We start from the raw sequence: 57671 nt of genomic DNA, 5'->3' as shown, positions 1-57671 counted from the left end.
AGCAGGTTGAATTAGTACCTGTTGAGGTATTTGTACCGATGGATCAGCAACAGTCATGGATTCCTGAACCTGAAGAGTTAGCGGAGCCTGTTGTTGAACGGGCAGTGGCAGCACCACTATTGACTGCAATGGAGTCAATGGTAGAGCTTGATGATGTGAGTCAGACTGATTTTCGTGATGAGATGAGGGAAGTCTACCTTGCTTCGATATTACGCATTATTGAGTCAGCCAGATATTACCCGCATAGTGCGCGGAAACGGGGTTATGAGGATGTAGTCAAGGTGTCTTTCCGGTTAATGGAGGATGGCAGCATAAAGGATCTGCTGGTTGATGGTCGGTACTCAGTATTGCGTTCTGCTGCAGGGGATGCGGTTACACAGTCATCTCCATTTCCCAGGCCTCCCGAGAGTATTGAGGTACCGGTATTGGTTAATTATTCCATGATTTTTGAATTGAGTTGAATTGAGGCTGGTTTGTTATAAAGGGGAATGTTTGAATGAAAAAAGGTATCTATCTATTATTATTGTGGCTGATTGAGTTACAGGCAGCCGGTATGGGTGAAGCAACTATCATGGTTGAGAGTACAAGACTCGCTGATGTGAGTGGCGAGGAGGTGAAATCGGCAGATCTGGCTGAGGCCCTGAGTCGGAACCTTCCTGGTATATCACTGGTGCGTAGAAGCGGGATCGCTAATGATATTATTTTGCGTGGGCAGAAAAAGGACAATATCAATGTCCTGATTGATGGTGCCAGGATCTATGGGGCTGGTCCTAATCGAATGGATCCACCGATCTCTTATGTACTGAATAATACAATTGATGGTATCGAGATTATTGAAGGTCCTTATGATGTGGAAAACTCAGGTACTTTGAGTGGTGCGGTAAGGATTAGTACCAGAAACCCTTCACAGGCCTTTAAGGGTGAGGTGAGTTTGAATGCAGGGAGTTGGGATTACCGGAAATTATCAGCGACGGTGAGTGGTGGTAATGACAAGGCCAGGGTCTTGCTGGGAATGTCCAGGGAGACCAGTGAGCAGTACGAGGACGGCGATGGTAATAATTTTTCTGATCAGATTAGTCATCTCAATCCTACCGCAATGGCGGGTATGAATCCACGCTATCAGGCACAGTATGCTGGTATGGATGCCTATAAGAAGCAGGTTGTTATGGGTAAGTTATATCTGGATATGACTGAAGATCAGGATCTGAAGTTGAGTTATACCGCCAATCGTAGTGATAATGTGCTTTATCCCTCCAGCAAGATGGATGCACTTTATGATAACTCAGATATGCTGGATCTGGATTATTCAATCAGGAACCTGGGGGTTTATTCCCGTTCACTTGATATACAGATCTATCGGTCAACGGTCGAACATCCGATGTCCACTTTTTATAGAATGGCATCAGGTATTAACTCTGTTGATGAATTGGCTAATTCTCTGGAAAGTGATATGAGAGGATTAAAGATCAGTAACAAGTTTGTTCTTGATAAGGATACCCGGATTGTTGTCGGGCTGGATACCAGCCTGCGAAACTGGGATGGAACCTATATCGGAAAGGGTACCAAGGCGGGTATAACGGGTAGAAAGAGTATTGATGATGTCAATACCGGAAACAGAGCCGTATTTGCCGAGATTGAGAAGAGATACTTCAGCCTGAGTACGAAGCTTGGTGTGCGTTATGATAATACCTCGATTGTCCCTCAAACCGGTGTGCATTCATCAAGGGATTATGATGGATTGAGTGCCTTTGTCTTTACTTCATATCAGCCTGATAGTAGTACGCGGTATTTTTCTGGTATTGGCAGGGCCTCCCGCGTACCGGATGCCAGAGAGCTCTATTTTCGTTCAATGATGAATGTAACCGTTGGTACACCTACATTGAATAAAACAACCAATACCGAGCTTGATTTTGGTATAGAGAAGAACTACCAGGATTTAACTCTTAAGGTCAGGCTGTTTCATAGCTGGTTGAATGACTTCATCTATTACAACGCCGGTAATGCCAGTAATAATTTTGAAAATGTTGATGCCACCATTTATGGTCTTGATGTTCGTGGTTCCTGGTTTATTAATGACGAGGTTTATCTGGATTTTGGTCTTGCCTGGCAGCGTGGACAGAAGAACCAGACACTGACGGGGCAGACAGATACAGATCTTGCCGAGATCCCTCCGTTAAAGGTTAATCTTACCTTGAATTATGATTATGCATTGAGAAGTAGTGCAATAATTGAGTTGGTGGCTATGGATGAATGGAGGTATTTCGATGTCGATAATGGAGAGCAGGCGATTGATTCCTATGCTGTATTAAATCTGAAATTGCAGCATACATTGAGTAGGCATCTTGCCCTGACTCTGGGGATCGATAATGTGATGAACAAGACCTATAGTACAACCAATACCTATAAGGATTTGACCCTGTTAGCGGATGCTACGGGTGATGTGATGTTGATTAATGAGCCGGGGCGTTATGTATATATAAACGCCGCTTATCGTTTTTAATAAGATCGATTGACTGAAAATTCTGCAAGGCTGTGCAATGCATCCTTGTAGGGTGGATTCGGGTAGTGTAGTCAGGGCGTGTATCGCTGCTTAATACGCAGAATATATTCATTTGTCCCTTCCCGACGTTGAAAACCCTGAGCAGGATCATTAAACTCAAGTTGTGTACGCAAAGTTGTAGAAACCAAACTCACCAGGAGCTTGCCACTCGGTGAATCAGCTACATGTTGATTAAGGGTGCGTGTATTTTGAATGGCAAGCACGCGTAATTGTGCATCGCGGGGTATCTGACTATTAACAGAATCCAGCAAACGAGATTTATCAATAAAGCTATCAGTGACTATTGTACTTAGGCCATTGCTATTCCAGGCTGCAACCAGCTTGCTTACAGCATCCTGCACCATCTTGCTTGATACAACCTGAATATCAGTTTTTAACGCAACTGAAGACTGCGAAACCAGGTTGCTACGTTCACTGGATGGTGAACGAATCAGGCTAAATGCGCGAAATTCACTCGCCTTCAGGTTAAGTCCCGGACTAGCCCCGGCCACTATTGCCAATAGGCATACCATGCAATATCTTACAAAAATGATCTTCATGGTGCTTTATTTCCGCTGCAATTGTACTGCACGCTGATAATCGGGTCAGGCGCTTGAGTAAATATCTGCCATGATAATTGTAGTCCGTGTTGACCCGCTACAGGGAAATCGAAAGTCCATGTTTCTCCCATGCCAACATTAAAGGTATGACCATTGCTGGATATTATGGTACTGGCAAAACCCAGCATCAGATCATTTTCTGTCGTCGCAAGATTTTCTGTCGCTGGTCCTGCTGCAAAATCGCCTGGAGGTAAAGTGGTTATTACAAAATTGCTACTGTTCCCCGTGATCACCAACATTGGATTGCTTGGCATTGGCGTGCCCATCAATGTATTGACAGTAGTGGCATCCGCTGCAGAACCAAATGCCAAATCACATGTCATTTGCCAACGTCCATCTATTATCGCTGGCAATCCTGCCGATGCTAATACGGTAACCGTACGGGTACCTGTTTGCACATTTCCTGCGCCGTCTGTAGCTTTAAAGGTCACTGTCGTCGTGCCTACTGAGAAATTGGCTGGAGGTGACACTGCAGGTGCAGCTATCATGCCATCTACGTCATCAAGGGCTTGCGCAGCATTTAAAAACGTGCTTATAGTGGCGTTACTAGCAGGAACACTTGTAGCACCAGAAGATGCCGTCACGGTAATTGATGTTGGCAAGGTCAGGCCAGGTGCTGATTGATCCACCACAGTCACGCTACTGGTAGAGGTACCAATATTGCCTACTGCATCGACGGCAGAAAAAATCACATTCGTTGTGTTGCCTGTGGGCATATTCGGTAACACCGGAAAAACCAGTGGTGCATTGTTTGTCACCGAGCCTACCACAGCAACATTATCTGTCGCCGTTGCCGCAGCAAGAAAAGCCTGAATGGTTGCATTGGCCACAGATATTCCATTCATATCCGTTGCCGCTACCGTAATAGAGGCAGGCGCAGAAATGACTGGCGGTATCGTGTCGCCAGAAACCCCGCCGCCACCCGTAGCGGGCGTATCGACAATGGTACTAGTCGTTCCCGCTGAAACAGGGTCTGTCGGACTCAAGGGGTTATTCCCTCTACCCGCTATAACCTGCACCAGTTCAATTCCACAATCAGGGCAATTTGAATCGCTTTCAATCGGCAGGTCTTCTAAAGCGGTTTTGTTAGTACCAGTACATAAATTCCCCATGCATAGGGTTAAACTTAGAAGCGTCTTGTTTGATTGTTTATTGAGCGAATCCACTTCATTCTTCAAATTGATCGCTTTTTCCCTTAATTGACCGGCAGAACCGCCGAATATTTTACCCGCTGTCCCCAGCATTATTCGCCACTCTCGAACACTACCAAATTGGCGAATAATCTTTTCCTTTAGTGGTTTTGCTTTTGCCTGTATAGCAGCAAAGTCTGCATAAGTTTTGCTACAAGCAGGACACGGGTTGATACGCTGCATATTAAACAAACCATTCAAGCCATTCACGTCTTTTGAACCGCTTTCAGTTGGTAGGCTGTCATCACCTGTTACTATAGTATCCTCCAGAACAGGTTCTTTGATATTCTCACAATTGGTTATAATATCGCTGCTGTACTCAGTAGATGTGTTTTTAAGCTTTATGCAATAAGCCACAGGGATTTCTATCGTTCCTTTAAGATGAATATAGTGTTCCCCTAGCAATCCTCGTTTAAGCCGCCCCAAAATGCTCTGCTTTTCCGCCTTTACGGTATTGATCAGTGGATTTTTATCAAGCCGGGATTTTATATCAGATTTAACCTGATCAATATACATTGATTTGTTATTAACATTTTCTTTATTACCCGTACCCTTTGGCGTTAAAATATCAGTGGCACTTGAAGATAATTCACTTTTTAACCTTTGTTTGATAGTCGATTTAACTACCGTTTTAGATCCTTTCTTAATTGTTTTCAAACCAATATGACCAACAGCTTTTCCACCTTCGGCAACAGCACGGCTTCCCTTAACTAAAGCTCCCCCTGCTGTAAACGCAAAATCCAGGACTTCAAATCCACCCGCAGCCCATTCTTTATCAATAGCATTCATAGCTCCATTTATGCTGATCCAGGTTAATTGTATGGGAATAGATGTAGCTGCTGAAGCAAGATCAGCTATGTTAATAATTGCTTCAGTTGGATTAAAGAAACTAATTGTTTTATCAATTTCATACTTTTCAATAATGAGAGTAAACTCATAATGTTTTTTTCGTATTCCTGTGGAAACAACTGAATCACAATCATTGATTTTGGTGATACTTGTTTTTATTTTTTTCCCAGGTGAATCAAATTCAGCAGTTAGTGACCGGCTGCCAATCTTTTTTGCATCTAGAATAATAGAATATGGATTCATTGCCTTCGCAATCATTCCATTCATTAAGACCTTACTTGCTTTTCCTGCTCCCAGGTTATTTCGATTGGCTTCGTTTAACAGTGCAAGGTTGTTTTTAAAGGTCTTGGGCTTGATCAGAGATGTACAGCGTTCATCTTCTTGCAGAGGCTCTTCAGTTTTAACTTGTTTACTGCTGTTGCCGCAAATCCCTTCATCCTTGCATTTTTTGAGAGCCATTTCCAATGAGTCTTCAATGACAGCAGGTTTTACTTGCTTCCAATTCTCCTTGGTTTTTTTCCATGCCTTAATCTTTCTATCGTAAGATGGTTTCTCTTTAGCCCATTTCTTATAGATGTTTCGTAATTCAATCCCCTTGAGAGGATCGCTGTTTTTATTTTTTAAACGATTTTTTTCATGATTGTATGCATTATAGAGTAGGTTTATTTTTATCGTCTGTTCCTCAGCATGCAAACGGTTTTTTTCAATTTCATTCTCATGCTGATAACATACTTTGGCATAATTCTGTCCCGCATGACCTTTTATGCACTCATCGCATGGGGTTGTGCCACCTTGCCAAGGTAATCGACACCGACCGCTTCCGGTAGTGATACGGTCTAGTCCTTTCAGTTTTTGAGGTGCTAATAGTGAATCTGGAGAAACCGAGCCTGGAGAAGATAGGCCTGGAGAAGATGAACCTGGAGAAGCACCAGGTATAGGCGGTAGTCCCTCTTCACCGTCACACAGGCAGTTTATGTTGCAGGCCAGACCAGCCGGACAACCGCCACCGGGCGGATCACACTGTTCACCGGGAAGGTTGATAATGCCATCCCCACAAAATTCCAGTGGTGGAAACGGAAGTGAGTCCTTCTCCCCCCCCTTTTTCTTTTGGGCGCCAATCAAGTAATCTTCGGTTTCCCCAATTGAAAAAATGCCTTTGCCTGTATAGGCGGTTACGGGTCTTCCGGTTAAGGTGATTCGGTACCACTTACCCGGCGGCGGACCAGCGATGCCGATGCTTTGTGATTTTCCCTTAGGAATGTCATAGCTATTGTTCTGAACAACCCATTCACCGGGATCGTCCCAGTCGCCATCACTGTTGTGATCAATCAGCACATTGATATAAAGTGATCCATTCCATGTGGCATTGTAAATCTTCTGGGTCGATAGAAAATCGTCGTCATCACTTGATTTGGGTGCTGTTTCATCTGAAACAGAGTTGCCAAGCCATGCCGCACGGGTATTCAAATGACGAGCACCATTATTGACTTCCAGAGTAGGGTAATGATATTCACAGCTAGGCTGATAATACTTGCGACACTTATTTAGGTCAGAGTCTGGCGCATCAGCGAAATCAGCAGCTTGAACTATACTAGTGCCGATAAAAGCGATCGAGATGGTCAGTAACAATAGTATCGCAATCAATACCTGCTGCGCGCATTTATTTACAGATAATCGCCCGTTCATTGTAATTCCTCCAGACTCCATAGAGACTCTTTAATAGTCGGGAATTCACGTGCAAACTGTATTTCCATCCGTACTTGTCCATCCAGCCTACGTGGTATGCCAAAGCGCAGTACACCATCTGCTATTTCCCATTGCATGCTACGATAAAAACGCTCGGAAGATAATTCCAGTGCTATGTTCGCAGTAAAATCTCCCTGCTCGAAAAATGAGTCAGGAGTACCATAGCGCAACAATAATTGCTGGCGTACTCGTTCAAAGGTTTGTTCAACACTTTGACTGTCACCCACGTCATCAAAATCAATAATAATCGCTGAACGCGCGAGCTCACTATTTAACAGTTGTATGACCAATCGTTGGCTTTGATCCAGATCACGGAAAATGCGGTTAAACCAGACCAATAGCCCCGGTTGTTTTGTCGGTTTACCCAAATCACTATTTATTGCGATCTTACGTGCCTCTCCTTCCATCATCCCTGGTGTCAGTCTTGTGAGATCAAGCGCTAGTCGTGATGATGGTGCGACAGCCCGCATTCCTGATGATGACGCAGCTAACGACCCCGCGATGACCTGCTTTACTGGTTTATCAAAGTTTAACGTCCAGTAAGCACCAATACGCCAGGCATCCGTGTTACGGCTAAGGGGACTATCGGGGTTGCGTTGATACCAGTTACCTTCGAGCCCAAAAGTATAGCTTTTTTGTGTATAGCGATAATTCATCCCACTAGTCCGAGTTAACTGCCCCAAGCCTGCGGCTGCTCCTCCCTGACTCAGCACCGCGTGAGAAAATGAGAGTGTATGTGGGCCACGACTGGCATTGAGGCTCAAGGTGGGATTGCGCTCCCAGCTAGTGCGTTTGCCTGAGTTATCCAACCTCCTTATTACAAATGCTGGAGATATAGTGCCGGAGAAACCCCGCCATTGAGCCTTGAAATTGAGACCGGTTAGATATTGTCGCGTAATGGAGAGGTTTTGTGGAATAGCTTTGTTATTGATATTCGAATAAAAAAATCCGCCGCGAATAGAAATATCCCGACTCAGGCTTTGACTGACATTTATATTGACCACTCGGGTATCGGTAATCGTGGCACGGTTACGACTCTCTGCTGTTTGTTTGAAGGCATCAATATTGCCTGACAGGGGGGATACGTTTCCAATTGAAAATGGCCCGCTAAGATTAAGGCCATAGACATCGGTTGTCAGCGGGTTGACGGTACCCTTGTTGCTATAAAAATTTTGCCGTCGGCCGCGTAATGTTAGGCCATTGTTAAAACGCCAGGACAAATGACCCTCTCTGGAGAGACGGTCTGGCTGAATCGAGGCGGTATCAGGACGATAATCCTGATCGTAGGATTCGTAACGAAGACGGTAATTCAGTGCAGGCAATGTAGTAGGGCGGCCTGATATTTGTGCGAACAGCGCACTGCCTTGCTTGTCTTTGCCGCTACCCACACCAGCAATGTCAGCATGATCACCATTAAAATAACCCGCTTCTCCTTCAAGCGTCAGTGCTTGACCAAACCACTGCGGCTGATTTTCGTAGGCAAGGCTATATATCGTCTGCTGTGTTGAAGCGGTTAATGTTGTTGCATTTGTGCTCTTGTAATTGTTGAGAAAATTGGCCGCAAGCTTGCCCCAGGCAGAACCTTGTGCTAACCAGGAAATACCACTGCTCCAGCCATCCGTAGATTTGATATCACGCCAATCTGCTGAGGCACTACCGGTAAAGACTATGATAGAGTGTTGGGTATCGGTAGCCAAATCAGGTTGCAGTTCAATCTGTGCGCCCTTCAGAGTACGCTGGATGGTACGAAAACTCTGAAAGGCAAATAAGTCACCGACTTCGGCACGGTACGGCAGATTAACTGCTCCATTTTCCTGTTTCAAGCTGAAGCGTTCTATACTGCCACCCTGAAAACGGCTGCGATATAATGAATCATTAAATAAGCCACTGACATTGCCTTGTAGCCGGTTATAGGGTGATAGTTGCCGCTTGAAATTGAGATTAAACTCATCGTAAATCTGTGTATTACTGAAACGATAGGGTGATGCCGCAATGTCACCAGAGTTATTGTAATAATCATAGCGTAAAGTATTACTACCGGATATTTGCCAGAGATCTATCCCTGCTCCGTTGTCCCCCGCTGCTGCTAAAGTTTCTGCAGACAATAAAATACAAAATAATAACAAGTGGTTATAGCGTTTCATTCAGTATCTCGTAGAGCTATTGATACGGGAAAGTCAGCTGAGTTTATGTCATGCACATAGCAGCCTACTTTTCTAAAATCTAGCTTCTAGCAGGATATTACGCCGCTTTGATGTCGGATTCAATCTCCTCCGGGCAATCGTTTTTAATAGGAGCGATGAACCGAAAACTCTGCAAGGGTGTGCAGGGCATCCTTATAGGGTGATTCGGGTAGTGTGGTCAAGGCGTGTATCGCCTTCTCTGCCTGTTCATGGGCACTCTGAGTGGTATATTTGATGGCGTTGGTCGCCTTGATGATTTGTTGTACCGAGTCAATATGTTCGTGGCCACCTTGTTCAATGGCATGACGAATAATCTGTTGTTGTTCCTTGTTGCCGGTACGCATAGCGTAGATCAGGGGTAGGGTGGGCTTGCCTTCAGCCAGGTCATCGCCTAGATTTTTACCTGTTTCCTCAGGGTCAGCACTGTAATCCAGTGCGTCATCAATGAGCTGAAAGGCGAGCCCCAGATGGCGACCATAGTTAGCTAGTGCCTGTTCCATTGGTGTGTCCTGTTTGCCCAGGATGGCTCCGATACGAGAAGCGGCTTCAAACAAGATTGCAGTCTTGCGTTGTACCACGTCCATGTAACGTGCTTCCGTGGTATCTGCATCATTGCAATTGAGTAATTGCATCACCTCACCCTCGGCAATGGTGTTAGTGGTATGTGCCATGATCTCCATAATGCGCATACTGCCAGTCTTTACCATCATTTCAAAGGCACGGGAATAGAGAAAATCGCCAACTAATACACTGGCCTCATTACCCCAGATGGCATTGGCGGTTTCATTACCCCGCCGCATATCCGAGGCATCGACAACATCATCGTGTAGCAGAGTGGCAGTGTGGATAAATTCAATAATCGCAGCAAGATCAATATGGTTGTTACCTGTGTAATTACAGGTGCGGGCAGCGAGTAGAACAAGCAAGGGACGCAGGCGTTTGCCCCCACTGTTTACAATATAGTGTCCGATTTGGTTGATTAACAGGACATTGGAGTGCAAGCTATCAAGGATTAACTTATCCACAGCCTGTATGTCTGACCCGATTAATTCACGAATTTGATCAAGGGACAGGGTTTGGTTCGATGTCTTGAGGGCTTGGCTCATGGTATTCCATGTACTATTCTAGAAGGGGTAGTTTACCTCAAGTGGCACTATGAAGACCACAGTGCTTGTGGTAAAAGTTGGACTTGACCTTAGGCAGGGAAGTCTATAAAATACGCGGTCTTTCAGGCTTCCTGAACAAAATTGTTGGAGATTCAGTAATGTATGCTGTAATTAAAACGGGTGGCAAGCAGTATCGTGTAGCCCAGGGTGATGTTTTACGTGTTGAAAAGCTTAACGTTGCCGAAGGTGATGCGGTTGAGTTTGATCAGGTTTTGATGGTTGCTGATGGCGATGACATCAAGTTAGGTACGCCATTAGTTGATGGTGGTAAGGTTGAAGCCAAGGTGCGTGCCAATGGTCGTGCTAAAAAGGTTGAAATCATCAAGTTTCGTCGTCGTAAACACCATATGAAGCGTCAGGGACATCGTCAGTCTTATACAGAATTAGAGATCACCGGGATTACCTGTTGATTTGAGTGATTGGGAGTAATGAGCAATGGCACATAAAAAAGCAGGTGGTAGTACCCGTAACGGTCGTGATTCGGAATCAAAACGGCTTGGGATTAAACGCTATGGTGGGCAGGAAGTATCCGCTGGTAGTATTCTAGTGCGTCAGCGTGGCACTCGTTTCCGTCCGGGCGTTAATGTTGGTTGTGGCAAGGATCACACCTTGTTTGCCAAGGCCGATGGTGTTGTAAAGTTTGCTGTGCGTGGTGCCAATAATCACAAGTTTGTGGATATTATTGCTGCGGGTTAAGTGTTGTAATATTCGTTAGAAAGCCCCGTTATTGTACGGGGCTTTTTTGTTTGTAATGTGGGTGGGTTTACCAACCTTTGGCTCTTTTAGTTAGGTGTATATCTTTAAGTAATTATAAAGTATGTTGTTATTATGAAATTTGTTGATGAAGCGAAGATTAAGATTATTGCGGGTAATGGCGGCAACGGTGCTGTTAGTTTTCGACGTGAGAAGTATATCCCGTTTGGTGGCCCGGATGGAGGCGATGGGGGTGATGGTGGCAGTGTCTATCTTGAAGGTGATGATGGTATCAATACGTTGGCTGATTTTCGTTTCCAGCGTACCTTTACTGCCAGACCCGGTGAAGGTGGTAGTGGGCGTAATTGTACGGGTAAGAAAGCGGATGACCTTATTGTCAAAGTGCCTTTAGGTACGGTGGTATACGATCATGATACCAATGAGTTGATGGGGGATATCACGGAACTGGGTCAACAGCTCCTGGTTGCCCGCGGTGGTTGGCATGGTCTGGGTAATATCCGTTTCAAGAGTTCGATTAATCGTGCGCCACGGCAGTCAAAACCAGGCACAGAAGGTGAGCGTAGAATTCTGGATCTGGAGCTAAAGGTACTAGCGGATGTGGGTCTGTTAGGGCTACCCAATGCGGGTAAATCAACCTTGATCCGTGCCGTCTCTTCGGCAAAGCCCAAGGTGGCCGACTACCCGTTTACTACCTTGTACCCCAACCTGGGTGTGGTGCGTATTGCACATCACCAGAGTTTTGTCGTAGCCGATATCCCCGGTTTGATTGAGGGTGCAGCAGAGGGTGCCGGTCTGGGCATTCAATTCCTTAAACATCTTGCCCGTACACGTATATTGTTACACCTGGTGGATGTGGCACCTGTTTCACCCGATGCTGATCCAGTGCAGGATGCGCTCAAGATTGTTGCTGAGTTAAGTGCGTTTAGTGAAGATCTTGCCGGACGTGAGCGTTGGTTGGTGTTGAATAAGACCGACCTTCTGGCGCACGAAGATAGAGATGAATTTTGTCAGTTGATTGTTGATGAACTGGGCTGGGATGGCCCGGTTTATAATATCTCGGCAGCGACGGGTGAAGGGACTGATGTTCTGGTACAGGATATTATGCAGCGCCTTGAGATATTGAATGAGGAAGAGGCTGATGCGAAACCCGTTGCTGCGATACCTCCTGAACAATTATTCCAGCCAGAGGAGAGCTCTGATTAATAAAAAAAACTGTTGGGTAGTCAAGATTGGTAGTGCCTTGTTGACCGCTGATGGTGAAGGTTTGGCGCTGGATTCTATTCAACATTGGGTGCAGCAGATGGCTGATCTGCATCAACAGGGTATACAGTTGGTTTTGGTTTCATCCGGTGCCGTGGCTGAAGGTATGTGTCGCCTGGGCTGGCAGCAGCGTCCACATACCCTGCATCAACTACAGGCTGCTGCCGCAGTGGGACAGATGGGGCTGATACAGGCCTACGAATCGGCCTTTCAGCAATATGGTCTGCATACGGCACAAATCCTGTTAACGCATGAGGATCTGTCGGATCGTGGCCGTTACCTGAATGCCCGTAGCACCTTGCGTACACTGCTGGAGATGAATGTAATCCCTGTAGTGAATGAGAATGATACGGTAGCGACCGATGAAATTTGCTTTGGCGATAATGATAGTCTGGCAGCGTTGGTCGCGAATCTGGTCGAGGCGGATCAGTTGGTGATCCTGACCGATCAGGAGGGCTTGTTTGACAAGAATCCTAGTGAGCATGCCGATGCCTGTTTGATTCATGAGGCTAGTGCTGAAGATGCCTCTTTGCAACAGATGGCGGGTGGTAGTGGTGCGTTGGGTCGTGGTGGTATGTTGACCAAGGTACAAGCGGCGGCGCGGGCAGCACGTTCAGGGACAAGCACGGTAATTGCCTCGGGTCGTACCAATAATGTGTTGGCTCTGATTGCCCAAGGTAAGAACCCAGGCACCTTGTTGCGGCCTTCCAGTGAGCCTGTGGCGGCGCATAAGCAGTGGTTGGCGGCGCAATTGCAGGTTAGAGGTAAATTATTTCTTGATGCCGGGGCAGTTAAGGTTTTGCAGGCTGCGGGTAAAAGTTTGTTACCGATTGGTGTGTCGCATATTGAAGGCGAATTTCTACGCGGTGAACTGGTTGCTTGTGTCGCCCCTGATGGTGGCGAGATTGCGCGCGGACTGGTGAACTATGATACCAGTCAGACGCAACAGATTATAGGCCATGCCAGCAGTGAGATTGAGGATTTACTCGGTTTTGTCGATGAGGCAGAGCTGATTCATCGCGACAACCTTGTATTACTTCACATCTCCTGATCGACACTCCTTGAAGATGCGTGCTTGGCATGTTGAACAGATATCTGGATCCAGATGTTTGTAGATACTGCTGATGGCTTGTGTTTTGGTGTCAAAGAAGTGATTGCTGCCCATCTTTCTAATAAAAGAGGATCGTGCTGCAAATTCATAAACAGATGATTTTAGGCCGACAAAATATAGCCCACCACCTTGTTCTTTTAGTCGATCATTTTCTACTATTAACGCCTCGCCACCGGCAAGGTCAATGAAGTTAATGCCGCTCGCCACAATCAGTATGTGTTTGATATGGTTTTCCTCAGAGACTTTGGCAATATGTTTTTGTATGTGATTGATGGAACCAAAATAGACTGACATATCAATGCGGATTATCTTTAATTGCGGACATTGTTTCACTGGTTTTTGATTGATATTGACCAACTTTCTTTTCTTGTCATTAGATAGAGAATCAAAGCTCAGGGTGGCAATATCCGGTGTCGATGTCTTGGCCAGAAATAAGACAAGGGATAATATCACGCCCAGATAAATAGCAAATTCAAGTTCAAGAAACAGGGTGGCAAAGAAGGTGGTTAGCAGAATGGAAGACTCTGTTTTGCTGAAATGCAGGGTCTGACGAATATGATGGATATCAATAAGATTATAGGCAACCAGTAAAATAATCCCACCCATGGATGCAATAGGAAGATAGGCGGTTAATGGTGCAATAAGCAAGACAATAATCATTAATGAGATGGCTGCAAATATGGCAGAAAGTGGCGTTTTGGCGCCGGCCTCATAATTGATGCCGGAACGGGTAAATGATCCTGATCCAGCATAACTGGAAAAGAAGCTACCAACAATGTTGGACAGACCCTGACCAATAAATTCCTGATTGGAATCGATGCGCTGATGTGATCTTGTTGCGACTGATCGACTGATGGATACCGCTTCAATCAGGCCTAACAAGGCAATGGCAAATGCCTCAGGTGCTAGTGACTTGATCGTGGCAAGGGAAAATTCAGGGCTGGATAATGGGGGGAGTTGTGCCGGTATCTCACCGACCAGTTTGATATCGGTGGCAAAATCTTTCATTAGTATGGCGCTAATGCTACCCACAACCATACCTATGAGCAAGTTGGGTAATTTGGGTGCTATCTTTTTGCTGATAATGGCAGTAAATAAGGTCACCAGAGCAATAATGAGCAGATAAATATTGGTGTTATCAGCCTCTCGGAACAGGTAAGCCCAGGTATGCAGAAAGGATTCACCTTTAGGGACAATAATACCGGTGATGTGTTTCATTTGGCTGGTTGCAATTAGAATGGCTGCACCAGCGGTAAAACCAATGACAACGGTATGGGAGACAAAATTAACCAGTGCCCCCATGCGTGCCAGACCAAAGGCGAATTGATAGACGCCGGCGAGGAATGTGAGTGTTAACGCCTGGTTTAAAAATTCTGCGGTGCCGGGCTCGGCATGGTGACTAATGGCACTGAAGATAACAATGGATATGGCTGTGGTTGGGCCGGAAACCAGGTGCAGGGAAGATCCAAACAGGGCGGCGATAATGGGTGTCACCATTGCGGTATACAGACCGTACTCAGGTGGCAGACCGGCAATGGTAGCAAAGGCTACGCCTTGAGGCAGGACAATGACGGCACCGGTGAGTCCGGCAATAAGGTCAGCCTTGATCGATTCTCTGGTGATAATTTTAAACCAGACAAGAAAGGGGAATAGCGATGTCAATTTCATTGAATAGCCTGAGTGAAGATAAGTAAAGATAAGGTAGAGGTCACGCTTGCCCGTCTTTTGAACGGAGGCACATTATACAATACTTGAGCAAAAAAATCATTACGAATTCCCTGGTCATAAAAAATTCATCAAGCCTTCACATTGCTGTCATTAACGCTACAGATAATAGCGCTCGTCTTAATAACTAAACGAGTAAGCCATCCTGAATGGCGTTGGAGATTGTATGTCCAGAAAAATGAATCTATTGGTAGCAGCCGGGATCGCTGCGAGTGTTGTTAGTGTGTCATCTATTGCAGGTATTACTGTATATAAGGATGGTGAAAAATATCTGAAGGTTGGTGGCCGTATTCAGCTACAGTATCATGATAATGAATTTAAAAATGGAAGTGCGGATGAATCATCATTGTTCTTCCGTCGCTTCCGTCCTTACATCGAAGGTAGCCTGCACAAGGACTGGAAGGGCAAGTTCCAGTGGGATATGGGCAAGGCAGATCTTTCAGTGAAAGACGCTTATATGCAATATAAGGGCTTCAGTAATATGAAGGTAACCGTGGGTAATGCTAATTTCCCATTCTCACGCGAGTTTCTGACCTCATCCAAGAAGCAGCAACTGGTCGAACGTAGCTTTGTCGGTGATCACAATTATGGTACACCTGATCGCCAGACCGGTATTCATTTAACCGGTCATAATGATGGCAAGGATATTACCTGGGGCTTTTCTGCCGCATTGGCCGCACTTGATCCTGATCAGAAGAAACTTGATTTTGATACGGTGATCAATAATTCTGCCTCTGACTGGAACGAAGGCTGGATGGTTGGTGGTCGTGTTGATTTCCATCCCTTTGGTAAATTGAAGTTCTCCCAGGGTGATTTCAAGGGTGAACAGAAGGCAACAATTGGTATCGCTGCATTTACCTGGAGTAATGATGGTCAGAATAATACTGCCGGGGCAGGTAAGCCGGATGTTGACAAGGTCAATGCCTTTGAGGTCAGTGGTGCCTATCGCAATAGCGGTTTTTCAATCGATGCTGAATATAACCGTTTTTCTGCAGATACGGTTACTGCAGGCTATACCGGTGGTATCTTCAAGAGTGGTTCGACCAAGCTGGTAAATTACTCGGTTGAGGGCGGTTATATGGTTGTCCCTGCAAAGCTGGAGCTGGTTGCTGCTTATCAGGTTCAGGATGCGGATAATTACGCCAGTGAATGGACACGAACCTCTGTTGGCCTGAACTGGTTTATACATAAGCATGATATCAAGGTGCAGACCACCTATCGTATGGGTGAGAATGAAAACGGTGTCGCCAATAAAGATGGTGATGAAGTCTTCGTGCAGGCACAGTACGTGTTCTAAAGAATATATAAATCTAACATTTATATCTCTTTACATGGAAGTAACACGGACCCTTTGGGTCCGTTTTTTATTGGGGGCAGGGCTTTAATTCAGTATACTGTTCCCAGCTTGTCATGAAATTGTAATGTTGATCCGTTTTAATAGATGGTCCAATAAAATTCAGAGATGTTTATTCAATGTCAAATAAGGTGATACTCGTTGTCGATGATGAGCCCGCTGTCAGGGATATGATAGGCTTTACCCTGGAACAGGCGGGGTTCCAGTGGGTCCCCGCTGCTGATGTTGTTGCGGCACGTCAGTGTATACAAGACAATTCAGTGGTATTGGTGTTGCTGGACTGGATGATGCCGGGGGTGAGTGGCTATGATTTTGCCAGAGAATTACGTGCTGATATTACTACGCGCAATCTCCCGGTGATTTTGTTGACTGCGCGTGATACCCCGGAGGATATGGTGCGTGGGCTGGATGTGGGCGCGGATGATTATATGGTGAAACCGTTCTCGCCACGCGAAATGATATCCAGGGTCAAGGCGCTTTTGCGGCGTGTGGGAGATGTTTATGACGATGACGTTATTAATATTGCCGGTCTATCACTGGATACAGCCTCTCATCGGGTGATGGTTGATAATAAAGATGTTGTGCTGGGGCCAACCGAATACAAGTTGTTACACCACTTTATGCAATACCCTGATCGAGTATTTAGCCGCAATCAGTTGCTGGATTATGTCTGGGGGCAGAATGTTTATATTGATGACCGTACGGTTGATGTGCATATTCGAAGGCTGCGTAAGGCACTTATTCCGTACGATATGGATAAGTTGATACAGACGGTACGCGGTTCCGGTTATCGTTTTTCCAGGAAAGCCTGATCTTGTCTAATCCGTGGGTAGCAGAAATTCGGCGTATGCTACTTTTTTTTGTTCTGGCGATTTTGTTGGGATGGTTGGTGAGTGGTGTTGGTTTATTCCTGTTTTTATATCTTGCCGCTTATCTAATCTGGCATCTGCTTAATATCTATCGTCTGGAACGCTGGTATCATCAGCGTAAAGAGATCTACCCACCGCAGGGTAGCGGGATATGGGAGTCAGTCTTTCATCAGATCTATTTGTTGCAGCAACGCAATCGTCGACGTAAGAAAAAACTAGCCTCTATTCTAAGTCGTTTTAATAAATCCACCTCAGCCTTGCCCGATGCGACGGTGGTATTGAATGCCAGTGGTCATATTGAATGGTTTAATAAGTCTGCCAGACGTTATCTGGGGTTAAAGGCGAATAAAGATGTGGGGCAGCGTATTGAAAACCTGATTCGTAACCCACGTTTTGTTGATTTTATGCAAGCCGGGGATTTTACTGATCCTATGGAGATGTTGTCTCCCGTTAATAATGAGCAGTTTCTCTCTATTCGTGTTGTGCACTATGGTAGTAATCAACGCCTTTTAGTGGTGCGTGATATTACGCGTATTCATCACCTGGAACGTGTGCGTCAAGATTTTGTTGCCAATGTTTCCCATGAGCTACGGACACCATTAACCGTCATTAGTGGATATCTGGAAAATATAATTGATGCCGAGGATGACTCTTCCCTGAAGTGGAATAGTATCCTGTTGCAAATGCATTCACAGGCACAACGTATGAATACCATTGTGGAGGATTTATTATTATTATCGCGCCTTGAATCTTCTGAAGTGGTGAAAACAGATGCGGTGATTAATGTCTCCGTAATGATTTATGCGCTGTGTGAGGAGAATGCCTTGCTGCATGATAACAGTACGCATAACCTTCATCTGGAGCTGGATGATAGCCTGTTACTCAAGGGTGATGAAAAGGTATTTTACAGTATCTTTGCCAACCTTATCTTTAACGCGCTTCACTACACCCCTGAAGGCGGACGTATTGATATTCGTTGGTCTCGCAAGGGTAAGGGGGCTTTTTTTGAAGTAACCGATAGCGGGGTTGGTATTGGAGTACAGCATTTGTCCAGGCTTACTGAACGCTTTTATCGTGTCGATTCAGATCGTTCGCGTGATTCTGGTGGTACTGGTCTGGGCTTGTCTATTGTAAAACATGGTCTGGATTGTTATGGCGGTCGACTTGATATTGAGAGTCGTCTAGGTCAGGGGAGTACCTTCAGAGCATGGTTACCAGCAAAGATACTGGCTGGTTGAGGGTTGTCATAAAACCTTCATATAGTTTTCATTATAATGTCATTCTGCTTGGGTATAGTGGGTATCAGAATTATTTTATTATTAAACCCATAACGGGAGAGGAATCATGAAGAAGATTAAATTACCATCATTAGCGGCCTTGTGTGCCGGTCTTTTATTGTCATCACAGGTCATGGCTACACAGCAGGTTGACCCTGCGCTGACTGATTATCACCGCTCCAGTGGTGTCGCTGGTAATCTGTCCAGTGTGGGTTCTGATACCCTGGCTAATCTGATGACATTATGGGCTGAGCAATTTAAGCGTGAGTATCCAAATGTAAATATTCAGATTCAGGCAGCGGGTTCTTCTACTGCCCCTCCTGCACTGACTGAGGGTACCTCGAATATAGGGCCAATGAGTCGCAAGATGAAGAGCAAGGAGATACAGTCGTTTGAGAGTCGTTATGGCTATAAGCCGACTGCAATTCCAGTAGCCATTGATGCGCTGGCAGTTTATGTACATAAGGACAACCCCATTAAGGGCATGACGATTCCTGATGTTGATGCAGTATTCTCTTCAACTCGCAAGTGTAAGAGCAAGAGCGATATTAAAAAATGGGGTGATCTGGGCCTAACGGGTAGTTGGAGTAACCGTACTATTCAACTATATGGTCGTAATTCGGTGTCAGGTACCTATGGCTATTTCAAGAAGAAGGCATTATGTAAGGGTGATTACAAGAATACGGTGAATGAACAACCGGGTTCTGCCTCTGTGGTACAGTCGGTTTCATCCTCATTAAACGGTATCGGTTATTCTGGTATTGGTTATAAGACATCGGGTGTGCGCGCAGTCCCTCTGGCAAAGAAACCCGGTCAGGAGTTTGTTGCAGCCACACCTGAGAATGCCCTTAAAAACAAGTATCCTTTGTCTCGCTATCTGTATGTTTATGTGAATAAGCACCCGAATCGTCCACTGCCTCCATTAGAACGTGAGTTTATCAAGCTGGTTTTATCCAAAGTGGGTCAGCAGATCGTTATTAAGGATGGCTATATTCCACTGCCAGCCAAGGTGGCAGAGAAGGTTCTGCATAGCCTTAAATAGTTTATTGGTGCGTGGTACGCAGCCTACCAGGTAGGGTGTGCATTGCGCACCACATATAATGAGAATGGCTGGGGACAGACTTAAAGTCTGTCCCCTTTTTTGGGTAGAAGTCTGTTCCTTTTTAATGTAGTGTGTCACAAAACTGTCATATAGCCATAGTATGATCCCATAATGAGTAACTTGTCCTCCATAAGTAATATGAGCAACCGCTACCGTTGGCGCTATGCCAAGGATGTATTGGCTAGGTATTGTGTGGGTTTAGGGGGCATGACGGTTATTTTTGCTATCGTCTTGATCCTGTTTTATCTGCTGTATGTTGTTATTCCTCTGTTTGAACCGGCTTCTTTTTACGGTGATCGGGAATATGATCGGGTGGGTGATACATCAAAAACCCTATCGCTGAGTATGGAAGAACAGTCTGAGATTGCCTTACGGGTGACGGCTGATGCCGGATTGTTTTTTTTTAGTACCAAGGATGGAAAACTGCTCAGTAAGAGGCGTTTGGATCTTCCGGAACAGGTATTGGTGAGTAGTTTTACTCATAGCGATCCGGTTGATGCGCAGATGTTGTTTGGCCTGGATGATGGTAATGTCACGCTGATTAAACCGGTTTATCGGGTGAGTTATCCTGATGATGTGCGCCTGATTACTCCTGAGATAACTTATCCTTTTGGTGAGAAACCTCTGGTGATCGATGAGGATGGAGTGGCTATTATTCGCTTGGCCTTCCAGAATGGGGAAGAAGAGGCAACAATTGTTGCTCAGACTAATGATGGTCGTCTGCTACTAACCAGTTATATCAAGGAAGAATCTCTGTTTGGGGATGAGCTTATCTTTGAACGGACCCAGGTTGAAATCGTTGTTGATGGTATTGATATTCAAACCTTGTTAATGGATAAAGACCAGCAAAACTTGTACGTGTTGAGCGTGTCTGGAGAGATTTCTCGTTTTGATATCAGTGATAAGGAATCACCTGGGTTAATGCAACATGTCAATGTATTGACCACAGGGACTCGTGTTAGTGATATCCGCTTTTTGGCGGGTGATATCTCTTTGTTGATTGCTGAGGATGATGGTCGTATTAGTCAGTGGTTTGCAGTTAGAGATCAGCAGGGTGATGAGAAACTGCAACGCATTCGTTCTTTTCATTCCCAACAGGTAGAGATTGTTGCTCTGGTTCCTGAATATAATCGCAAGGGTTTTCTGGCATTGGACAAAAGAGGTGTATTAGGTGTTTACCATACGACATCTGAACGCACCATCTTGCTGGAAGAATTACCGCGCGCCAATTTTAATTATTTGACAATAAGTCCTCGTGCTAATGCCATATTAATGGAAGATGCAATGGGTCGTATGCGTTTTCAATATATTGTTAATGAGCATCCCGAAATATCCTGGTCGGGTCTATGGGAGAAGGTTTGGTATGAGAGTTATACTGAGCCGGTCTATGCCTGGCAGTCATCCTCGGCGAGTAATGACTTTGAACCTAAGCTCAGTTTGACACCGCTGGTTTTTGGTACTCTCAAGGCGGCCTTTTATGCCATGTTAATTGCCGTACCACTGGCGATTATGGGTGCTATTTATACGGCCTATTTTATGGCACCGCGTATGCGTGGTCTGGTAAAGCCCAGTATTGAGACTATGGAGGCACTACCAACGGTTATTTTGGGTTTTCTTGCTGGTTTATGGTTGGCTCCGTTAATTGAAGCTAATCTACCCGGCATCTTTAGTCTGTTGATTATTGTTCCATTGGGTGTGTTGTTGTTCTCTTTTGTCTGGAGTCATTTCCTGCCGGTTATTCGCAACCGTATTCCTGAGGGTTGGGATGCCGCTATTCTGATTCCGGTGGTGCTTTTTTTAGGCTGGCTTTCTATCGCCCTGTCAGGGAGTATCGAACACCTCCTATTTGATAATAATATGCGTGCCTGGATGGATACTGAATTTGGTGTTGGCTTTGATCAGCGTAATTCACTGGTGGTGGGTATTGCTATGGGCTTTGCGGTCATACCAACAATCTTTACTATTACCGAAGATGCAGTATTCAGTGTTCCAAGACACTTGACCAATGGTTCTCTTGCTTTGGGTGCCACTTCCTGGCAGACATTGGTGCGGGTGGTGATACTGACAGCCAGTCCGGGTATCTTTTCTGCGGTGATGATTGGCATGGGGCGTGCTGTGGGCGAGACTATGATTGTGTTAATGGCAACAGGTAATACCCCGGTAATGGATTTCAGTGTGTTCCAGGGAATGCGTACCTTATCAGCTAATATTGCTGTAGAGATGCCGGAGGCTGAGGTGGATAGTACCCATTATCGTGTGTTGTTCCTGGCAGCACTGGTATTATTTGGCTTTACCTTTGTGGTGAATACCCTGGCTGAGATTGTTCGCCAGCGCTTGCGTTCAAAGTACAGTTCACTGTGAGTATAACGATATGATACGTCAATGGTTTAGATCGGGTGATCCCTGGGTATGGATGGCAGCTTCTGCTGTTAGTATTAGCATGATTCTGGTTTTTGGTCTGTTGTTGTTGATTGCCGCGCGAGGTTTGGGGCACTTCTGGCCGAGTGATATTGTGAAACTGGATTATCGTAGTCAATCAGGTGAAATGATTGTGTTACAAGGCGAGATACACGATAGAGAACGAGTCTCTGCTGAACGTCTGCGTGATGCCGGTTACTCTGTTGAGGGTGATCAGGACGTTGAACGTTTTCTGTTGAAAATGGGTAATCGTGATCTGACAGGGCAGGACTTTCGCTGGGTAGTGGTACCGGATATTGTTAAACAACAGATACCTTCTTCCTTGATGACAGTTGAACGTAGGGAATGGGGCAATCTTTACGGTGAACTGGTCAATGTTAAACAGGCCGGTGAGGTGGTTGCCGAAGGCAATCAGGCCTGGGCAGTGTTACAACAACATCTACAACGTACGGATGATCTGTTTCAGCAGATACAGGATATCGAACGGGGAGAGATTGGTGCGGTTAATTATGATATTGAGAAACTGCGTCTGCATACTCGCAGTCTGGAGTTGAAGGGGCAACTGGATTTGTCTGCAAAACAGTTAATCAAACAGCAACGTGCGCAACTGGATGCCCAATACAATAAAATGCAAGTTGCACTGGAGCAACTCTATAATCAGATTCGTCGAGACAGTATTACCGTGGTGGTGGCGGGTGGTCAGGAAATCGAGTGGCCATTGGCTAAAATTGTTAAGGTTTATCAACCTAATGATATGAGTGTGCTGGATAAATCACTGTTTTATATCGCCAAGTTGTATGAATTTGTGAGTGAGGATCCGCGTGAGGCGAATACTGAGGGGGGTATCTTCCCCGCTATATTTGGCACTGTGATGATGGTTATTATCATGTCGATTATTGTGGTTCCCTTTGGTGTGGTGGCTGCGGTTTATCTGCGCGAGTATGCTAGCCAAGGGCCGATGATTCGATTGATCCGTATTGCGGTTAATAATTTGGCAGGTGTGCCTTCGATTGTATATGGTGTATTTGGTCTTGGTTTCTTCGTTTATTTTCTCGGTGGGAATATTGATCAATTATTTTATCCAGAGGCTCTGCCAGCTCCGACCTTTGGTACGCCGGGTTTGATGTGGGCTTCGTTGACCTTGGCTTTGTTGACTGTACCGGTGGTCATTGTGGCGACTGAAGAGGGTTTATCACGCATCCCTAAATCTATTCGTGAAGGTAGTCTGGCATTGGGTGCCACCAAGGCGGAGACCTTGTGGCGGACGGTATTGCCGATGGCAAGCCCTGCGATTATGACGGGTATGATTATGGCGATTGCCAGAGCGGCGGGTGAGGTTGCTCCATTAATGCTGGTGGGTGTGGTTAAACTGGCACCAACCTTGCCTCTGGATGGCAATATGCCATTTCTACACTTGGATAGAAAATTTATGCACATGGGTTTTCATATCTATGATGTGGGTTTCCAAAGTCCCAATGTAGAGGCAGCAAGACCACTGGTTTATGCTACGGCATTATTATTGGTGATCGTAATTATTGCATTGAATATAGCGGCAATTGGTATTCGTAATCATTTGCGTGAGAAGTATCGGGCGTTGGAAAATTAAAACCATGAACAAAGAAAATGTAAAAACACATTCGATTGATATCAAAAAACTGGTGCAGCCCAGTGTTCCCTTGAGTATGGAACGGGAGGATGTCTGTTTGCAGGTAAAGGATTTAAACCTGTTTTATGGTGAAAAACAGGCGTTGCATCATATTGATATGCTGATTCCCAGGCGGCGGGTAACGGCCTATATTGGTCCCAGTGGTTGTGGTAAATCAACTCTGTTGCGTTGCATGAACCGGATGAATGATCTGGTTGATATTGCACGTATTGAGGGTGAAATACTGCTTGATGGCAGTAATATTTATGACAGGTCGGTTAATGTGGCAGATCTACGTCGCCGTGTGGGTATGGTGTTTCAAAAGCCTAATCCATTCCCTAAGTCGATTTATGAAAATGTGGCCTATGGTTTACGCCTACAGGGTATCAATGACAGGCGTTTGATCACTGAGGTGGTTGAGAAGTCTCTGCGTAGTGCAGCACTGTGGGATGAGGTGAAAGATCGATTAGAGGATAGTGCTCTGGGTTTGTCCGGTGGTCAACAGCAGCGTTTAGTGATTGCTCGGGCGATAGCGATTGAACCGGAGGTATTATTGCTGGATGAGCCAGCATCGGCATTGGATCCAATCTCGACTCTCAAGATCGAAGAGCTGATTTATGAGTTGAAGGATAAATACACGATTGTTATTGTGACGCATAATATGCAGCAGGCAGCGCGTGTCTCCGATTACACCGCCTTTATGTATATGGGGGAGCTGATTGAGTTTGGTGATACCAGCACTCTGTTTACCAATCCGGGCAAGAAACAGACAGAAGATTATATTACCGGTCGTTACGGTTAATAAAGAAGGTTAATACTATGGATAAGTCAACGATTAGTCATCATATCTCGCGCCAGTTTAATGAGGAGCTGGAGGATATCCGTAATAAGGTTTTGATCATGGGTGGGCTGGTTGAGGAGCAGATTAAGAACTCGATTGAGGCGCTGGTGAATGCCGATATTGATTTGGCTGAATGCGTGATAGAAAGAGACCATGAGGTGAATGCACTGGAGGTCGCGATTGATGAGGAGTCGGTGATGATCCTGGCTCGTCGTCAACCTGCCGCCAGTGATCTACGCCTGTTGATTGCGGTGATCAAGACCATTACCGATCTGGAGCGTATTGGTGATCAAGCGGGAAAAGTGAGCAAGATGGCGATCCACCTGGCGGGTATGGAGCGTCCCAAGGGGCAGTTCAGCGAATTAAGACACTTGGGTGAACAGGTGGTGAGTATGTTTCATAAGGCATTGGATGCCTTTGCTCGAATGGATGCCGAGGCAGCACTGGCTGTTGCGCACGAGGATGAGAAGGTGGATACCGAATATGATCTCATTATGCGCCAGATGATTACCTATATGATGGAAGATCCACGTAATATCAAACGTACCCTGGATATTATGTGGTCAGCACGCGCGATGGAGCGCATGGGAGATCATGCTAAGAATATCTGTGAATATGTGATCTATCTGGTGATGGGTAAGGATGTGCGTCACACCAGCCTGGAGCAGATCCAGGAAGAGTTTGATGGGTAAAACCGGGGACAGACCCCAATTAAAAAGGGGTGCTCATAAAGCACCCCTTTTTAATTGGGGTCTGTCCCCGGTTTTTTAAGAGGCGAGAGCCTTAACCTTCAGGTTCAAGCGGCTCTTATGACGGGCGGCCTTGTTCTTGTGAATCAGCCCTTTGCTTGCGGCTGCATCAATAACTGACGTAACAGTCCTGTATTCTGCCTGTGCCTGAGCGGCATCACCGGCATCAATGCTGGCAAGCATCTTTTTAATCGTAGTACGCATAGCGGAGCGCTGGCTCACGTTACGTTGACGATTATTTTCTGCCTGGCGGGCACGTTTCTTTGCTTGTGCTGAGTTGGCCAAGGGTCGAACTCCTATAATTGATTCTGTAAAGACGGCGTACTATGCGTTTTTTTGGTCTGTTTGTCAATTGTTTTTAGGGGACAGACCCCAATTAAAGGGGTGGTGCTTATAAAGCACCGCCCTTTTAATTGGGGTCTGTCCCCAGTCTTGTTACACTGAGAACTATGAGTCGTCATCTGCTTAAATCAACCTTTGTTATTGGCTCAATCACTCTGCTTTCCAGAGTGCTGGGCTTTGTACGCGATATGGTGCTGGCGCGGATGTTTGGTGCGGGTATGGGTATGGATGCCTTTCTGGTGGCCTTCAAGATCCCCAATTTTATGCGTCGTTTGTTTGCTGAGGGGGCATTTTCTCAAGCCTTTGTGCCGATCCTGAATGAGTACAAGACTCATTGTGAGCATGATGAGGTACAGCATCTGGTTGGCAGAGTAACGGGTACGTTAGCGGTGGTTGTTGGCATTATTACCCTGTTGGGCGTTGTGTTTACGCCTGGCTTGGTGACCTTGTTTGCACCGGGTTTTATCGATCAATCGGCCAAATTTGATTTAACAGTGGATCTGTTGCGAATTACCTTCCCTTATATCTTTTTTATCTCACTGGTGTCTTTTGCCAGCGGTATCTTGAATAGCTATGGTCGTTTTGCTATGCCGGCCTTTGCACCGGTGTTGCTCAATTTATCGTTAATCAGTGGTGCGCTGTTTTTCGCGCCTTATTTTGCCGAACCCATTACCGCTCTGGCTTGGGCGGTGGCCTTTGCCGGGGTGATACAGTTGTTATTGCTCATTGCACCCGTTAAACGGCTGGGTCTATTGGCATGGCCGCGTTGGGGTTGGCGTGATAGTGGGGTGCAGAAGATCCTGAGGCTGATGGGGCCTGCTGTATTGGGTTCCTCGGTGGCACAGATTAATCTATTGCTAGATACCTTGATCGCATCTTTCCTGATTACCGGCAGTGTCAGTTGGCTTTATTATGCTGATCGTATGGTGGAGTTTCCGTTGGGGGTATTCGGGATTGCTTTATCAACGGTGATCCTGCCGAGTCTGTCGAGTAGTTATGTGGCTGATTCCATGCAACGTTTTGGCCGCACCCTGGATTGGGCATTACGTAGTGTGATATGGGTGACGATCCCGGCCTGTCTGGGTCTGGCGTTATTGGCTGAACCTATTCTTGTAACCCTGTTTCAGTATGGCGAGTTTTCTGTGCATGACACGCAGATGGCAAGTCTGAGTTTGCTTGCTTATGCCTTTGGTTTGCCTGCTTTTGTCCTGATCAAGGTGTTGGCCCCCGCCTATTATGCCCGCCAGGATACGCGTACCCCGGTCAGAATTGCCATTCGTTCGATGATTACCAATATGTTTTTGAATATATTATTCGTGTTACCGATGCTTTATCTGGATATTGAAGGTGCTCATGCGGGTCTGGCTCTGGCGACCTCGATATCGGCCTATATGAATGCCTTTCTGTTGTATCGTGGTTTGCGAGAACAGGGCGTTTATCAACCTTATCCAGGTTGGTTGAAGGTCTGGTGGCAGGCCTTGGGGGGGAGTCTGGTTTTGTCGCTGGTTATTATACTGGGTCGACAACAGGTGGGTAACTGGTATGTGCTGGGTGGCCAGGAACGGGTGACTCAATTGGTGCTGTGGATAGTGCTTGGTATGGCGAGTTATTTTATCGTGTTACGTCTGACAGGATTGCGTCTCCGTTCCTTGTTACAATTAGGCGATGAGAACGATATAAAGAAATAATTGTACTGGATATGATGTAGAATTAGTACGGTCTGAACAAGCCTGATTTTGAGTAATAATGCAATTAATACGTGGTTTACATAATCTAAGACCTGAACACCGGGGTTGCGCGGCAACCATTGGTAATTTTGATGGTGTTCATCTAGGTCATCAGGCAGTATTGGGGCAGATTTCGGAACGTGCCGAGATGTTGGGTTTACCAACGGTAGTGATTACCTTTGAGCCACAACCGAATGAATTTTTTAGGCCGCAATCGGCACCTCCACGGTTAACCCGTTTTCGTGAAAAACTGGTGGCACTACGGCGTTATTCGGTTGATCGGGTCTGTTGTCTGAATTTTGATCAAACCTTCGCTAACCTGACGGCAGAACAGTTTGTTAAACAGGTGTTGGTGGATGGTTTGGATGTGCGTTATCTAGTGGTCGGTGATGACTTCCATTTTGGTAAAGGACGCGAGGGTGATTTTGCCTTTTTACAGGAAGCGGGAGAATGTTACGGGTTTTCTGTGGTGAACATGCATACCTTCGCGATTGATGGGGAACGTGTGAGTAGCACCCGTATTCGTCAAGCCCTGGCTGAAGGAGATATGAAGACGGCGGAAAAGATGTTGGGTCGTCCGTATCGGATGTGTGGACGTGTTGCACATGGTAATAAACGGGGTCGTATGATTGGTTTTCCTACCGCTAATATTTTTTTGCATCGCAAGGTATCACCGGTACAAGGTGTGTTTGCCGTTGAGATGTTTGGGCTGGAACGGGAACCCATACAGGGGGTTGCCAATATTGGTACACGACCAACGGTTGATGGTAGTAAGGCGCTGCTTGAGATCCACCTGTTTGATTTTAATGCGGATATTTATGGACGTTATATCCAGGTGGACTTTTCGTACAAGCTGCGGGATGAAGTGCGCTTCGACTCTTTCGAGGATCTGCGTCAGCAGATTGATATTGATGCAGAACAGGCAAGACAATTTTTTGCCGAATTTTCAGCGTAACGATGATATTTTATTATGATGGTGGTATAGCTCTGTGGCGAATTACAAAGATACATTAAATCTTCCAAAAACGGCTTTTGCCATGAAGGCTAATCTGGCAAATCGTGAACCCTTGATTCTTAAACGTTGGGATGAGATTAATCTTTACCAGCGCCTGATCGAGCAGGGTAAGGATCGGCCTGATTTTATCCTGCATGATGGCCCGCCCTACGCCAATGGTAATATCCATATTGGTCATGCGGTCAACAAGGTGCTCAAGGATATTATTATCAAGAGTAAAACCCTGTCCGGTTTTAATACGCCTTACGTGCCGGGTTGGGATTGTCATGGCCTGCCGATTGAACTCAATGTTGAGAAGAAGGTGGGTAAGGCCGGGCACAAGGTGGATGCGGCTACCTTTCGTCGCGCCTGCCGGGAATATGCAAAAAAACAGGTGGATGGGCAAAAGAAAGATTTTATTCGTTTAGGTATCGTTGCCGATTGGGATAACCCTTACCTGACCATGGACTTCCAGTTCGAGGCCGATATTATTCGTTCGCTGGGTCAGATTGCGGAGAATGGACACCTGCACAAGGGTTCTAAACCCGTGCATTGGTGTATTGATTGTGGTTCAGCTCTGGCTGAGGCCGAGGTTGAATATGAGGACAAGACCTCACCAGCGATTGATGTGCGTTTTCGGGTGCTGGATGATGAGGCACTGATGGCGCGTTGTCATCATGCTGAGGGGGGTGAAGGCAAGGGGCCATTGTCAGTGGTGATCTGGACCACAACGCCCTGGACCTTACCAGCCAACCAGGCGGTTGCAGTGAACCCTGAACTGGAATATGTAGTGGTTGATTGCGGACATGAACGGCTGTTAATGGCTGAAGGTCTGATGAAGGATACGATGGTGCGTTACGAGATAGAGACCTATCGTGTGCTAGCCTATTGCAAGGGCTCTGATCTGGAAGGACTGAAACTCGCGCACCCATTTTATCAGCGTGAGGTGCCGGTGATTCTGGGCGATCATGTTAGCCTTGAAGCAGGAACAGGCGCGGTGCATACGGCACCGGGACATGGTCAGGATGATTATGCCGTGGGGCTGCGTTATAGGTTAGCCGTGGATAACCCTGTGGGTTCTAATGGTTGCTTCCTGCCGGACACAGAAATATTTGCCGGAGAACATGTATTTAAGGCGAATGATCATGTGATTGAGGTGCTTAAGGCCAAAGGTGCGCTGTTGCGTGAAGAGGCCGTATTACATAGCTATCCGCATTGCTGGCGACACAAGACACCGATTATCTTTCGCGCTACACCGCAGTGGTTTATCAGCATGGAACGAAATGGTCTGCGTGATGCGGCTATGAAAGAGATTGGTAAGGTACAGTGGATGCCGGACTGGGGTCAGGCAAGGATTGAATCAATGGTGGAGAATCGCCCCGACTGGTGTGTCTCCAGACAACGTACCTGGGGTGTGCCCATTGCCTTGTTTATCCATAAAACCACGGGTGAGCTGCATCCCGATACCCATAAGCTGATTGAACAGGTTGCACGGTTGGTGGAAGAAAAGGGAGTTGATGGCTGGTTTGAGCTGGAGGCAGAAGATCTGCTCGGTACGGATGCCGGAGACTATGACAAATTAACCGATACCCTTGATGTCTGGTTTGACTCGGGTTCCTCGCATCACTGTGTGCTGGATCGTCGGCAACAGCTACATGCCCCGGCAGACTTGTACCTGGAAGGTTCCGATCAGCATCGAGGATGGTTTCAGTCGTCACTATTAAGTGCGGTAGCAATGCAGGGCAAGGCACCTTATAAGGCTGTGTTGACGCATGGTTTTGTAGTTGATGCCAAGGGACAGAAGATGTCCAAGTCCAAGGGTAATGTCGTTGCACCACAGAAGATTATTTCAAACCTGGGTGCTGATATCTTGCGTCTATGGGTGGCAGCCACCGATTATCGTGGTGAGATGCATGTCTCGGATGAGATCCTCAAACGTACCGCAGACTCTTATCGACGTATTCGTAATACGGCACGTTTTCTATTGGCTAATCTCAATGGTTTTGATCCGCTAGAACATATTTTGCCCGTCGATCAGATGTTGGCACTGGATCGTTGGGCTGTAGAAAAGACGCGTTTGTTACAACAGGATTTGTGTCAGACCTATGAACAATATGAATTTCACCAAATCTATCAGAAGATCCATCATTTTTGTGCAACGGACATGGGTGGTTTTTATCTCGATATTATCAAGGATCGACAGTACACCACACAGGCTGATAGTGTTGCCAGACGTTCAGCACAGACCGCAATGTATTACATCATTGAAGCGCTGGTACGCTGGGTTGCTCCTATTCTGAGTTTTACTGCAGAAGAAATCTGGCAGCAGATACCGGGTGAACATGGCGACTCGGTATTTCTTGATCAATGGTACGCATTGCCAGAGATCCCGGAGATGAAGACCAGTGATGGCCGTGTGCTTGATATGGCAATATGGGGTCAGGTGATTACTGTGCGTACGGCAGTGGGCAAGGAACTCGAACGAGTGCGTGTAGCCGGTGATATTGGTTCTTCGCTGGGTGCGGAGGTTAGCTTGTATTGTGAGCAAGGTTTGCTGGATGTTTTGTCTCGACTGGAGGATGAATTACGCTTTGTGTTGATTACCTCGTCGGCGCGTCTGTATTCTGCGGAGGAACGACCGGATCAGATTGTTGAACTTGATTGTGATGGGCAACCACTATGGGTCAGGGTTGAGGCATCGGAACATAACAAGTGTACGCGTTGTTGGCATCATTGTGAGGATGTGGGGTTGAGTGAGCAACATCCTGAGTTGTGTGGGCGTTGTATTGAGAATGTTGATGGGCATGGTGAGCAGCGGCAATATGCTTGAAGTTCGAGGCAGGGATTGCTCCTCTCTAACAGAGACACGCCGTGAATACGTCCGTGTAGGCTCGCATCCCTGCGGCTGACGGTCTCTGTTAGAGAGGAGCAATCCCTGCCTCTTGAGTAGTTGATAGGGTGTGTAATGGTTAAATCTAGTTCGATGTTGTCGTGGTTGTGGTTATCCTTGCTGGTGCTGGTGTTGGATCAGTTGACGAAGTATCTGGCGGATACGGGTCTGGATTATGCTCAACCGGTTGCACTTATTCCGCAGTTGAATCTCTTGTTACTTTATAACCCTGGGGCTGCCTTTAGTTTTTTGAGTGATGCCTCGGGTTGGCAACGCTGGTTCTTTGTTGTTATCGGGGTGGTGATTAGTACAGTATTATTATTCTGGATGCGGGGTTTGTCGCGTGCGGATAGACGTGTGGCAATCGCTCTTGCTTTGGTTCTGGGTGGTGCCATTGGTAATATTGTAGATCGTCTATTGCACGGTTACGTTATCGATTTTATTGATGTCTATTATAATGGCTGGCACTGGCCGGCATTTAATATTGCCGATTCAGCGATTACGGTAGGGGTGGTATTGCTACTGGTGGATAGTATTAAAACTCAGGATAGTAGTGATGGAAAATAAGCCTGTGAAGGTGATTGAACCGGGTGATCGTGTGCGGCTTCATCTCTCTATTACGCTGGAGGATGGTACTGTGGTGGAGGATACCTTTGCCGATGATCCGATTGATCTGGTGATGGGTGATGGCAGCTTGATAGCGGGTCTGGAATACGCGCTTTATGGTCTGCGTGCTGGTAGTCGTGAGAAAATTCTGATTACCGCTAAAGATGCCTATGGTGTGCGTGAGGAGGGGGCTATTTACCCTGTTTTACGCAATGATTTTCCTGATGATATGGAGATTAAGCCGGGTTCTGTGGTGTCTTTTTCACTTGAAGGTCAGGGTGAAGTACCGGCACTGGTGATTGCAGTGGAAGATGAACAGGTGCAGGTTGATTTTAATCATCCGCTGGCAGGGCATGACATCTTGTTGAAAACCGAGATTTTGTTAGTTGAGGCGTTATCCTCAGAGGATCATGGTGAATGAATATTATGCTTGCCAGTCCGCGTGGTTTTTGTGCGGGTGTTGATCGGGCAATAGGCATTGTGGAACGTACTCTGGCGTTATTTTCACCCCCTGTTTATGTGCGGCATGAGGTGGTGCATAACCGTTTTGTAGTGGAATGTTTACGTGAGCATGGCGCGGTCTTTATTGAATCATTGGATGAGGTGCCGGCAGGTTCAAATCTGATTTTTAGTGCACATGGTGTACCGGAGTCGGTTAAACGGGAGGCGCAGCAACGTCAATTAAAGGTGTTTGATGCAACCTGTCCTCTAGTGACTAAGGTGCATCTGGAGGTTCATCGTTATGCTCGTGCCGGACAGGAATGTGTGCTGATTGGTCATGCTGGTCACCCCGAGGTAGAAGGTACTATGGGACAGTATGATACTAGCCAGGGGGGACGGATTTACCTGGTAGAGAATGTTGCTGATGTCGAGCAGCTTAAACTTAATAACCCTGATTCCTGTGCCTTTGTCACGCAGACAACTTTGTCGATGGATGATGCGAGTGCAATTATTGCTGCCTTAAGGCAATATTTCCCTGCTATTCAGGGCCCTAAAAAATCGGATATTTGTTATGCCACTCAAAATCGTCAGGATGCGGTAAAGATACTGGCTGATCATTGTGACATTATCCTGGTGGTGGGTTCACCGAATAGCTCAAACTCCAATCGTCTACGTGAACTGGCTGAGAAGAAAGGGGTTAATGCTTATTTGATTGATGGAGCAGATGATATCAATAAAACCTGGTTTACCTCAGATAGCTGTATCGGGATCACGGCAGGTGCCTCTGCACCTGAGCAACTGGTGCAACAAGTGGTTGATGATCTGGTTGAGCAGGGTGGTACCGTAATACCTCAGCCTGATGCCTATACCGAGGACGTTACTTTCTTGCTACCTAAAGATTTACGGTAGGGTGCGTACTACGCACCAATATTTCTTTCAAATTACCAGCATTCGCTGGGACTGGATCCAGTAGCCGTTCTTAAATTAGTTTGATCAATGGATAGGGAGGTACATTTTGTATCATTGGTTTGATTTCCAATAGCTGTGGCCTTGAGAATGAAAGTGCTGGCTGTGAGCGTACCACCAATGGAATAATACCCTTCACCGGATGTAGCACTAAAGGTGCAGTTGGCATTGTTATAGGCATTGAACTCTGAATAACAGCGTTCCAGACTTTGCGCAGCGACCATTAGTGCTGATTGTCCATCGGTACGTCGGGTTTTAACCACTTGTTCATGGTAAGAAGGATAAACCAGAACAACAAGAATACCGATAATAACCATCGCTATCAGTAACTCGATTAATGTAAAACCCTTTGTTTTTTGCATGGTCTGATTCCCCTATGGAGTTGTCCTGTTGTGATATATTACTCACTGCTAATGCCGTAATTATCAGGCAATATCCATATTTCAGTGATGATATTTTCTTTGGCTATGAGGCTAACACCTATTTGTATATAAGGTTTAAGCATGGATAAGGGAATGCTATCACCCTTCAGTGTATGAATGGGTATAATGCTAGCTATTTGGTAGGAGGCATCATTCAGGCTAATCGTGCGATCCTGATCATGGATACTATCAATATAGCCGATACGCTGGAAGCTTTCAGGATAGCTGTCCGGTAGAGTGGTTATTGTATTATTATTGCTGGTTGATTTATCCTCTGATTCAGGTTGGATTTCGGATTTTTCTTTCGGACTTGCCTTATTTTCTATTTTGTTAAAACCCGCTGTAAAGGCACCACCATAGTCCGGTTTTTTTTGTGCAGCCTGCAACAAGGTTGATGTTGCCAGTAATGCGGATAACAAAATATATGTAATCGTTTTCATGATTGTTTCTACCTTTATTTAGAGAGTTCTTCCCAGGAAAGACGACCCGTGTTGACACCACCCAGTGTTTCTACTGTTTTGGCGACAATTTCATCACCGGTACCGGTATCGGTGCCCGGGGTATATTGTTTATCGCCGAGGAAGGATGATTGCGCGGGTAGGCCTTCATTAAATTTTTGTCCGGACAGGGCATTACCATTGAGCAGATCGGATGCATCGACAATATTATCACCGGTGTAATCAAAGACAGCATCATCAGGTTGGCCACAGTTCTCGATCTTGATTGACATCTGCCAGCCATAACCACCACTGGTACAAATCGCAGTTGAAGGCACCATCGAGTTAAAATAGACGTAGTCACCACGGATGACAGGATCGGTGACGACACGCTCTCCTGAATCGGGTAGATCAAAATAACAGCCATAGCGTTTTGAACCACCATTGGCATCGTAAGGTACGCTGTTACTGGATAGTACACGGGCATCTGATGGGCTGCCAGCAGCGAAGGTCTGGGCTATCAGATCACTGCGGGTCAGATTGGCCTTGCCGCCATCCCAGACCCCGTAGAAGGACTGTCCAGTGGTGGTGCTGCTGTCGCTACTGACCAGATATTGGCCGGTACCAAAATAGACCAGAACATTGGGGGTATTGCTAGCGGTTGTTACCTCTGTTGGATGAGGAGCTACCTCGGGGGTACTGGTAATCGGCTGTCCGGTGGGTGTGGTAAACATGGGCTTGGGTGTCGATCCAGTCTTGAATACCGAGGCCCAGTTGGATGGTGTCGCATTACTTAGATCGAAGGCCCATAGATTACCCCTGAGATCGCCTGCATAGACACGATCTGCGGTGCCATTGCCATCGGTATCAATCACGGCAGGGCCAGCAATACCGTTACGGTCACTGGAGGTTCCAACCTTGGTGTCGATCTTTATGTAGTCGGTGCCGTATGTCCAGACACCATCAAGGCCACCTTCAAGGAACAGCACGAATAATTGCGCGCTACCAGCACCGGTATCATTGTAGCCGTTGCCAAAGATGGCAGCCCATTTACCATTGTTCATCAAGGCGACAACAGGCTTACTGTAGGTGTAGCCCAGATCAGCCTCATAAAATTCCCACATGACAATCTTTGATGCGTTAGCCTCGGTAAATGTTGATGGATCGGTAACATCCAGGGCAAACATGCCACGACCACCACTACGTTCGCTACCTAACAATATGGAGGACCACTTGGCACTCCCGGTTAAGGCGGTTTTAATGAAGGCATCACTGATAACCGGGGAGTTGTCGACATAATAACGATGACTATAGGCGGGATCTGTCAGGTAATGCATCCCATCATTGGTGCTGCTGGAGAACATGTTGCTGGGGATATAAGCGAGTACCTCTTGACCTGTATCAGATCGGAAACCGTGTAACATCCCATCATTGGCACCCACATAGATGACACCAGCACGGGTGGCGTAGGTGGTTTTGAAGTCAGAATATTGCCCGCCCGAACTGCTGGGGAAGGGTGAATCGTCGGGCCAGTTAACCTCCGGTTCACCGACAAAGACCGGGGCAGAATGAATGATGTCACCAAGACGACTGCTACGCATCCTGAAACCAAGACCACTGCCTTCATTGCTACGATCACCGCGTATAAAGTCAAGGCGTGCTTCGCCAATGACATTACTGTCGGTGCCTCCCGCTGGATTGGTCTTGAGGTCACCTTGTTGTGTGCTTGCCAGGTCGGCCCACTGAAAGGGGATGCCGGTACTACCATCATGGGTCAGGATGACGCGGGGTGATACTGCCAGGTTACGGTTGTTTAATTCAGTGGCTGTATCCCAGCTTGCGATGCTATTGATATCACCGGTGTTACCATCAAGGGCATAGGCGAGTAACTGACCACTCCAGCGATTAGAATTGAACAGTGCCAGGTAGACCATACTGTTGGCTTCCAGTGAACCGGTGTTAAAGGTTACAGCTGCCGCACTACCGGTACGGTCAGCGATGTCTTCAACCATTTCAGATAGGGCTGAACTTAGTGTGCTGGGGTCCTCGGCATCAAGGAAAAGCCCACGGCTGTTATAGGCGGCATGGCGCAGATCATCAATTTTTTGTAGATTACCTGCCCAGGGGCTGGGCCAGGTGAAAGGGGATGTGGTATTGGTGGGCATGGCTGAAATAGTCCCTGTGGTACCGAAGGCAATACTGTAATTAACGACGTGCTGGTGATCCGCTTCATCAACCCCGGCTTTGATGGGCACCATATCATTCAGACTGGTCTGGATATCTCTCTCATAAAAATTCATGGCAATATCAGCCAGAGTATCAGAGTAAGGGTCACCAAAGGGACCCGAGGTGCCGCTATCCCATTGGGTGTTATTATCACCATCCTGGTTGCCCAGGTGGAAATGACCATTATAAAAACCATCGGTCATCAGTATGCTGAAGTTTTGTTGGCACTCACCGCCATCGGCCTGTGAAAGAGCAGGGCAGGAGGTGAACAGGGAATTGGATTTACATTCCAGATAGCGACCAGCATTGTACAGTGTACTGCGCAAGGGTGTTCCAGACCATGAGTTAATGGAGTAGAGTCTATCCAGTAGGGCGCGCTTGGCTCCGCTAGCAGGATCAGCATTCATGGGTTGGATGGCAACACGTCCCGCATTGTTATTAATCGTGGTCAGGCCAATACGGACATTCTCGGCAGAGGCAATGACCAGACCAAAGGATGATTTGGTGAGAAATTCACGGCTACGATAATAACTGAACCAGTTAGCAAAATTCTGTTGAGTCGTTGCCGATTCGTTCTTGATCTGATGTTCGGTTTCTTCACCGTTATCAAATAGCCCATCGCTATCAGCATCGACCCAGGTGTAGTAACGAAAGCCGTCAAAGGTACCATCACTATCTCGATCCGAGGTGCCACGACTGGTGCCACCCAGCCAGTTTGAATTATTAACTGTCAGGTTAATGGTTTCACCAGGGTTATAGGGGTTATCCGGGGCATTAGTGATATTAATATCGGTAAATGGATTACCAGAGATATCAACGCCAGACCAGGGCACGTAGGTCTTGTTAGGGTCAAAATACAGGGGGTTAAAAACACTGTTGCGGAAACGCCATGCCTCATCATCAGCTGTATTACAATCAGAGCTATTATCACCGTAGGTGTTACTACCAAACTCAACACCATAGGTATATCCTGTGAAGGTACCGCTGTTAATACTACAATTTGCTGTACCACTATCATTACTGTCGCGGTTTTTTATGTTGCCAGAACTGGTTGGGTTACTACCATCGGGCTGTGATCCTGTGAACAGAGCATTGAAGTTGTAATCCTTTGATACAATCTCCCAGTCCATACTGCCAGAATCATCCAGTACCATCATAATATTGGCTTCTGAACTGGTGCGTAAAAATAATGGGCTTTCGCTCAAGGTGCCCGGTGATGCTATTGCCTGATTAAAGGCAAGTAAGGATAGGCCTGTTGTAAGTAGTAATATTTTATAAGATAGATTCATAATTAACTCCTGACAAGCACACTAAAAACGTTTTCCATAATGGGTTTGTAATAATACCTGGGTCGTATCACGCCCCCCGGTACCTCTTGAGGTGATACGGAAGGTGGTTACATTACCGCCAACGGGTTTATCACTGTAACCACCGATATTAATTGAGCCACCGGCACCACTGATATCACCGACATGTTTAACGACATAACGCGGTTGTGATTTTACCGCAGGCATAGTTCCGGAGTAGGTTCTAGCAGAGACCCAGGTGTTTGAAATGAAGTAGTCCGGGTCGGATGTGGCTAAGGCATAGAGCCCCTCGGTGTCATTAAATTGACTGGTGTTAACGATGTTATTAACAAAGGTCTCGCCGTCACGCATGGCAACCTCGGAAGATTGAAGAGCCAGGTTACGATCACGCATATTACCGGACATTTTTTCTTCCAGGATGGTGCCTTGCATACTGGATAGACCGAGCAGGGTCATCACCAGCAGAATCATCAAACTTACAACCAATACCGCGCCTTGCTGTTTTTTATTACCGGGTGCTTGAGTGGGTGTTGTATTCATGGTTATTCTCTATACGCGGTTACGAATGGTGATGGTTGTGGTGAATATCTTGCGCAGACGTTGATCAGGTGCGCTAAAGGTATTACCCATATAGCTATAGGTGCGCCCTGCATCCGTGATCTTGTCATCCGGGTTACGCACCATGAGTGAGATGCGTACACTGACAACATTATTCATATCAACAACACTGCCAGCGGATACATAATAATTGGCAGAACCATCGCCATCGGTATCTTCGCCATAGATGATCTGCATATTTTCAATGCCATCCACTAATTCTTCATTGACACCATTAGTGCTACGGAACAGAGCGGGTTCACCACTGTTACCTGCTGCGATCTGGTAGGAGTACTGGCGGGCGATATAGATCTGGGCATCGCCTTGATAGACGGTAGAGAGGTTTTTAGTGGCGTTGCCAATGCTGCCAGTTCCGGTATTGTGTACCACGGTACCACTGGTGTTGGGGTTGGCATTGGTGATCTGGAAGATGTCACCCATCTTACAATCGCTAATGGCAACGACATCATTTTGCTGTAGTCCATTATTTGCGTTGACCTTGATATTGGCTGCGTTGGTATTCATGTAGGGTGTCTCGACCATGATTCCACTACCAATGGCACCACGTATGATCAGTGTATCGGAACCATTAAGTCCGGTGTTATCAGTGCCATCCACACCACCTCCCATAAAGTCGATATAGCCCGCACTGACAGGATTAAGCAGATTATTAAAGTTTGACATATCCCGGTTGCAACCCCAGAAGTCGGCCATGCGTGCATTTCTGGCCAGAAAATCCATAGCAAAGCGACCATTCTCCTGTATCCTGGATATGGCCTCCTGTACCCGGTAGGTCTGTTTTGTACCAACAAAGATCTGGAGGATGCCTGCCAGCAGGATCAGGCTGATGGTGATGGATATCATGACCTCGACCAGGGTCAATCCGTGTTGGTTTTTTATTGCGGGTATTCTATTCATGGTTGAAAACTCATCACAAAACGTTTGAGGTTGCCACTGCGATCATCATCCCACCAGATCTTGATGACATAGATACTGCCGCCACCACTACAGGCGGGAGCAGCGACACCAGTACCATCATCGGGGCTACTATCCAGACAAACTATACCCACTCCCTTGGGTAATAAAGAGGCAACCTCCTGACGCCATTGCCAGGCATCATTCTGTGCCATCTGGTCAGAGCTGCAGCCGGCTACAGTGGAACAGGATGCCACACTGGCAGCGGCAGGTGTATTGTAGGAGCCGCCATTGACTGCAGACATATTGGCACGCATACGATCTGCTATATCATAACTAAGCAGCGTAGCCTGAGTGCGCAGGTAAGCACTATGATTATTTCTAAGTGCCGTGGCCTGCAGGCCAGCGATGCCTAATAGTCCAATCGACAGGATAACAACGGTAACCAGAACCTCGGTCATGCTGAATCCATTTTGTTTGTGTAGGTTATTCTTCATAATTTATGGGCAGGTATGAGTCTTGGTGTAAGGGCGACCCTGTGGGTTAACAGTGATGGTACGGATTTGATCACCACTACAGTATGGACGTGTCAGGATGAATGAAAGGGTGCTGGCGGTTGCCTGGTATCCAGTGCCAAGGTATTGAATATTACTGGCTGACCCCGATAATGTACTGTCACCACTGAGACTGGACCAGACCTGAATAATCGTATCGGTGCTATCTTTAGTGCCTGCAGTGCTACCATCGGCAAAGACCATCCAACCCGTTGACCAGTCATTACTGGCACTACAACTTAGACCATCATCACTACTACAGATAGTCGTGCGACTGCCACTGCGGATTGCCTCACTGCGGGTGATTTGTAGTGCCGATACCAGGTTGTTGGCCTGTGAGGTAATACGATTGTTTTGTTCAAAGCTTTGCATGGCGGGTACTCCGAGTCCTAACAGGATACCGGCGATCACTAGAGTGATCATAAGTTCAACGAGTGTAAATCCATAGTTTTTGTGCATGTGTGAGTTATAGGGCAGCCTGTGTATGTATGCTAGTAAAAACCGATGATCGGTGTGTTTTTTCAGACTAGCGGTTATTAAATCGCTAGACTGCCATTCCCGCGCAGGCGGGAATCCATTGCATTTCGGTGTTAATATAATATGGTAGGGTGCGTACCACGCACCAAAAGCTCTTCGAAATGATAGTGAAAGAAGGTATGTAATGACGTGTATTGTGGTGGGTGCTGGTCTGATCGGGTTATTGACAGCACATGAATTGGCGCTTGCCGGTATGGATGTTTTAGTGCTTGAGCGTAATGAGCCTGGTCAGGAGTCTTCATGGGCAGGTGGTGGTATTTTATCGCCTCTGCACCCGTGGCGCTATCCGCAGGCTGTCTCTGAACTGGCTCGCTGGAGTCAGTTGCATTACCCCGTATTTGCCGATTATCTAAGGGATAAAAGCGGGATTGATCCGCAATGGGTAAAGAGTGGGCTACTGATTCAGGGGGGTGATCCTGAACAGGCAAAAAACTGGGCACAGCAATTTGATGTGCGGATGAAAATCCTGGATGACGCAGGGATACGTCAATGTGAGCCCGCCCTGGCGGAGGTGCGTGCGCCAGGTATCTGGTTACCGGAGATTGCACAGTTGCGTAATCCACGTTTACTGAAATCCTTGCGTAAAACCTTGCAGATTATGGGGGTGGAGATCCGTTGTCAGAGTGAGGTTAATGGTCTTGATATACAGGGTGATCGAATTCTTGGGGTCAGGGTTGACGGTCAGCGCCTTGCTGCGCAGCAGGTGGTGATTGCCAGTGGCGCCTGGAGTGGGCAGGTGTTAAATGGTACGGGCTTGAGTCTTGATGTCTATCCGATCAAAGGACAGATGTTGTTGTTTAAGGCTGAACCGAGTGTATTGCAGCGTATCGTCCTGCATCATGATCGTTATGTGATCCCCCGTTGTGATGGTCGTGTGTTGATCGGTAGTACGATGGAAGATTCTGGTTTTGATAAGGGTACTAGTGAGTCTGCGCGTAAGGAATTATATGCGGTTGCTACGGCAATGATTCCTGCACTGGCTAATTATCCAGTCGAACGACATTGGGCCGGTTTACGCCCGGCATCACCCGATGGCACGCCTTTTGTCGGACCACATCCTGGTATCGATGGCCTGTATATTAATGCCGGCCATTTCAGGAATGGTGTGGTGATGGGTTATGCCTCGGCGCACTTGCTGGTTGATCAGCTGTTGGGTCGGGAACCCATTCTGGATGTGACACCTTATTTACCAGTATAAAATGTAAAATGGGGTCAAGACTTGATCCCGTATGCCTGTTATAATCCCCACCCATGCCGGAATAGCTCAGTCGGTAGAGCAGTTCATTCGTAATGAAAAGGTCGGGGGTTCAATTCCTCTTTCCGGCACCATTCTTATATCATCCCCTGAAAATAATTTGTTTTCAGGGGCTTCTTGATCGGTTACCCCATGTCTGATACTAAAGCATTGTTTTCCTATCGTTCCTTCTGGGCTAAACGCTTTGGTGTTGCTTCAGTATTGCCGACCACCCGTGCTGATATGGATGCACTGGGCTGGGATTCCTGTGACATTATTCTGGTAACGGGTGATGCCTATGTCGATCATCCCAGTTTTGGTATGGCGGTGATTGGTCGGGTGCTGGAAGCGCAGGGTTTCCGTGTGGGCATCATTGCTCAACCGGATTGGCAATCGGTGGATGATTTTCAGGCTCTAGGGGTTCCTAATTTGTTCTTTGGCGTGACAGCGGGCAACATGGATTCCATGATTAATCGCTACACGGCAGATCGCAAGGTGCGTTCGGATGATGCCTACACTCCAGGTGGAAAGGCGGGTAAACGTCCTGATCGTTCGGTACTGGTTTATGCTCAGCGTTGTCGTGAGGCGTGTAAGGGTGTGCCTGTTATTATCGGAGGGATTGAGGCCAGTCTTAGACGTATTGCACATTATGATTACTGGTCAGATAAGGTTAGACGTTCGATCTTGATTGATGCCAAAGCGGATTTACTGGTGTTCGGCAATGGGGAACGACAGGTGGTGGAGATTGCCCATCGTCTTGCCGCAGGGGAGTTGGTGTCCGATTTAACTGACATCAGGGGTACGGCCTATACCTGTAATGAGGTTCCGACCGGGTGGACAGAGTTGGATTCAAGCGAGGTTGATGAACCCGGTAGGGTTGATTCACATACAGATCCTTATGCGGAGCCAGTATCGAGTCATACCGCGCCAGCGGATAATCAATCAGATCAAACTATTGTTCGTTTTCAAAAACGCCCGCGTCTGGATCGTCAACGTTGTGTCTTGCGTATTCCCTCATTTGAGACGGTATGTCACGATCGTGTGTTGTATGCTCATGCCTCCAGGGTCTTGCACTTGGAAACAAACCCGGGCAATGCGCGTGCCCTGATTCAGGCGCATGGGAATCGTTATGTATGGCTTAATCCACCGGTTGTTCCATTAAGCACCGAGGAGTTGGATCAGGTCTTCGAGTTGCCTTATACACGCCAGCCTCATCCTGCCTATGGCGGTGTAAATATCCCTGCTTATGAGATGATTCGTTTCTCGATCAATATTATGCGGGGTTGTTTTGGAGGTTGTACCTTTTGCTCGATTACCGAACACGAGGGCAGGATTATCCAGAATCGTTCAGAGGCATCCATTATTCGTGAGATTGAACAGATTCGTGATACGGTGCCTGGTTTTACCGGGGTTATCTCGGATCTAGGTGGGCCAACGGCAAATATGTATCGCCTGGCGTGCAAGAGCAAAAAGATTGAATCGGCCTGCCGGCGTTTATCCTGCGTCTACCCTGATATTTGTTCCAATATGGGCACCAACCATGATCCATTAATCAGTCTGTATCGGCGAGTACGTGAATTACCGGGGATAAAACGGGTCTTTATTGCCTCTGGTCTGCGTTATGACCTGGCTGTACGTTCACCGGAATATGTTAAAGAACTGGTCACTCATCATGTGGGTGGCTACCTGAAAATTGCCCCGGAGCATACCGAGGATGCGCCATTAAGTAAGATGATGAAGCCGGGAGTAGATAGTTATTATCGTTTCCGGGAGATGTTTGAACGTTTTTCTAAACAGGCAGGTAAGGAACAATATTTGATTCCCTATTTCATTGCTGCGCACCCGGGTACGAGTGTAGAAGATATGATGAATCTGGCAATCTGGTTAAAGCAGCATGGTTATCGTGCAGATCAGGTGCAGACTTTTCTACCATCACCGATGGCAACCGCATCGGCGATGTATCATACCGGCAAGAATCCCTTGCGCAAGATTCACCGCGAGGGTGGTGAAGTGGAAGTCCCCAAGGGCTTGCGTATTCGTCGTTTGCATAAGGCCTTTTTACGTTATCACGATGCGAATAACTGGCCGATATTACGTGAGGCCTTGCGTGAGATGGGGCGTGAGGATTTAATCGGTAATGGCAAACGGCATTTGATTCCACTCTGGCAACCGGAGGGAACAGGAAGTAATGATGAAAGAAAAACGAACCCCAAGAAATCTTTTCGTACCCAGCATACCGGTTTACATAATAAGTCCGCTAATAATAAGAAGAAGCGACGTAAACCGCTAAAACGTAGCAGGCAGGGGCGTGAGGATTGACCCCTCGGTTTAGTTATAAAATTCTGGTAGAAAAAGCAGTAAGTGGTGCTATAATTTTTAGAGACCTTTGCGCCTCTATGGTGCAAAGGTCTCTTTTAATAAGGTTGGTTTTTATTGTGTGAGGTGGGCTGATGAGTAAGCAATTGCTTAAGGAAGTGCGTAAGGTTTTATCGGGTAAGCATGGGCCATTGGATGATGAAGAGTTGGAATTTCTCGCCAAAAAAATTAGTACGCTCGGTTTTAAACTGGGTTTTGCTCGTGCCTATGCTGCGGGACCACATCTGATGGAACGACTAATTGAAGAGCTTGAAAACAGGGATATGGAATCTGAAAAAATTCATGATGTTTTAAAATAGTTATTATTTCTCCCATACCCTTTCCAAAAACTGGTCGCGACCGGAACGATAACGATAATATTTGTAGCGAATGGGGTTGTGCTGATAATAGTCCTGATGATAATCCTCAGCAGGGTAAAACCGGCTGAAGGCAGTGATCTCGGTTACGATAGGTTTGTCGAAGCGTCCGGATGCGGCAAGTTGATCCCGGCTTTTAATAGCCAAGGCCTTTTGTTCCTCTGAATGATAAAAGATTGCTGAACGGTATTGTTGACCGATATCAACAAATTGTCGTCCCTCACTGGTCGGGTCGATATTCCTCCAGAATACTTCAAGTAATTTAGTATAGTCGATAATGCTCGGGTTATAACGTACCTGTACCACCTCGGCATGATGGGTTTTACCTGCCGATACCTCTTGATACGTTGGATCTTTCTCACTTCCACCAGAATAGCCAGATGTGGTGCTGATAACACCGGGTAGTTTGTCGAACGGGGGTTCCATACACCAGAAGCAGCCTCCAGCAAAGGTTGCCAGTTCTATTGACTTTGTATCTTTGTTTTGTTCCATAGCCTGTGCGCTCGTTAGAATAAGAAGTAATAACAGGGAACTCAATATATAGGATATACGTTTCATTCGAGTCACCCTTTATCAGGTATAAATTTTAGTGCCAGTCCATTGTTGCACCAACGCTTCCCTGTTGGTTTTGGGCCATCACTGAAGATATGTCCCTGATGTCCACTACAACGGGCACAGTGGTATTCGGTGCGGGGATAAATGAGTTTAAAATCCAGTCGGGTTTCAAGATTACAGGGGATAGCCGCAAAGAAACTGGGCCAGCCCGTACCACTGTCATATTTTTGGTTAGAATGGAATAGTTCCAGACCACAGCCTGCACAGGCAAAGACCCCTTTGCGCTTTTCTTCATTCAGGTGACTACTGAATGCGGGTTCGGTATCCTCTTCTCTGAGGATTTGATATTCAGCATCCGATAAGCGTTGCTGCCATTCCTGTTTGGAGTATTCGACTTTATCAATATTGCATACGGTTTTGTCTGTGTTATCCGCCATGATGATCCTGTGGGTCGTTACACCTGTAGCCAGTATGATAAGTTTTATGAAATTACGTCGTTGCATAATTGTATAGGATATACCAATAAAGCGACTTTTATTAACCTGTAATGAGTGTGGTGAAATGCCTGGTTAGGGAATCTGTGGGGGAGGTAGTAATAACAGGGGATCAATCCGGGCATTATTCAGGCTGATACTCCAGTGCAGATGAGGGCCGGTTACCCGACCCGTCATACCAACGGTACCGATGACCTCACCTTCCTGAATCGCCTGCCCCTTTTTTACCAGGCTCTTATTGAGATGGCAGTACATGCTGATGAGTCCCTGTCCATGATCTATCATAACGGTGTTACCGTTAAAGAAGAAATTACCTGTCTCGATGATCCTGCCAGCAAGTGGTGCCTGAATCTCTGTGCCGGTATCCGCTGCAATATCCAACCCGCTATGAGGTTTTCTCGGTTGCTTATTGAAGAATCGGCGTAGACCAAAGTGACTACTGATGGTGCCTTCAACGGGGAGTGAAAATTGTAGTTTATTAAGTGGTATCGATTCATCAAAGTGATTAAATGCCTTACGCATACGTGCGGACTCAGTATGAATGCGTTTGAGGTCTCTCTGTTCCGGGTTGACCTTGCGCTTGTTTTTTATCGTTATATATTGCGCCTCGTATTCCTTGTTCTTGACTATAAATGGAATACTACGTTGTGTGTGATGGGTCTTGACCTCCAGTATCTGTTGACCAAGAGGCGTTTTTAACGGGATACCGATGATGGCGTACCATGCACTATTGTGTTGAACGAGCATGACCGGTTTGTTGTTGAACCGGGTTTGAGGTTTTGTCTGGTTTTCGCTGGAGCCTATTTTTATAACAGCGATACCTCCAGGGACAACCTGTGGCTCGGGTAATTCCAGTGCCATGGTGATGTTATTGAAAAAAAATATGATCAGGCTGAGGACAAGTAAGCGTTGTTTTTTCATTTTTCGCTAATTCCCTCGACCTTGCAGAAGAGTCGGCCTTGTTTGAGTTGCACCTCGACACAATCGTCAATATGAATTTTGCTTGCCTCGCGCAGAATCGCACCGCTCTGGCTGTCTTTGGTGATGGAATAACCGCGTGTCAGGGTGGCAAGGGGGCTGACCATATTTAATGCCATAGCACATTGTTTGAAGCGCGCCTGATGTTGTTCCATGCTGTGTTTAATCGTTTGTTGCAGCCGTTTTTGCATCGCTTGTAGCCGTTGGCCTTGTTGATGTATAAAAGCCAGTGGGTTGTTATGTTGTAAACGGGCCGTCAGTAATGAAAGTTGGTTGTTATTTTGGATTAGTTTATTGTTAATAACATGGGTCAGACGGTGAATCTGATCGTTGAGGGTTTGTTGCTGTATCTTTAACCGTTGTCCGGGATGTTGCTGATGCAAGCGCTGTCCCAGCCAATCCAGTTTTTGTGCAGACTGGTTGATGTGGTGTTGAAAGCTACGGTAGAGCTTATCTGTAATATGCTGTAGTTTATCCAGCCATTCGCGTTGATCGGGGCTCAGAATCTCGGCGGCAGCCGAGGGCGTGGGTGCTCGATGATCAGCAACCAGATCGCTGATGGTAAAGTCGATCTCATGACCCACTGCGCTGACAATGGGTATGGAACATTGATGGATTGCATGTGCTACGACCTCTTCATTAAAGGCCCATAGATCTTCCAGAGAACCGCCACCACGACCAATAATTAACACCGCACAGTCTTGCCGTTGATCGGCTTGTTTAATGGCTGCTGCGATCTCGTCTGCGGCATGATCACCTTGTACGGCAACCGGATAAATGAGTACAGGAATGGATGGGAAACGGCGTTGCAGGATGCTCAGGATATCTCGAATCGCAGCGCCTGTGGGTGAGGTAATAATACCAATCCTGGTGGGTAGCGTGGGCAAGGCTTGTTTGTGAATGTCGTTAAACAGGCCTTGTTGAGAAAGTTTTTGTTTGAGGGCTTCAAAGGCACGGCGCAGGGCACCATCACCGGCTTCTTCTATCTGTTCAACAATAAGCTGATAGTCGCCTCTGGCCTCATACAGAGAAATGCGTGCCTTAACGATGACCTGCCCACCATTTTCGATACGGGTGTTGGCAGCACGGTTACGGTTACGAAACAGGGCGCAACGTATCTGGGCATGGGCATCTTTGAGCGTAAAATAGAGGTGACCAGAGGCTGGACGGGCAAGGTTGGATACCTCGCCTTCTATCCATAGCAATGGTAGCCCTTGTTCCAGTAGATCACGTGCCTGGCGGTTGAGCTGTGATACGGAAAGAATATCTCTTGTATTTATAGCCTTTTGCATTGGGCCTATCCGGGCTCCTTAATCCAGCATTGCCACATATCCCTGAAGGCCTGTTCTATATCGTGGGTAAAACGTTGACCATCACAGAGGGAGGATTGCAGCATGTCTTGACGTAGTTTTTGACGAATAGTCGCTAACGTGTTGGTATCCTGTGCCAGTTCTAGCGCCTTTGCAATATAGTCTTCGGTGTCTTTTGCTATCCATGCAGCAAGCCCTACCTGTTGCATGAAGTCTGCGCTAACTCGACTGGCGTGTTGTTTGCCATACTGACAGATGACAGGAACGCCCATATACAAACTTTCACAAGTGGTGGTGGCACCATTGTAAGGGAAGGTGTCGAGTGCGATATCAATGCGGTTATACAACTTCATATGGTCGACCATGGAGGCCGTCCAGGCAATAAGTTCAATCCGGTCACTACTGATCCCGTGCTCAGAAAAGCGTTGCAGAAATGTCTTGCGTACTTGTTCATCGCTCAGTGCTTTGTTTTTCAGGATCAGCGAGCTATCCGGTATTGCCTGCAACAAGGCCGCCCAGGTGCTGATGACATCATCAGTTACTTTTGCCAAGTTGTTGAAGGAGCCAAAGGTCAGAGGTTTTTGGCTTGCTGGTAAGTCCCCTACCGGTGGGCAATCGGGGTGTGGCTGGTAACATGAAAAGGCCTTGGGTAGACGTATGAGTTCTTCGCTATGGGGGTTGTTATCATCCTCAGGATCAACATAGGCATCGGTAATCCGATAGGCCATACGTTGCATACCCGTGGTATTAGGATAGCCTAGCCAGGTTGCCTGCACGGGAGCCGCTTGCCAGGCGAAGGTCAGCAAGTTATTACCTGCAGTATGACCGGCCAGATCAATCAGTATATCTATCTTGTCCTGTTTTATTCGTTGAGCAATTGTTGCATCATCCTGACCATAAATATTATGCCAATGTTTGGTATGGGCGCGTAATTTGGCGCTAGTTTTATCCTCATGTTTTACATTGGCATAACAGAAACTTTCTACCTGGCTTGGGTTGTGATGTTGTAACAGCGGTTCAAGGAAGAAGGCGACAGAATGTGCACATAGATCGGGTGAGATGTAGGCTATGCGTAAAATTTTATCGGGATCAGCGTGGTGCTTATTATGTTTAAAAGCAGTGATTTTTGCACAGTGTTGTTGATCCCATTGTTGATGCGCTGCGAGACTTTTTTTAGCATCATAGTCACTATGGTAGTTGAGGCAGAATAATCGATTGCTATGGGCGATATGATAATCAGGCTGGATCTCGATAGCTTGCAAATACCAGAACTCGGCCTCTTGCAGGCGACCTTGTGAGACACATAAATTGCCCAGATTATTGGCTGCCTCAGCATGTTTTGGATCAAGTTCCAGGGTCTTTTCATAGCTCTGTTCGGCAGCCGCCAGTCGTCCGCTGTCGGACAAGGTGACAGCGAGATTAAAGTGTCCATCGGCTAGTTCGGGTTTTAGACGTACTGCGACCTCAAGGTTATTGAGGGCCTCTTCTTTTTGCCCCAAGTCTTGTAAGGCATTACCGAGATTGGAATAAGCCTCGGCATAATCGGAGTTCCCCGTGATCGCCTGACGATAACAGTCAAGCGCAGTTTCGTATTGACCCAGATGGCGCAGGGTATTACCCAGGTTGTTGAGAGCTTCATGATACGCCGGTTTGAGTGTGATGGCCTGACGGTAGGATTGAGCCGCAGCATCATATTGCCCCAGGCTAAATAAACTGTTACCGAGACGAAAATGTCCCTCTGTTGCCTGTGGCATCTTGCTTAATAATTGTTGCAGGCTGGTGCATGCCTCACTATGGCGTTCAAGATATTGCTGTGTCACCGCTTGGTTAAACCAGGCCTGGGCTAATTCTGGCTGCATAATAATGGTCTTGCGATATTGTTCCAGCGCCTCTTCATATTGTCCCATTTGTTGCAGGGCGTTACCCATATCATGGTGTGCCATGGCAATCTGAGGGTTTAGTTGCAGGGTCTGCTGGAAGCTCTGGATCGCCTCCTGATATTTTTTCTGGTGTAGTTGGGCAACACCGAGGTTATACCAGGCCATTGGATTGTTGCCTTGTAGTTCAATGGCCTTGAGGCAGTATTGTTCGGCATGAACAAAGTCATTGAGTTGACCACAAATGGCGCTGAGCAGGAACCAGGCCTCAGCATCTGTCGGGTTGGCTTTGCAAAAGGCATCGCATTTTTTCTGAGCCTGGGGGAATTGCTGACTCTGGATCAATGCCATAATCTGTTGTTTGTTTACCATTGATGTATCCTTGGACATATCGTGTGCCAGAATTATTTTGATGATTGCATCATATTATGCCATGAGTATCGGGTTTTGGGTGGAATAGCCCGCAGAAGCGTGACTTTTATGTCACTCCATGATTTACCCTTGGGCGCACAGGTCTTATAATAGGCAGATTAACCTTTTCTAATATTATTTCACAGGATACAACTCTTATGCGTATTGTCGCTGAAGCCTTTACCTTTGATGACGTTTTGTTACTTCCTGCTCATTCTACCGTGTTACCCAAGGATGTGAGTCTGGTGACTCAATTGACGCGTAATATTACGCTCAATATTCCTCTGATATCGGCAGCGATGGACACTGTTACTGAGGGTCGTTTAGCGATTACCGTGGCGCAGGAGGGGGGGATCGGCATTATTCACAAGAATATGACGATTGAGCAACAGGCGGCTGAGGTGCGTAAGGTCAAGCGTTATGAGAGTGGTATGGTCAAGGATCCTATTACGGTTGCTCCAACGGATACTATCGAACAAGTGAAGGCACTGACACAGGCACATTCTATCTCGGGTGTACCGGTAGTCGATGGCGAGAACCTGGTCGGTATTGTGACTAATCGGGATCTGCGTTTTGAAACCCGGCTGGATAATCCGATTTCCTCTGTGATGACACCAAAGGATAAGCTGGTTACGGTATATGAGGGTGCGGGTCGTGATGAGATATTACGGCTTTTGCATGAAAATCGTATTGAAAGAATCCTGGTGATTGATGATGCCTTTCATCTACAAGGACTGGTGACGGTCAAGGATATTCAGAAGGCCTCGGATAAGCCCAATGCCTGTAAGGATGATCAGGGCAGTTTGCGCGTGGGTGCCGCTGTGGGTGTTGGTGCGGGCACGAGTGAACGTATTGATGCGCTGGTAGATGCGGGTGTTGACGTGGTTGTGGTTGATACCGCGCACGGTCATTCACAAGGTGTACTGGATCGGGTGCGTGATACCAAGCAGCGTTATCCTGAATTGCAGGTTATTGGTGGCAATATTGCTACAGGTGCGGCTGCGCTGGCACTGGTTGAGGCGGGTGCCGATGGGGTTAAGGTAGGTATTGGGCCGGGTTCGATCTGTACTACCCGTATGGTTGCCGGTGTCGGTGTGCCGCAGATAACGGCGATTGATAATGTAGCTCAGGCCCTGCAGGGGACGGGTGTGCCACTCATTGCTGATGGTGGTATTCGCTATTCGGGTGACATTGCTAAGGCAATTGTTGCTGGTGCCTATTCGATTATGGTCGGTAGTATGTTTGCCGGTACCGAAGAGGCTCCGGGTGAGGTTGAGTTATTTCAGGGACGTTCCTACAAGTCTTACCGAGGCATGGGTTCACTCGGTGCCATGGGCGGTAACCAGGGTTCCAGTGATCGCTATTTTCAGGAAGGTAATGATGCTGACAAGCTAGTGCCGGAAGGTATTGAAGGTCGGGTGCCGTTTAAGGGCTCGTTGCAGCCAGTGGTGCATCAATTGCTCGGCGGCCTGCGTTCGAGTATGGGTTATACCGGCTGTGCCAACATGAACGAGATGCGTGAACAGCCTGAGTTTGTACGGGTAACGGGTGCCGGTATGGCAGAGAGCCATGTGCATGATGTGCAGATCACCAAGGAAGCGCCAAACTATCGTGTCTAAAAATCACACCAATGATATTCATACTCAACGTCTGTTGATCCTTGATTTTGGCTCGCAGTATACCCAGTTGATTGCACGCCGGGTGCGTGAAATCGGGGTCTATTGTGAGATCCATGACTGTGAGGTTGATGAAGCGACTATTCGTGCTTTTGCACCCAACGGAATTATTCTTTCCGGTGGGCCTGAGACAGTCACCACAGATGCCGCACCACGGGCAGTGGATTATATTTTTACTGCCGGGGTCCCCGTATTAGGTATCTGTTATGGCATGCAGACCATGGCGAGTCAATTAGGCGGAGAGGTCGAGGCGGCTGACCACCATGAGTATGGTTTTGCCCAGGTGCGAGCCCATGGGCATAGCCCCTTGCTCAAGGATATCCAGGATATTGTTAATGAAGAAGGGCATGGCCTGCTGGATGTCTGGATGAGTCATGGTGATCATGTCACGGTGATGCCGGATGGTTTCAAATTGATGGCAAGTACCGATTCAGCACCGATTGCCGGTATGTTTGATGACACACGGCATTTTTATGCCCTGCAATTTCATCCCGAAGTCACACATACTCAACAGGGTGGCGAGATCCTGAGCCGTTTTGTACTTGATATCTGTGGTTGTGAGGCATTGTGGACGGCTGGTAATATCGCCAATGACAGTGTTGCCCGTATTCGTCAGGATGTGGGTGATGAAGAAGTGCTACTCGGTCTCTCCGGGGGTGTGGATTCCTCGGTGGTTGCTGCATTGTTGCATAAGGCGATTGGTGATCAACTGACCTGTGTCTTTGTTGATAATGGTCTGTTGCGTCATCAGGAAGGCGATCAGGTAATGGATACCTTTGCCGAGCACATGGGTGTTAAGGTGATCCGTGTTGATGCCGAGGATCGTTTTCTGTCAGCCTTGAAAGGGATCGATGATCCTGAGAAAAAGCGCAAGGTTATTGGCAATCTATTTGTCGATATCTTCGAGGAAGAGGCGGCTAAACTAGCTAATGCCAAGTGGTTAGCTCAGGGTACTATCTATCCGGATGTAATCGAATCTGCCGCCGCCAAAACCGGCAAGGCGCATCTGATCAAGTCACATCATAATGTGGGGGGGCTGCCGGATTATATGAAGCTGAGGCTGTGTGAACCCCTGCGTGAGTTGTTTAAGGATGAAGTGCGCCGGTTAGGTGTTGAACTAGGTCTACCTGCAAGCATGGTCTATCGTCATCCGTTTCCAGGGCCGGGACTGGGTGTGCGTATCCTGGGTGAGGTGAAGAAGGAATATGCCGATATCCTGCGTCTGGCCGATTATATCTTTATTGAAGAGCTCCATAACCATAATCTCTACGATAAGGTGTCCCAGGCCTTTACTGTATTTCTACCCGTCAAGTCAGTCGGTGTCACCGGTGATGGCCGTCGCTATCAATATGTGGTTGCCCTGCGAGCCGTAGAGACGATTGATTTTATGACCGCACGCTGGGCACATCTGCCCTATGAGTTTTTGGATCGGGTGTCGCGGCGTATTATTAATGAGGTCGCTGATATATCGCGTGTGGCTTATGATATCTCGGGTAAGCCACCGGCTACCATTGAGTGGGAATAAGCGGGTAACGACTGAATTTGGCGTGAATAAGGGCTATAATCACGCCATGAGATGGATATGGCAACAATCTGACTGGCCAAACTTCCGCTACGACAAGCGCATGTTTGAAGACCGGGATAATGCGTTTCGCATCAACTCAGAGCGTCTGATGGGTCGCTTTGAGGCACTGCCGATGGCTTATCAGGAAGATGCCACGATAGACTTAATGCTTTCTGAGGCAATTAAAACCAGTGCTATTGAGGGAGAGAAACTGGATCGGAAATCGGTCAGATCGTCTCTGCTCGCATTGATTGCATCGGATACGCTCCCTGATATATCAGACCAGAAAGCATTAGGGGCAGCCTCGCTATTGGTGGATGTTCGTAAGAACTGGCAAGCACCTTTGACACATGATCTGCTGGGCAAGTGGCAGTCGATGGCTATTCCTGAACAGCGCTACACATCTATTCTGCGTGGGGCATACCGCAACGATCCCTCGCCAATGCAGATTGTGAGCGGGTCTTACGGACGGGAAAAGGTTCATTATGAGGCACCGCCAGCGACCCAGGTGCCTGATGAAATGGCAAGGCTGATCGGCTACTACAATCACTCTAGCCCTGTGAGCGGAGATCAGGCACTACCAGGAATTGCTAGAGCAGGAGTTGCGCACCTCTGGTTCGAATTGATCCATCCCTTCGATGATGGTAATGGGCGCGTTGGCAGAGCGATTACTGATCATGCGCTTTCCCAATATCTCGGATATCCGACCACAGCCTGCCTTGCCACGGCAATCGAGGCGGATAAGAAATCTTATTCTCTGCAACTGGAGAAGGCGAGCCGTGGGAGTCTTGATATAAATGCCTGGCTGGATTACTTCTCCGACACGGTTAACGAGGCGCAGGAAATCGCCAGGGAAGAAGTGGGTTTTGTGCTGGCGAAGACACGCTTTTATGAAACCTGGGGCGAGCAGCTGAATGAGCGCCAGGCCAGGATGGTGTCGCGGGTGTTTGCTGAAGGCCGTAAGGGTTTTGACGGTGGGATAACGACCAAAAAGTATGAAGCGATTATTAGATGTCCCAACAGAACAGCTAGCCGAGATCTTTCCGATCTGGTTGCGAAGGGCATCATTATTCCGCTAGCGGGTGGTGGTAGAATAACCCGTTATGAGTTGACAGCAGTCGAACCGGGTGGGTTGGGTCTAAAATGGAAATAGATTCTACACAGGATCAGGATCATCACTGGATGCAGCAAGCGATCAGTCTAGCCGAACATGCCGCCTCACAGGGTGAGGTGCCGGTCGGGGCTGTTCTGGTGCGGGATAACACACTCCTGGGTGAGGGCTGGAATCAACCCATCTCTGCCCATGATCCCAGTGCCCATGCCGAGATGCTGGCGTTGCGTGCAGCGGCGACACAGCAACAAAATTACCGTCTGCCAGGCACCACTCTTTATGTCACGCTTGAGCCTTGTCTGATGTGTATGGGGGTGTTGTTGCATGCGCGTGTCGCCCGTCTGGTATTTGGGGCTCATGATCCCAAGGTGAGTACGGCGCAACGTATGCGCGAGCTGGCGGGTGAGGTGTCGTTGAATCATCAACTCGATATTCAGGGCGGGTTACTGGAAGATCAGTGTAGTCGTTTGTTAACCTGCTTTTTCAAGGCTAGACGTTGAATGCTAGTGCGCTACAGGGCTGAGGCGGTGGCAGTTTTCTCGTCGGTTTTGCGTACTAGAATATCGTAGTAACTACGGATATTCTCTACATATTGCAGCGCCTCATGACCTCGTGCATAGCCATGACGTAGTTGGCGATACCATTTTTTCTGACTTAATAAGGGTAAACTTTTTTTGATATTAACCCAGTAGTCAGGATTGTCACCATTCTGTAGTGCGATAATACGGGCATCCTCCAGGTGGCCATAACCGATGTTATAGGCGGTTAATGCCATCCAGGTACGGTCTGGTTCATTGACGCGTGCGGGTATGCGTGCGCGTATCTTTTCCAGATAACGCAGTCCACCATGAATGCTCTGAACCGGATCCAGCCGATTATCCAGACCCAGTTCACGCGTGGTGTTCAGGGTTAACATCATGATGCCCCGCACCCCGGTGGGTGATCGTGCATTAGGGTTCCAGTGTGACTCCTGATAACCCATTGCCGCCAGTAGTCGCCAATCGATGGCAGAATCCAAGCTGGCTTGCTTGAATATGGCCTCATATTTTGGCAGGCGTTTATCAATATGGTTGAGGTAACGTCGGGTGTTTACATAATCGAACTTTTGTACATGGCCATAATAGCGTTCAATCAGGTGTTCCAGGGTGCCATTTTCCTTTATGTCATGAAAGAAACTTTGTACCTCGTTATACAAACTGAGATCATCTGTTTTCGCAAATGCCCATGCCAGATACTGAGGGGCACCAATCTCTTGTGCTACACGCAACTCGGGATAGTAACGTCGGTTGATAGCAACCTCATTGGAGTCAGCGACGGTATAATCAATCACCTCTTCCCATACCATGCGGAGTAATTCTTCACTACTGAGCTCACTATTTTCCTGCCAGTTGAGATTAATATATTCCTGTTGCAGATGTTGTAGACGATCAATGTAGTTACCATTACTGATAATCTCCAGAGTACCGTCCAAACGATTGAGTTCCTGTGGACGTGTATTGCCCGCACGATAGACCAGTTGTGGGGAAATGCTTTGATAGCTACTACTGAACAATACCTGTTTCTGATGTTGTTCCGTGATGGCGAGACCAGCAGCTGCGAAGTCGGCTTTTCCTTGTTGGATTAACGGGATAATGTCAGCGAAATGGTTGGCAATGACCATGTGTAATTTGATGCCAAGACGTTGCGCGAACAATAATGCCATGTCATATTCCAGACCAGCATACCCATCATGGCTTTCATAATAGGTGGTTGCACTATTGTGGGTGATTACGCGTAGTTCGCCACCGCGTTTAATCTGTTCCAGTTGACTCAGGCGTGATTCACAGCCGAGCAGGGCTATCGACAATAAGATTGTTAGCCCAAAAAATAAAAGTTCTTTTGAGCTTAAAAGGTGTGGTTTTTTTGTTAACATAAGGCCTGTTTCAGGTTTCATGTACTGGTGTATCGTATAATATACCGTTAACTGTAGATGTTTTCATTGAAAAACCAGTGCTTGGTGAGTTCGAGGCAGTAATGGTTCTCCTCTACCAGAGACACGCCGTGAATACATCCCTCGGCAATTGTTCCTGCATTGCTCTACCTACCTACATCCATGTAGGCGTGTAGGCTCGACAGCTGCGTCCATGCGGCTGACCGGTCTCCGGTAGAGGAGAACGATTACTGCCTCTTGAGTTAATGGGGCGGTAGTATGGGTTGGGGGCAAATTTTAAATCTGTCCCCTAATTATTATGGAGAGGTGCCAGAGCTGGCCGAATGGGCTCGACTCGAAATCGAGAGTCCCTTCACCGGGACCGTGGGTTCGAATCCCACCTTCTCCGCCAATTTAGGCGGTTTTTTGTTGAAATGGGTTGATCTGTATACCATAATAATACCATATTGGTTTTATTTGGAGATATCAAATGCCTGCAATTACCCTGAAAAATATACCCGATTCCCTCTATGCACAATTAAAAACTGCGGCAAGTGTTCATCACAGAAGCTTGAATAGCGAAATCCTTTACTGCGTAGAACGCACACTTGGGACACATCAAATCAATGCTTCTGAACATATTGAAATGGCCAGAAAATTAAGAGCTAAAACGGTACGGCATAATCTTACCGACCAGGAACTAAATGATTTTAAAAATGAAGGTCGCCCATGATTGTTGTGGATACCAATATTATTTCTTATTTGTATATTTCTGGTGATCGCTCTCAACAAAGTGAGGATTTGTTATCTTCCGATTCTAATTGGGTTGCCCCCATATTATGGCGTAGTGAATTCAGAAATGTCCTAGCTCAATATTTACGAAAGAATTTATTAAGTATAGATGAGATTTTACTCATCATTCAACAAGCAGAAAAATTACTGACTGATCATGAATATGAAATTTCATCTGCGCATATTATGCAGCTTGTCAAAAGTAGCCAGTGCTCGGCATATGATTGCGAGTTTATTGCTTTAGCACAATATCTTGATGTTCCTCTTATTACAGCCGATAAGAAAATTCTTCGTGAGTTTTCAGAGATTACCCAAACCGCTGAATCCTACCTCAGAAATGGGGACGGAGGGATTATTATTTAATCCCTCCGTCCCCATTTATAGTAAATCAGAGAAGTTTATTCGAATTCAAATAGTTCTTTCACGGGTACACCCAGCACCTTGGATAGTTTCTCCAGAGGATTTCATGGTTAGAAGTGGTATTAGAGTTGCGTCTCAATCGTAACGAAGTTAAACCTCTGGTTCTGTTCGGGTTTTATCAGTGTCTGCCTGGGCAGAACAGGTTAAGAAAGATGAATAATCTAATTGGTAGTATTGGGGTAGCCTATTTAATGATATGCCTCCTCAGAAAAATTTGTGGGTGGTTTCCGGTACGGGTAAGGCTCCAAGCGTGTGATATAAAGCGATTTCAGCCGCATGGTAGGTTCGA

48 protein-coding genes and 2 tRNA genes (1 of these 50 running past the window's edge) are annotated in these 57671 nt (G+C 46.9%); 31 read left to right on the top strand and 19 right to left on the bottom strand.

The genetic code is table 11. The features are described from left to right. Positions 1-461, top strand: partial view of a hypothetical protein gene (locus tag GXP22_11445; GenBank protein NOX10075.1) — the 3' portion only. 256 nt of this gene lie to the left of the window's left edge; only the last 461 of its 717 coding nucleotides appear in the window; its start codon lies off the left edge, out of view; the stop codon is at positions 459-461. 35 nt (positions 462-496) lie between these two features. Continuing rightward, complete coding sequence (locus tag GXP22_11440) at positions 497-2500, top strand: TonB-dependent receptor (protein NOX10074.1); 2004 nt, start codon at positions 497-499, stop codon at positions 2498-2500. A 71-nt stretch (positions 2501-2571) separates the two neighbouring features. Here the strand turns inward: GXP22_11440 and GXP22_11435 are convergent, their stop codons facing one another. The 4 genes from GXP22_11435 to ispB all read right to left on the bottom strand — a co-directional run bounded on the left by GXP22_11435 (position 2572) and on the right by ispB (position 10200). Then, complete coding sequence (locus GXP22_11435; protein ID NOX10073.1) at positions 2572-3099, bottom strand: hypothetical protein; 528 nt, start codon at positions 3097-3099, stop codon at positions 2572-2574. Beyond that, a complete protein-coding gene (locus GXP22_11430) occupies positions 3096-6884 on the bottom strand; it encodes an HYR domain-containing protein (GenBank protein ID NOX10072.1) in 3789 nt (1262 codons plus the stop codon). Before GXP22_11430 ends, GXP22_11435 begins: the two co-directional genes overlap by 4 nt. Next, positions 6881-9088, bottom strand: coding sequence for a hypothetical protein (locus GXP22_11425; GenBank protein NOX10071.1), 2208 nt, complete (start codon positions 9086-9088; stop codon positions 6881-6883). The genes GXP22_11430 and GXP22_11425 overlap by 4 nt, the downstream gene beginning before the upstream one ends. 143 nt (positions 9089-9231) lie before the next feature. After that, positions 9232-10200 (bottom strand): octaprenyl diphosphate synthase, encoded by a 969-nt coding sequence (ispB, locus tag GXP22_11420; GenBank protein ID NOX10070.1) that lies wholly within the window; start codon positions 10198-10200, stop codon positions 9232-9234. Positions 10201-10391: 191 nt separating this feature from the next. Between ispB and rplU the strand changes: the two genes are divergently transcribed. The 4 genes from rplU to GXP22_11400 all read left to right on the top strand — a co-directional run bounded on the left by rplU (position 10392) and on the right by GXP22_11400 (position 13318). Further along, positions 10392-10703 carry a 50S ribosomal protein L21 gene (rplU, locus tag GXP22_11415; protein NOX10069.1) on the top strand — a complete coding sequence of 104 codons (312 nt, stop codon included), beginning with the start codon at positions 10392-10394 and terminating at the stop codon, positions 10701-10703. 25 nt (positions 10704-10728) lie between these two features. Next, positions 10729-10989 (top strand): 50S ribosomal protein L27, encoded by a 261-nt coding sequence (rpmA, locus tag GXP22_11410; GenBank protein ID NOX10068.1) that lies wholly within the window; start codon positions 10729-10731, stop codon positions 10987-10989. A gap of 132 nt (positions 10990-11121) precedes the next feature. Beyond that, positions 11122-12210 carry a GTPase ObgE gene (obgE, locus tag GXP22_11405; GenBank protein NOX10067.1) on the top strand — a complete coding sequence of 363 codons (1089 nt, stop codon included), beginning with the start codon at positions 11122-11124 and terminating at the stop codon, positions 12208-12210. After that, complete coding sequence (locus GXP22_11400; GenBank protein ID NOX10066.1) at positions 12146-13318, top strand: glutamate 5-kinase; 1173 nt, start codon at positions 12146-12148, stop codon at positions 13316-13318. The genes obgE and GXP22_11400 overlap by 65 nt, the downstream gene beginning before the upstream one ends. Here the strand turns inward: GXP22_11400 and GXP22_11395 are convergent. Continuing rightward, the gene (locus GXP22_11395) at positions 13301-15046 is read right to left on the bottom strand and encodes a SulP family inorganic anion transporter (protein NOX10065.1); all 1746 of its coding nucleotides are present in this window, start codon (positions 15044-15046) and stop codon (positions 13301-13303) included. The two genes, GXP22_11400 and GXP22_11395, sit on opposite strands and share 18 nt — an antisense overlap. A gap of 223 nt (positions 15047-15269) precedes the next feature. On the opposite strand from GXP22_11395, the gene GXP22_11390 reads away from it, so the two are divergent. From GXP22_11390 to phoU, 8 genes are all read left to right on the top strand, one after another. After that, positions 15270-16400 (top strand): hypothetical protein, encoded by a 1131-nt coding sequence (locus tag GXP22_11390; protein NOX10064.1) that lies wholly within the window; start codon positions 15270-15272, stop codon positions 16398-16400. A 176-nt stretch (positions 16401-16576) separates the two neighbouring features. Next, positions 16577-17269, top strand: coding sequence for a phosphate regulon transcriptional regulatory protein PhoB (gene phoB, locus GXP22_11385; GenBank protein ID NOX10063.1), 693 nt, complete (start codon positions 16577-16579; stop codon positions 17267-17269). A 35-nt stretch (positions 17270-17304) separates the two neighbouring features. Next, positions 17305-18564 carry a phosphate regulon sensor histidine kinase PhoR gene (gene phoR, locus GXP22_11380; protein ID NOX10062.1) on the top strand — a complete coding sequence of 420 codons (1260 nt, stop codon included), beginning with the start codon at positions 17305-17307 and terminating at the stop codon, positions 18562-18564. A 106-nt stretch (positions 18565-18670) separates the two neighbouring features. Beyond that, positions 18671-19645: a phosphate ABC transporter substrate-binding protein PstS family protein gene (pstS, locus tag GXP22_11375; GenBank protein NOX10061.1), complete on the top strand. Its 975-nt coding sequence runs from the start codon at positions 18671-18673 to the stop codon at positions 19643-19645. Positions 19646-19816: 171 nt separating this feature from the next. Further along, a complete protein-coding gene (locus GXP22_11370; protein ID NOX10060.1) occupies positions 19817-22066 on the top strand; it encodes an ABC transporter permease subunit in 2250 nt (749 codons plus the stop codon). A gap of 13 nt (positions 22067-22079) precedes the next feature. Beyond that, complete coding sequence (gene pstA / locus GXP22_11365; protein NOX10059.1) at positions 22080-23729, top strand: phosphate ABC transporter permease PstA; 1650 nt, start codon at positions 22080-22082, stop codon at positions 23727-23729. A gap of 4 nt (positions 23730-23733) precedes the next feature. Next, entirely contained in the window at positions 23734-24570 is an 837-nt protein-coding gene (locus tag GXP22_11360) for a phosphate ABC transporter ATP-binding protein (protein ID NOX10058.1), read from the top strand. A 17-nt stretch (positions 24571-24587) separates the two neighbouring features. Continuing rightward, the gene (gene phoU, locus GXP22_11355) at positions 24588-25301 is read left to right on the top strand and encodes a phosphate signaling complex protein PhoU (GenBank protein NOX10057.1); all 714 of its coding nucleotides are present in this window, start codon (positions 24588-24590) and stop codon (positions 25299-25301) included. 75 nt (positions 25302-25376) lie between these two features. Here the strand turns inward: phoU and rpsT are convergent, their stop codons facing one another. Next, the gene (gene rpsT, locus GXP22_11350; protein NOX10056.1) at positions 25377-25643 is read right to left on the bottom strand and encodes a 30S ribosomal protein S20; all 267 of its coding nucleotides are present in this window, start codon (positions 25641-25643) and stop codon (positions 25377-25379) included. A gap of 164 nt (positions 25644-25807) precedes the next feature. On the opposite strand from rpsT, the gene murJ reads away from it, so the two are divergent. The 6 genes from murJ (at position 25808) to ispH (ending at position 33267) form a co-directional block, all read left to right on the top strand. After that, positions 25808-27388, top strand: a complete 1581-nt coding sequence (gene murJ / locus GXP22_11345) for a murein biosynthesis integral membrane protein MurJ (GenBank protein ID NOX10055.1) — start codon at positions 25808-25810, stop codon at positions 27386-27388. 58 nt (positions 27389-27446) lie between these two features. Further along, on the top strand, positions 27447-28382 hold the full coding sequence (gene ribF, locus GXP22_11340) for a bifunctional riboflavin kinase/FAD synthetase (protein ID NOX10054.1): 936 nt from the start codon (positions 27447-27449) through the stop codon (positions 28380-28382). Positions 28383-28416: 34 nt separating this feature from the next. After that, positions 28417-31251, top strand: coding sequence for an isoleucine--tRNA ligase (ileS, locus tag GXP22_11335; protein NOX10053.1), 2835 nt, complete (start codon positions 28417-28419; stop codon positions 31249-31251). 153 nt (positions 31252-31404) lie between these two features. Further along, positions 31405-31878 carry a lipoprotein signal peptidase gene (gene lspA / locus GXP22_11330; protein NOX10052.1) on the top strand — a complete coding sequence of 158 codons (474 nt, stop codon included), beginning with the start codon at positions 31405-31407 and terminating at the stop codon, positions 31876-31878. Further along, positions 31868-32338 carry a peptidylprolyl isomerase gene (locus tag GXP22_11325; protein ID NOX10051.1) on the top strand — a complete coding sequence of 157 codons (471 nt, stop codon included), beginning with the start codon at positions 31868-31870 and terminating at the stop codon, positions 32336-32338. Before lspA ends, GXP22_11325 begins: the two co-directional genes overlap by 11 nt. After that, entirely contained in the window at positions 32335-33267 is a 933-nt protein-coding gene (gene ispH, locus GXP22_11320; protein ID NOX10050.1) for a 4-hydroxy-3-methylbut-2-enyl diphosphate reductase, read from the top strand. Before GXP22_11325 ends, ispH begins: the two co-directional genes overlap by 4 nt. A 32-nt stretch (positions 33268-33299) precedes the next feature. On the opposite strand, the gene GXP22_11315 is transcribed toward ispH, so the two are convergent. Genes GXP22_11315 through GXP22_11285 form a run of 7 tightly spaced genes read right to left on the bottom strand, consistent with a single transcriptional unit; the run spans position 33300 to position 40205 of the window. Further along, entirely contained in the window at positions 33300-33686 is a 387-nt protein-coding gene (locus tag GXP22_11315; protein NOX10049.1) for a prepilin-type N-terminal cleavage/methylation domain-containing protein, read from the bottom strand. A 38-nt stretch (positions 33687-33724) separates the two neighbouring features. Continuing rightward, entirely contained in the window at positions 33725-34186 is a 462-nt protein-coding gene (locus tag GXP22_11310) for a hypothetical protein (GenBank protein ID NOX10048.1), read from the bottom strand. 14 nt (positions 34187-34200) lie between these two features. Beyond that, entirely contained in the window at positions 34201-37698 is a 3498-nt protein-coding gene (locus tag GXP22_11305) for a hypothetical protein (GenBank protein ID NOX10047.1), read from the bottom strand. 21 nt (positions 37699-37719) lie between these two features. After that, a complete protein-coding gene (locus tag GXP22_11300) occupies positions 37720-38256 on the bottom strand; it encodes a hypothetical protein (GenBank protein NOX10046.1) in 537 nt (178 codons plus the stop codon). A 9-nt stretch (positions 38257-38265) separates the two neighbouring features. Further along, positions 38266-39231, bottom strand: a complete 966-nt coding sequence (locus GXP22_11295) for a prepilin-type N-terminal cleavage/methylation domain-containing protein (GenBank protein ID NOX10045.1) — start codon at positions 39229-39231, stop codon at positions 38266-38268. Then, positions 39228-39689, bottom strand: a complete 462-nt coding sequence (gene pilV, locus GXP22_11290; protein NOX10044.1) for a type IV pilus modification protein PilV — start codon at positions 39687-39689, stop codon at positions 39228-39230. Before pilV ends, GXP22_11295 begins: the two co-directional genes overlap by 4 nt. Before the next feature lie 39 nt (positions 39690-39728). After that, positions 39729-40205 (bottom strand): pilus assembly protein, encoded by a 477-nt coding sequence (locus GXP22_11285; GenBank protein NOX10043.1) that lies wholly within the window; start codon positions 40203-40205, stop codon positions 39729-39731. A gap of 238 nt (positions 40206-40443) precedes the next feature. Here GXP22_11285 and thiO point away from each other — a divergent pair, with 238 nt between their 5' ends. From thiO to GXP22_11265, 4 genes are all read left to right on the top strand, one after another. Beyond that, the gene (gene thiO / locus GXP22_11280) at positions 40444-41517 is read left to right on the top strand and encodes a glycine oxidase ThiO (protein NOX10042.1); all 1074 of its coding nucleotides are present in this window, start codon (positions 40444-40446) and stop codon (positions 41515-41517) included. Positions 41518-41572: 55 nt separating this feature from the next. Further along, positions 41573-41648, top strand: a tRNA-Thr gene (locus tag GXP22_11275). Between the two features lie 58 nt (positions 41649-41706). Further along, on the top strand, positions 41707-43872 hold the full coding sequence (locus GXP22_11270; protein ID NOX10041.1) for a YgiQ family radical SAM protein: 2166 nt from the start codon (positions 41707-41709) through the stop codon (positions 43870-43872). 131 nt (positions 43873-44003) lie between these two features. Further along, positions 44004-44228: a hypothetical protein gene (locus GXP22_11265; GenBank protein ID NOX10040.1), complete on the top strand. Its 225-nt coding sequence runs from the start codon at positions 44004-44006 to the stop codon at positions 44226-44228. Positions 44229-44231: 3 nt separating this feature from the next. Here GXP22_11265 and msrA read toward each other — a convergent pair whose 3' ends face one another. The 5 genes from msrA to GXP22_11240 all read right to left on the bottom strand — a co-directional run bounded on the left by msrA (position 44232) and on the right by GXP22_11240 (position 49889). Beyond that, a complete protein-coding gene (gene msrA / locus GXP22_11260; GenBank protein NOX10039.1) occupies positions 44232-44843 on the bottom strand; it encodes a peptide-methionine (S)-S-oxide reductase MsrA in 612 nt (203 codons plus the stop codon). 5 nt (positions 44844-44848) lie between these two features. Next, the gene (msrB, locus tag GXP22_11255; GenBank protein ID NOX10038.1) at positions 44849-45343 is read right to left on the bottom strand and encodes a peptide-methionine (R)-S-oxide reductase MsrB; all 495 of its coding nucleotides are present in this window, start codon (positions 45341-45343) and stop codon (positions 44849-44851) included. A gap of 66 nt (positions 45344-45409) precedes the next feature. Further along, complete coding sequence (locus tag GXP22_11250; GenBank protein ID NOX10037.1) at positions 45410-46255, bottom strand: M23 family metallopeptidase; 846 nt, start codon at positions 46253-46255, stop codon at positions 45410-45412. After that, complete coding sequence (locus GXP22_11245) at positions 46252-47604, bottom strand: exodeoxyribonuclease VII large subunit (protein NOX10036.1); 1353 nt, start codon at positions 47602-47604, stop codon at positions 46252-46254. The genes GXP22_11250 and GXP22_11245 overlap by 4 nt, the downstream gene beginning before the upstream one ends. A 5-nt stretch (positions 47605-47609) precedes the next feature. Beyond that, on the bottom strand, positions 47610-49889 hold the full coding sequence (locus GXP22_11240; GenBank protein ID NOX10035.1) for a tetratricopeptide repeat protein: 2280 nt from the start codon (positions 49887-49889) through the stop codon (positions 47610-47612). 179 nt (positions 49890-50068) lie between these two features. Between GXP22_11240 and guaB the strand changes: the two genes are divergently transcribed. From guaB to tadA, 4 genes are read left to right on the top strand one after another with little or no spacing between them, the layout of a single operon-like run. Further along, positions 50069-51529, top strand: coding sequence for an IMP dehydrogenase (guaB, locus tag GXP22_11235; protein ID NOX10034.1), 1461 nt, complete (start codon positions 50069-50071; stop codon positions 51527-51529). Continuing rightward, positions 51489-53111 carry a glutamine-hydrolyzing GMP synthase gene (gene guaA, locus GXP22_11230; protein ID NOX10033.1) on the top strand — a complete coding sequence of 541 codons (1623 nt, stop codon included), beginning with the start codon at positions 51489-51491 and terminating at the stop codon, positions 53109-53111. The genes guaB and guaA overlap by 41 nt, the downstream gene beginning before the upstream one ends. After that, positions 53098-54303: a Fic family protein gene (locus GXP22_11225; protein NOX10032.1), complete on the top strand. Its 1206-nt coding sequence runs from the start codon at positions 53098-53100 to the stop codon at positions 54301-54303. Before guaA ends, GXP22_11225 begins: the two co-directional genes overlap by 14 nt. Next, the gene (gene tadA / locus GXP22_11220; protein ID NOX10031.1) at positions 54294-54761 is read left to right on the top strand and encodes a tRNA adenosine(34) deaminase TadA; all 468 of its coding nucleotides are present in this window, start codon (positions 54294-54296) and stop codon (positions 54759-54761) included. Before GXP22_11225 ends, tadA begins: the two co-directional genes overlap by 10 nt. 11 nt (positions 54762-54772) lie before the next feature. Here the strand turns inward: tadA and mltF are convergent, their stop codons facing one another. Then, complete coding sequence (mltF, locus tag GXP22_11215; GenBank protein NOX10030.1) at positions 54773-56173, bottom strand: membrane-bound lytic murein transglycosylase MltF; 1401 nt, start codon at positions 56171-56173, stop codon at positions 54773-54775. Positions 56174-56491: 318 nt separating this feature from the next. On the opposite strand from mltF, the gene GXP22_11210 reads away from it, so the two are divergent. The 3 genes from GXP22_11210 to GXP22_11200 all read left to right on the top strand — a co-directional run bounded on the left by GXP22_11210 (position 56492) and on the right by GXP22_11200 (position 57325). Then, positions 56492-56582 (top strand) — tRNA-Ser (locus GXP22_11210). A gap of 78 nt (positions 56583-56660) precedes the next feature. After that, entirely contained in the window at positions 56661-56903 is a 243-nt protein-coding gene (locus tag GXP22_11205) for an Arc family DNA-binding protein (protein NOX10029.1), read from the top strand. Further along, complete coding sequence (locus GXP22_11200; protein ID NOX10028.1) at positions 56900-57325, top strand: type II toxin-antitoxin system VapC family toxin; 426 nt, start codon at positions 56900-56902, stop codon at positions 57323-57325. The genes GXP22_11205 and GXP22_11200 overlap by 4 nt, the downstream gene beginning before the upstream one ends. Positions 57326-57671 lie beyond the last annotated feature (346 nt).

It is taken from the genome of Gammaproteobacteria bacterium, from assembly GCA_013151035.1.
Classification (GTDB): domain Bacteria; phylum Pseudomonadota; class Gammaproteobacteria; order JAADJB01; family JAADJB01; genus JAADJB01.
The sequence above is the reverse complement of the archived record's forward strand: the minus strand, read 5'-3'. Positions and strand labels throughout refer to the sequence as shown.

Coding starts and splice junctions, on each gene's coding strand:
- GXP22_11440 (NOX10074.1), top strand. CDS start 497: ATGAAAAAAGGTATCTATCTATTATTATTGTGGCTGATTGAGTTACAG.
- GXP22_11435 (NOX10073.1), bottom strand. CDS start 3,099: ATGAAGATCATTTTTGTAAGATATTGCATGGTATGCCTATTGGCAATA.
- GXP22_11430 (NOX10072.1), bottom strand. CDS start 6,884: ATGAACGGGCGATTATCTGTAAATAAATGCGCGCAGCAGGTATTGATT.
- GXP22_11425 (NOX10071.1), bottom strand. CDS start 9,088: ATGAAACGCTATAACCACTTGTTATTATTTTGTATTTTATTGTCTGCA.
- rplU (NOX10069.1), top strand. CDS start 10,392: ATGTATGCTGTAATTAAAACGGGTGGCAAGCAGTATCGTGTAGCCCAG.
- rpmA (NOX10068.1), top strand. CDS start 10,729: ATGGCACATAAAAAAGCAGGTGGTAGTACCCGTAACGGTCGTGATTCG.
- obgE (NOX10067.1), top strand. CDS start 11,122: ATGAAATTTGTTGATGAAGCGAAGATTAAGATTATTGCGGGTAATGGC.
- GXP22_11400 (NOX10066.1), top strand. CDS start 12,146: ATGCGAAACCCGTTGCTGCGATACCTCCTGAACAATTATTCCAGCCAG.
- GXP22_11395 (NOX10065.1), bottom strand. CDS start 15,046: ATGAAATTGACATCGCTATTCCCCTTTCTTGTCTGGTTTAAAATTATC.
- GXP22_11390 (NOX10064.1), top strand. CDS start 15,270: ATGTCCAGAAAAATGAATCTATTGGTAGCAGCCGGGATCGCTGCGAGT.
- phoB (NOX10063.1), top strand. CDS start 16,577: ATGTCAAATAAGGTGATACTCGTTGTCGATGATGAGCCCGCTGTCAGG.
- phoR (NOX10062.1), top strand. CDS start 17,305: ATGCTACTTTTTTTTGTTCTGGCGATTTTGTTGGGATGGTTGGTGAGT.
- pstS (NOX10061.1), top strand. CDS start 18,671: ATGAAGAAGATTAAATTACCATCATTAGCGGCCTTGTGTGCCGGTCTT.
- GXP22_11370 (NOX10060.1), top strand. CDS start 19,817: ATGAGTAACTTGTCCTCCATAAGTAATATGAGCAACCGCTACCGTTGG.
- GXP22_11360 (NOX10058.1), top strand. CDS start 23,734: ATGAACAAAGAAAATGTAAAAACACATTCGATTGATATCAAAAAACTG.
- phoU (NOX10057.1), top strand. CDS start 24,588: ATGGATAAGTCAACGATTAGTCATCATATCTCGCGCCAGTTTAATGAG.
- murJ (NOX10055.1), top strand. CDS start 25,808: ATGAGTCGTCATCTGCTTAAATCAACCTTTGTTATTGGCTCAATCACT.
- ribF (NOX10054.1), top strand. CDS start 27,447: ATGCAATTAATACGTGGTTTACATAATCTAAGACCTGAACACCGGGGT.
- lspA (NOX10052.1), top strand. CDS start 31,405: ATGTTGTCGTGGTTGTGGTTATCCTTGCTGGTGCTGGTGTTGGATCAG.
- GXP22_11325 (NOX10051.1), top strand. CDS start 31,868: ATGGAAAATAAGCCTGTGAAGGTGATTGAACCGGGTGATCGTGTGCGG.
- ispH (NOX10050.1), top strand. CDS start 32,335: ATGAATATTATGCTTGCCAGTCCGCGTGGTTTTTGTGCGGGTGTTGAT.
- GXP22_11315 (NOX10049.1), bottom strand. CDS start 33,686: ATGCAAAAAACAAAGGGTTTTACATTAATCGAGTTACTGATAGCGATG.
- GXP22_11310 (NOX10048.1), bottom strand. CDS start 34,186: ATGAAAACGATTACATATATTTTGTTATCCGCATTACTGGCAACATCA.
- GXP22_11305 (NOX10047.1), bottom strand. CDS start 37,698: ATGAATCTATCTTATAAAATATTACTACTTACAACAGGCCTATCCTTA.
- GXP22_11300 (NOX10046.1), bottom strand. CDS start 38,256: ATGAATACAACACCCACTCAAGCACCCGGTAATAAAAAACAGCAAGGC.
- GXP22_11295 (NOX10045.1), bottom strand. CDS start 39,231: ATGAATAGAATACCCGCAATAAAAAACCAACACGGATTGACCCTGGTC.
- pilV (NOX10044.1), bottom strand. CDS start 39,689: ATGACCGAGGTTCTGGTTACCGTTGTTATCCTGTCGATTGGACTATTA.
- GXP22_11285 (NOX10043.1), bottom strand. CDS start 40,205: ATGATCACTCTAGTGATCGCCGGTATCCTGTTAGGACTCGGAGTACCC.
- thiO (NOX10042.1), top strand. CDS start 40,444: ATGACGTGTATTGTGGTGGGTGCTGGTCTGATCGGGTTATTGACAGCA.
- GXP22_11270 (NOX10041.1), top strand. CDS start 41,707: ATGTCTGATACTAAAGCATTGTTTTCCTATCGTTCCTTCTGGGCTAAA.
- GXP22_11265 (NOX10040.1), top strand. CDS start 44,004: ATGAGTAAGCAATTGCTTAAGGAAGTGCGTAAGGTTTTATCGGGTAAG.
- msrA (NOX10039.1), bottom strand. CDS start 44,843: ATGAAACGTATATCCTATATATTGAGTTCCCTGTTATTACTTCTTATT.
- msrB (NOX10038.1), bottom strand. CDS start 45,343: ATGCAACGACGTAATTTCATAAAACTTATCATACTGGCTACAGGTGTA.
- GXP22_11250 (NOX10037.1), bottom strand. CDS start 46,255: ATGAAAAAACAACGCTTACTTGTCCTCAGCCTGATCATATTTTTTTTC.
- GXP22_11245 (NOX10036.1), bottom strand. CDS start 47,604: ATGCAAAAGGCTATAAATACAAGAGATATTCTTTCCGTATCACAGCTC.
- GXP22_11240 (NOX10035.1), bottom strand. CDS start 49,889: ATGTCCAAGGATACATCAATGGTAAACAAACAACAGATTATGGCATTG.
- guaB (NOX10034.1), top strand. CDS start 50,069: ATGCGTATTGTCGCTGAAGCCTTTACCTTTGATGACGTTTTGTTACTT.
- guaA (NOX10033.1), top strand. CDS start 51,489: ATGTGCAGATCACCAAGGAAGCGCCAAACTATCGTGTCTAAAAATCAC.
- tadA (NOX10031.1), top strand. CDS start 54,294: ATGGAAATAGATTCTACACAGGATCAGGATCATCACTGGATGCAGCAA.
- mltF (NOX10030.1), bottom strand. CDS start 56,173: ATGTTAACAAAAAAACCACACCTTTTAAGCTCAAAAGAACTTTTATTT.
- GXP22_11205 (NOX10029.1), top strand. CDS start 56,661: ATGCCTGCAATTACCCTGAAAAATATACCCGATTCCCTCTATGCACAA.
- GXP22_11200 (NOX10028.1), top strand. CDS start 56,900: ATGATTGTTGTGGATACCAATATTATTTCTTATTTGTATATTTCTGGT.